The sequence below is a fragment of the Rhizobium sp. P32RR-XVIII genome (assembly GCF_012641395.1).
In the GTDB taxonomy this organism is placed as follows: domain Bacteria; phylum Pseudomonadota; class Alphaproteobacteria; order Rhizobiales; family Rhizobiaceae; genus Rhizobium.
This window is the reverse complement of record NZ_JABAIH010000027.1, coordinates 1-44,476: the sequence shown is the minus strand read 5'-3', so window position 1 is coordinate 44,476 and position 44,476 is coordinate 1. Positions and strand designations below refer to the sequence as shown.

The 44,476-nt window shown below is 58.0% G+C and carries 35 protein-coding genes and 5 pseudogenes; 15 read left to right on the top strand and 25 right to left on the bottom strand.

Annotated features, from left to right (window positions below):
* Both HGP14_RS35320 and HGP14_RS32495 read right to left on the bottom strand, forming a co-directional pair.
* Positions 1 to 325: pseudogene (locus tag HGP14_RS35320) on the bottom strand (glycosyl hydrolase); the annotation flags it as partial.
* Between the two features lie 184 nt (positions 326 to 509).
* Positions 510 to 854, bottom strand: a complete 345-nt coding sequence (locus HGP14_RS32495) for a hypothetical protein (protein ID WP_168833933.1) — start codon at positions 852 to 854, stop codon at positions 510 to 512.
* Positions 855 to 1,031: 177 nt separating this feature from the next.
* Between HGP14_RS32495 and HGP14_RS32490 the strand changes: the two genes are divergently transcribed.
* Complete coding sequence (locus tag HGP14_RS32490) at positions 1,032 to 2,174, top strand: glycosyltransferase (RefSeq protein WP_168833932.1); 1,143 nt, start codon at positions 1,032 to 1,034, stop codon at positions 2,172 to 2,174.
* Positions 2,175 to 2,831: 657 nt separating this feature from the next.
* On the opposite strand, the gene HGP14_RS32485 is transcribed toward HGP14_RS32490, so the two are convergent.
* From HGP14_RS32485 to HGP14_RS32445, 9 genes are all read right to left on the bottom strand, one after another.
* A complete protein-coding gene (locus HGP14_RS32485) occupies positions 2,832 to 3,314 on the bottom strand; it encodes a hypothetical protein (RefSeq protein WP_168833931.1) in 483 nt (160 codons plus the stop codon).
* A gap of 145 nt (positions 3,315 to 3,459) precedes the next feature.
* Positions 3,460 to 4,311, bottom strand: a complete 852-nt coding sequence (locus tag HGP14_RS32480; RefSeq protein WP_168833930.1) for an FkbM family methyltransferase — start codon at positions 4,309 to 4,311, stop codon at positions 3,460 to 3,462.
* Positions 4,312 to 4,411: 100 nt separating this feature from the next.
* Complete coding sequence (locus tag HGP14_RS32475) at positions 4,412 to 4,612, bottom strand: DUF2905 domain-containing protein (protein ID WP_168833929.1); 201 nt, start codon at positions 4,610 to 4,612, stop codon at positions 4,412 to 4,414.
* A gap of 529 nt (positions 4,613 to 5,141) precedes the next feature.
* The gene (locus HGP14_RS32470; RefSeq protein WP_168833928.1) at positions 5,142 to 5,384 is read right to left on the bottom strand and encodes a hypothetical protein; all 243 of its coding nucleotides are present in this window, start codon (positions 5,382 to 5,384) and stop codon (positions 5,142 to 5,144) included.
* Positions 5,381 to 6,136 (bottom strand): COG4280 domain-containing protein, encoded by a 756-nt coding sequence (locus HGP14_RS32465; RefSeq protein WP_168833927.1) that lies wholly within the window; start codon positions 6,134 to 6,136, stop codon positions 5,381 to 5,383. Before HGP14_RS32465 ends, HGP14_RS32470 begins: the two co-directional genes overlap by 4 nt.
* A 34-nt stretch (positions 6,137 to 6,170) precedes the next feature.
* Positions 6,171 to 7,217, bottom strand: a complete 1,047-nt coding sequence (locus HGP14_RS32460) for an ABC transporter ATP-binding protein (RefSeq protein ID WP_168833926.1) — start codon at positions 7,215 to 7,217, stop codon at positions 6,171 to 6,173.
* Positions 7,214 to 8,932, bottom strand: coding sequence for an ABC transporter permease (locus HGP14_RS32455; protein ID WP_168833925.1), 1,719 nt, complete (start codon positions 8,930 to 8,932; stop codon positions 7,214 to 7,216). Before HGP14_RS32455 ends, HGP14_RS32460 begins: the two co-directional genes overlap by 4 nt.
* Positions 8,933 to 9,002: 70 nt before the next feature.
* Entirely contained in the window at positions 9,003 to 10,004 is a 1,002-nt protein-coding gene (locus HGP14_RS32450; RefSeq protein WP_168833924.1) for an ABC transporter substrate-binding protein, read from the bottom strand.
* 109 nt (positions 10,005 to 10,113) lie between these two features.
* On the bottom strand, positions 10,114 to 10,995 hold the full coding sequence (locus HGP14_RS32445; RefSeq protein ID WP_168833923.1) for a MurR/RpiR family transcriptional regulator: 882 nt from the start codon (positions 10,993 to 10,995) through the stop codon (positions 10,114 to 10,116).
* A gap of 399 nt (positions 10,996 to 11,394) precedes the next feature.
* Here HGP14_RS32445 and HGP14_RS32440 point away from each other — a divergent pair, with 399 nt between their 5' ends.
* The 7 genes and pseudogenes from HGP14_RS32440 (at position 11,395) to HGP14_RS32410 (ending at position 18,842) form a co-directional block, all read left to right on the top strand.
* On the top strand, positions 11,395 to 12,780 hold the full coding sequence (locus HGP14_RS32440) for a cache domain-containing protein (RefSeq protein WP_168833922.1): 1,386 nt from the start codon (positions 11,395 to 11,397) through the stop codon (positions 12,778 to 12,780).
* Complete coding sequence (locus HGP14_RS32435; protein WP_168833921.1) at positions 12,777 to 13,421, top strand: response regulator transcription factor; 645 nt, start codon at positions 12,777 to 12,779, stop codon at positions 13,419 to 13,421. The genes HGP14_RS32440 and HGP14_RS32435 overlap by 4 nt, the downstream gene beginning before the upstream one ends.
* A 268-nt stretch (positions 13,422 to 13,689) precedes the next feature.
* Positions 13,690 to 13,887: a DUF3311 domain-containing protein gene (locus HGP14_RS32430; protein ID WP_168833920.1), complete on the top strand. Its 198-nt coding sequence runs from the start codon at positions 13,690 to 13,692 to the stop codon at positions 13,885 to 13,887.
* Positions 13,877 to 15,352, top strand: a complete 1,476-nt coding sequence (mctP, locus tag HGP14_RS32425; RefSeq protein WP_168833919.1) for a monocarboxylate uptake permease MctP — start codon at positions 13,877 to 13,879, stop codon at positions 15,350 to 15,352. The genes HGP14_RS32430 and mctP overlap by 11 nt, the downstream gene beginning before the upstream one ends.
* A gap of 313 nt (positions 15,353 to 15,665) precedes the next feature.
* Entirely contained in the window at positions 15,666 to 16,982 is a 1,317-nt protein-coding gene (locus HGP14_RS32420) for an SLBB domain-containing protein (protein ID WP_168833918.1), read from the top strand.
* A gap of 80 nt (positions 16,983 to 17,062) precedes the next feature.
* Positions 17,063 to 17,263 (top strand): annotated as a pseudogene (locus HGP14_RS32415) (sugar phosphate nucleotidyltransferase); the annotation flags it as partial.
* 70 nt (positions 17,264 to 17,333) lie between these two features.
* On the top strand, positions 17,334 to 18,842 hold the full coding sequence (locus HGP14_RS32410; RefSeq protein ID WP_168833916.1) for an O-antigen translocase: 1,509 nt from the start codon (positions 17,334 to 17,336) through the stop codon (positions 18,840 to 18,842).
* A gap of 59 nt (positions 18,843 to 18,901) precedes the next feature.
* Here HGP14_RS32410 and HGP14_RS32405 read toward each other — a convergent pair whose 3' ends face one another.
* From HGP14_RS32405 to HGP14_RS32380, 6 genes are read right to left on the bottom strand one after another with little or no spacing between them, the layout of a single operon-like run.
* On the bottom strand, positions 18,902 to 20,089 hold the full coding sequence (locus HGP14_RS32405) for a DegT/DnrJ/EryC1/StrS aminotransferase family protein (RefSeq protein WP_168833915.1): 1,188 nt from the start codon (positions 20,087 to 20,089) through the stop codon (positions 18,902 to 18,904).
* A complete protein-coding gene (locus tag HGP14_RS32400; protein ID WP_168833914.1) occupies positions 20,086 to 21,060 on the bottom strand; it encodes an NAD-dependent epimerase/dehydratase family protein in 975 nt (324 codons plus the stop codon). Before HGP14_RS32400 ends, HGP14_RS32405 begins: the two co-directional genes overlap by 4 nt.
* Positions 21,057 to 21,776: an acyltransferase gene (locus HGP14_RS32395; protein ID WP_168833913.1), complete on the bottom strand. Its 720-nt coding sequence runs from the start codon at positions 21,774 to 21,776 to the stop codon at positions 21,057 to 21,059. Before HGP14_RS32395 ends, HGP14_RS32400 begins: the two co-directional genes overlap by 4 nt.
* On the bottom strand, positions 21,766 to 22,869 hold the full coding sequence (locus tag HGP14_RS32390; protein ID WP_168833912.1) for a DegT/DnrJ/EryC1/StrS family aminotransferase: 1,104 nt from the start codon (positions 22,867 to 22,869) through the stop codon (positions 21,766 to 21,768). Before HGP14_RS32390 ends, HGP14_RS32395 begins: the two co-directional genes overlap by 11 nt.
* On the bottom strand, positions 22,866 to 23,903 hold the full coding sequence (locus HGP14_RS32385; RefSeq protein WP_168833911.1) for a Gfo/Idh/MocA family protein: 1,038 nt from the start codon (positions 23,901 to 23,903) through the stop codon (positions 22,866 to 22,868). Before HGP14_RS32385 ends, HGP14_RS32390 begins: the two co-directional genes overlap by 4 nt.
* Positions 23,900 to 24,406 (bottom strand): acyltransferase, encoded by a 507-nt coding sequence (locus tag HGP14_RS32380; RefSeq protein WP_168833910.1) that lies wholly within the window; start codon positions 24,404 to 24,406, stop codon positions 23,900 to 23,902. Before HGP14_RS32380 ends, HGP14_RS32385 begins: the two co-directional genes overlap by 4 nt.
* A 536-nt stretch (positions 24,407 to 24,942) precedes the next feature.
* Here HGP14_RS32380 and HGP14_RS32375 point away from each other — a divergent pair.
* Positions 24,943 to 25,734 (top strand): response regulator transcription factor, encoded by a 792-nt coding sequence (locus HGP14_RS32375; protein WP_312862242.1) that lies wholly within the window; start codon positions 24,943 to 24,945, stop codon positions 25,732 to 25,734.
* A 484-nt stretch (positions 25,735 to 26,218) separates the two neighbouring features.
* Here the strand turns inward: HGP14_RS32375 and HGP14_RS32370 are convergent, their stop codons facing one another.
* The 5 genes from HGP14_RS32370 to HGP14_RS32350 form a co-directional block, all read right to left on the bottom strand.
* Positions 26,219 to 27,208 (bottom strand): glycosyltransferase, encoded by a 990-nt coding sequence (locus tag HGP14_RS32370; protein ID WP_168833908.1) that lies wholly within the window; start codon positions 27,206 to 27,208, stop codon positions 26,219 to 26,221.
* A 68-nt stretch (positions 27,209 to 27,276) separates the two neighbouring features.
* Positions 27,277 to 28,389 (bottom strand): glycosyltransferase family 8 protein, encoded by a 1,113-nt coding sequence (locus tag HGP14_RS32365; protein WP_246704717.1) that lies wholly within the window; start codon positions 28,387 to 28,389, stop codon positions 27,277 to 27,279.
* 4 nt (positions 28,390 to 28,393) lie between these two features.
* The gene (locus HGP14_RS32360; RefSeq protein ID WP_168833907.1) at positions 28,394 to 29,437 is read right to left on the bottom strand and encodes a UDP-glucuronic acid decarboxylase family protein; all 1,044 of its coding nucleotides are present in this window, start codon (positions 29,435 to 29,437) and stop codon (positions 28,394 to 28,396) included.
* A gap of 45 nt (positions 29,438 to 29,482) precedes the next feature.
* A complete protein-coding gene (locus HGP14_RS32355) occupies positions 29,483 to 30,982 on the bottom strand; it encodes a sugar transferase (protein ID WP_168833906.1) in 1,500 nt (499 codons plus the stop codon).
* 50 nt (positions 30,983 to 31,032) lie between these two features.
* Entirely contained in the window at positions 31,033 to 31,842 is an 810-nt protein-coding gene (locus tag HGP14_RS32350) for a WecB/TagA/CpsF family glycosyltransferase (protein ID WP_168833905.1), read from the bottom strand.
* A 318-nt stretch (positions 31,843 to 32,160) separates the two neighbouring features.
* On the opposite strand from HGP14_RS32350, the gene HGP14_RS36005 reads away from it, so the two are divergent.
* Positions 32,161 to 33,030 (top strand): phytanoyl-CoA dioxygenase family protein, encoded by an 870-nt coding sequence (locus HGP14_RS36005; protein WP_312862241.1) that lies wholly within the window; start codon positions 32,161 to 32,163, stop codon positions 33,028 to 33,030.
* A gap of 383 nt (positions 33,031 to 33,413) precedes the next feature.
* Positions 33,414 to 34,371, top strand: a protein-coding gene (locus HGP14_RS32335; protein WP_409527119.1) for an IS630 family transposase whose coding sequence is annotated in 2 segments (ribosomal slippage) — positions 33,414 to 33,749 and positions 33,751 to 34,371 — 957 coding nt in all. Because the reading frame shifts where the segments join, the coding sequence is not laid out codon by codon here.
* Positions 34,372 to 34,444: 73 nt separating this feature from the next.
* Here the strand turns inward: HGP14_RS32335 and HGP14_RS32330 are convergent.
* From HGP14_RS32330 to HGP14_RS32320, 3 pseudogenes are all read right to left on the bottom strand, one after another.
* Positions 34,445 to 35,354: pseudogene (locus HGP14_RS32330) on the bottom strand (IS110 family transposase); the annotation flags it as partial.
* A gap of 238 nt (positions 35,355 to 35,592) precedes the next feature.
* A pseudogene (locus HGP14_RS32325) lies at positions 35,593 to 37,713 on the bottom strand (right-handed parallel beta-helix repeat-containing protein).
* Positions 37,710 to 39,031: pseudogene (locus HGP14_RS32320) on the bottom strand (O-antigen ligase family protein). Before HGP14_RS32320 ends, HGP14_RS32325 begins: the two co-directional pseudogenes overlap by 4 nt.
* 338 nt (positions 39,032 to 39,369) lie before the next feature.
* Between HGP14_RS32320 and HGP14_RS36900 the strand changes: the two are divergent.
* The 4 genes from HGP14_RS36900 (at position 39,370) to HGP14_RS32300 (ending at position 44,254) form a co-directional block, all read left to right on the top strand.
* Positions 39,370 to 40,320 carry a class I SAM-dependent methyltransferase gene (locus HGP14_RS36900; protein ID WP_168833903.1) on the top strand — a complete coding sequence of 317 codons (951 nt, stop codon included), beginning with the start codon at positions 39,370 to 39,372 and terminating at the stop codon, positions 40,318 to 40,320.
* Between the two features lie 753 nt (positions 40,321 to 41,073).
* Complete coding sequence (locus HGP14_RS32310; RefSeq protein WP_168833902.1) at positions 41,074 to 42,024, top strand: glycosyltransferase family 2 protein; 951 nt, start codon at positions 41,074 to 41,076, stop codon at positions 42,022 to 42,024.
* Positions 42,021 to 43,121, top strand: a complete 1,101-nt coding sequence (locus HGP14_RS32305) for a glycosyltransferase family 4 protein (RefSeq protein WP_168833901.1) — start codon at positions 42,021 to 42,023, stop codon at positions 43,119 to 43,121. Before HGP14_RS32310 ends, HGP14_RS32305 begins: the two co-directional genes overlap by 4 nt.
* Positions 43,112 to 44,254, top strand: a complete 1,143-nt coding sequence (locus HGP14_RS32300; protein ID WP_168833900.1) for a glycosyltransferase family 4 protein — start codon at positions 43,112 to 43,114, stop codon at positions 44,252 to 44,254. Before HGP14_RS32305 ends, HGP14_RS32300 begins: the two co-directional genes overlap by 10 nt.
* Positions 44,255 to 44,476 lie beyond the last annotated feature (222 nt).

Sequence of the window (44,476 nt, the reverse complement as noted above, 5' to 3'; positions counted from 1 at the left end):
GCGCGGGGTCGACGGGGGCGACGGGGGCGAAAGCCGCAGTCGGCCTTTCCGCCGGAACGGGCATGGCTGCCGTTCCTGGTGCCGTCACGAAGGCCTGCGGTTGCGGAACCGGCCCCGCCCAGGCAAGTACCTCCTGCTGCGGAGCGGCCGGCGCGGTGGTTTGGCCTACGTCTGCTACAGGTACCGGGGCGGCCGGTCGGACGACGGAACTCGTCGTTTCCTGCGACGGCAACCCGGCTACCAGGCTTTCCGGACCGGTATTGGATGCGCAGCCCGATAGGGTCAGCGAGGCGAGAAATATTGCTGGAACGGCCGCTAGACGCATATGCCCCCGTACACAAAACAATTGCCGGCGGCAGAAGCCGCGTCATGAACAGGAGATGCTTACCGGAGAATTACCAAAAAAGACTGAATCCTAACGACGCCGTTGCCTAAGTCGCCGAACGGAGATGATGACCAAGAGGGATCGTCCGGCCGCCCCTGGTTGGGACGTCGCGAACGGGACCGTCTTATTTCTTGTTAGCCAGGCGACGGCTGTTGGCGCGGACACGCTTGCCAAAGGGTTTGACAGCAGCCGCGACGACCGCGTCGCGAGTCTTCGTAGCCGAGGGGCGTCCGCCCATCATCACGTTGATCGTCGTGTCGAGAGCAGCCTTCGACAGCGCCATATTGACGGCCACCGCGCTCTCTGCAGTGGCTGCGAGTTTTTCCACGACCATCCGCTGAAGTTCCGCCGCATCCTGGGCTTTACCCGTCAGCGCCGCAATCTGCATCTGCTGGAGCCGGAGCGACATCACGAAAGGGGCTTCCAACCAGAACGTGACTGCGTTCCTGCGGAACTGGCGCGGCGTCATGATGATCACTCCCGTATTGGCGCTCCCGCCATTAAGCATGACCTTTGTGACAGGCGATAGCCAATGCCCGCCCAAACGCCGCACGTCATCATAGTGTCATGTGAGAATGGTGATCTCTGACCTGTCGCGCCGCGATTCATGTGATTTTTGCAGCCGCTTCCACTCTTGGAATTGCCGATGCTCTACATGCTTGCCGTCGTCGGTCTCCTTCTGGCGATTCACATCATAAGTTTGATGATTGCCGGATGGCGGATTTCACGACGTGGTCTTGTTACACCTGATCTCTCGTCGCGACCTCCGGTCTCTATCGTCATTCCGGTTTGCGGACTCGAACAGTTCTCGCGGGAAACGATCGCTTGCGCCCATCGCCTGGACTGGACGGACTACGAACTCATCTTTTGTGTCGCTGACCGAAACGACCCAGTCGTAGCAGCGATCGAAAGCGCGCGCTTAGAGCATCCGACCGTGAAATCCCGGACGCTGGTGGGAGACGACCGTTTCAGTGCCAACCCGAAGCTCAACAACTGCCTCAAGGGTTGGAATGCAGCCGCCCATGATTGGATCGTCCTCGCCGATTCCAACGTTCTGATGCCTCCGGACTATCTTCACCACTTGATGGCTGCATGGCGTAGCGACAGCGGCCTTGTCTGTTCGACGCCCCTGGGCGCTCGGCCCCAAGGGTTCTGGGCAGAGGTCGAGTGCGCCTTTCTCAACACGCATCAGGCACGCTGGCAATATGCGGGCGAAGCGCTGGGCTTTGGCTTTGCGCAAGGCAAAAGCATGCTTTGGCGCAAGGAGACGCTCGACGGCCGAGGAGGCATTCAGGCCCTGGCGGCGGAGATTGCGGAGGACGCTGCGGCGACAAAGCTGGTCAACGGTCTCGGATTGAAGGTTCATCTGGTGGCATCGCCTTTCGAGCAACCGCTCGGCCGGCGGACTGTCTGGGATGTATGGTCAAGGCAATGCCGTTGGGCACGACTGAGACGTGTTACATTTCCCATCTATTTCGCGGCTGAAATCTTTCTTGGACTATTGCCACCACTGCTTCTGGTGTTCTGCCTCCCCCTGTCGGAAGTCGGCCTGGCTGCGAGTGCCGTCGCGGTTCTTGCGGCGGTCTATTTGCCAGAGCTGGCGCTGGCAAATAGCAAGAATTGGCATCTATCGCCCATGTCACTTGCCGCCATGATAGCCAGAGACGTTATGATGCCGATCATTTGGATGCGAAGCTGGTTGGGCAAGACATTTGAATGGCGGGGGAATACGATGACGATCGGTCCGCAAGATTCCCGATTGAGTGAGGCACCGGCTGCTCAGATGTGAAGGACCCAACATTCCATCAGGCATTGCCTAGTCGCCATCAACCCGGCTTGGTCCACTCTGTATCCGCTGTGGTGATGAAGACTGTTCCGTCTCTTGCCAATGACCGTCTGCGGGCCCTTCGGAACTGGTTTCCAATTGCGAAGGCTTTTCCGTGCGACGAGGTTCACGCGGCCGACAGCCGAGCACACGACCCCACTCTTTCCGAGATAAGGCTTCCAAGTCTTCGATGCTCATCACCGCTCCCCCGGTGCTCATACCAGAGAGCATATTAGAACCTAAGCATAAAACGACCGCAATAATCCAATTGGGTGAACGCTCGGAAACGCCCTTCTGATCGAAAAGCCATGGTAGCGGGCAGGTATGCTGTTGGGGGATGCTCTCGCGACGAGATCGCAAGCGTCCAGCGACCACGCCAAGGCGTAGCGCTCATATACCGGAGTATAATACCTTTATTTGCAAACCGGATGTACCTTATCACCACTGCCTCATGTCCGTCTCTCGCATGAGGCGGGCGACCAGGCTTCTGAGCTCTGGTGTTTTTCTCCCTCCCTTGGCAATGGATCGTTTCGATCCATTGGGAGGTCGCATTCCCCCCAGCGACCTCCCCTTTTCTTTCAAAACACCGAAGCTAGCGCATCTCGGCGGAGCTTGTATCGATCAGCGCAGACGGCAAAGTCTAGTTAACTGCGACTGCGCCCAGTCCCGGGCGAACTGCTGGGTCTCTTCCAGCCCGGACAGAAGCGCGCCGAGTTCGCCACTGATCTGAATATTTGCATCGGTTATCCTGCACGCGCCAATATCAAGCGTCACCGTGGCTACAACTTCGCCCTCGAGCGGAGGCGTCTGGAAGAGTGAATCTGAACTTGACTCACAAGTCAGCAATGCCTTTGCGACGAGAGATGAGGCGCCGTTCGGCAACGAACAGATATCGACCGACATCACTTGAAATCTCGCGGTGTGGTTTGGACCCAGCGGAAGCTGTTCACACAGTTGCGCTGAGCCGATCGCCCTGGCGATTTGCGGCCACTCGGGGCTGTTGAGCGCTGACCTGCACTCTGCCAGGGCTGGCACGAAGGACAAGAAAGATATGGCTGCGGAAAAGCCGGTGACTTTCAGATTCCTGCAAAATCGCTCCCTCATCGACCATCCTCTATCTAATCTGGGAGTTGAACTCATGAAGCCGCAACAGCCCGGTGCGGTATCTGTCACTTGCCGAGTTGGCACACCCACTGGCGCGTCGGATATCCAGGTGGATGAGCTACTATAAGCAACAGGGCGGGAGCGCCTAAGCATGCATGCGCTCGAAAACGTAATCGTTCTGACCCGGCAGAAAGCGGTTGGTTTCGACGATATCGAAAGTGGATGGATCGCCGATCCGGCGGAGATACGAGCTGATCAGATAATAGTCGACCGTGTAGATATTGCTGATGGCATAGGCTCTGAACCCCGCCCTGATAAATTTTTCGACAAACTCCGAAGAGTCATCGCTTACTTCCGAGGCGACGATTAGGTCGGCAGGAAATCGATCAACGTCATCAAGGATAGACTTGAGGACGGGTCCTTCCGAACCCTCTATGTCTATCTTGATGAAGTTGATCTTCCCAATGTCGTCGCCGAGAATCCTTTTCAGCGGCAATCCTGGTATCGTACCGGATGCATCTACGGCTACAGCATTGGCGCCGGCATTGTGCTTGGTGCCCTTTCTGATGGAAATCGTGCATGGCTCTTCTGTTGCGGCAACATTGAGCGCTCTTACATTTCCCGTGTCGTTTAGTGAAAGGTTGGTCTGAAGTCTCGTGAAGGTGGTTGGATCAGCCTCCACCGAGACGACGATACCATCAGCGCCGACTTTCTTTGACGCGAGCAGCGAGTAATAGCCAACATTCGCTCCGATGTCTGCATAACCATCACCTTGCTTAAGCCTGGAAAGGGTGAAGTGCGTAAGGTTATGTTCAAATATGCCGAAGAACCGGATTCGCCGTTGAACGAAGTCTCGAGAATTGCAGAGCATCCTGGCATCGAAAACCGTGTACGCTTCTGAAGATGGGCTCAATATCGTATAGAGCCTCATATATATCCTCTGGAAAACGTCCATCGACTTGATAATGAAATAGAAGAACTTGCCGCGTCTTGGCATGCAGCCCCCTCCTACATCAGCCCCGTCTATTAGGTAGGTCGAAAGAACGGCAAACTTAAGATTGTCAAATTCTGCCTGCGTTGCTCGCGGAAGCGGTCTTCTAGCGATTTATCAGCCAGAGGAGCGCGGAAAGCACGATGCTGACAAGCAGGCCGGTGGCAATCGGGATATAAATCGTGAAGCTCCCGCGCTGGATCAGAATGTCGCCCGGTAGTCTCCCAAGACCGAGACGCCCAAGCCACGGCCAGAGAATACCGAGCGCAACGATTATAAGACCAATGATGATCAGCGTCCGGGACATGGTAGCTCCCATGCTTCCTGCCTCGATTGACACGGATCAATCTAAGCCAGCCTCGCTCTAAGTCCAAATGGCCCTTGGCAGGAAACGAGCCGCCCATATTGCGTTTTCGCTACGGCAGGGCGCGCCCAATAAAGCACCCGATGCTGGCAGTTCAAGGTATAGTGACCTATTCGCCACGCGCATAGCGCATGGCTGGATTGCGAATTCCTGCCTATGATTTGAGCGCAATCCTTGTATATTCAACTCATCGAAGTGCTGCACCTCCTCCCGCAGAACTTCGATGCGCGTGGGCGACCGTCCTCCTCCCAGGTCGCTCTCGGGATCAGCGCCACTCCTCCTCCCAGGTTGCTGATCGGTTCTTTTGGAAAAGCCTGCCGCACCTCCTCCCGCGGCAGGCTTTTTCGTTTCCGGTTGTTTAACCTGGCGTGCAAAGTCCGGACGTGGCTGAGGCAGCCCTGATCGAGCGGTACCGAAAAGCCTTCTCTGAGACCGACGTCACCGACGACCGCAAGACAATCACCGATCCACCCTACACCGCCTGCGCCTTCTGACGCGCGCTTCGGACTTTGGCTTTTGCCGCTCTGAAAACGCTCTCGGCCAAGATCAGCAGACACCCGACGGCAAGGATCAGGGCGCCGACCAGGGCTGTGACGAAGCCGAGCTTCACCACAAGCCCGACGGCGGCGATCAGGATCAGAGACAACAGCGCCAGCGCGCCGTCATCTATGAACATTCCGAGGAGTTCCTTGAAAACGATTTTGAGGATGTTCATTGGGCAGAGGGCTCCATGGGGGCATTGTGATAATGGCGCAGCATCCTGACGGCGATGAAGGAAAAGATCGCCAGCAAGGCAAGGATCGGCAGCAGAGAAAGATCGGCGCCCGGCCATTCGGCGCCGAGGCCCTCACCCACCCAGAAGATGCCGAACGTACTGAGAAGCAGGCCGACCACAAATTTCAGGCTGTTTTCCGGGACGGTGGAGAGCGGTTTGTGGACGAACAGGCCGATGACAAGCACGAGGATACAAGCGGCCGCAGCACCCATGCTGGCGTAGCCAAGCATGCCCTGACCCGCGCCGGTGGCGATCACAATGAAGACGACCTCGATGCCTTCGAGAAGGACAGCCTTGAATGCCGCCGTTCCCGCAAGGAAATTCGCCCTCGCCTCGGCCGCTTGCCGGCGGAGGCTGTCGGTCTCGGCGGCAAAGGCCTTTTCCTCGTCATGCAGTGCGATGAAGCCGGAGGCTCGAAGGATCGCCTTTCTCAGCCAGCGCAGGCCGAACAGGATCAGCAGCGTGCCGATGATGAATTGCATCAGGTCGATAGGGATCAGGCCGAGCAAAGGCCCGAGTGCCAGGACCAGAATGGCGAGGACCGCAAGGGCAAGGCCAGTGCCGATGAAGGCCGGACGCCAGCTCTGCGTCACGCCGACGGCAAGGATGATGGTGAAGGCCTCGACGACCTCCACGAAGGAACCGAGGAAGGCCGCCGTCACGGTCGAGCCTATGCTTGTTATTGTTGTCATTTCATTTGTCCATATCAGTCTTCAATAAAGCGGGTCAGGCCGGAAGTACGGTGCATCGCTCCGGCGGAAGCGAGAAGGCGAGAGCCGAGCCGGGAACCTCCCTGCGCGGCCAATCCAGTCGCACAACGTCGGAACCGACTTTGATTTGCAGACGCCAGCAGCGGCCGTGGAATGCGCTGTCGACAACCTCGCCGGTCAGATGGTTGTCGGGATGCTCGTCTACTGGCCGGCCGTCCTCCGGGCGGACGACGAGCATGGCCGAGCCGTTCATTCCACTGGAGCTGTGGCTGAGCACGCCCCCATTGCCGCCGACGGCGAAACGGTTGTCATGGGCCGTGCCGCTGATCAGCGAAAAGCCGCCGAGGAAGCGGGCGACGAAAGCGTTCGCCGGCGCGGCATAAATGGCTTGCGGCGACGCAAACTGCACGATCGATCCACGGTCCATCACCGCCAGCCGGTCGGACACAGCCATTGCCTCGACCTGATCATGCGTCACATAGACAGCCGTCATGCCTTCGGCGCGGATGAGCCGCATCATCTCCGACCTGAGATCATCACGCAGCGCCGCATCAAGGTTGCTCAAAGGTTCGTCGAGCAACAATAGGCGCGGCCGCATCGCAAGGCAGCGGGCAATCGCCACGCGCTGTTGCTGTCCGCCGGAAAGTTCGCTTGGCCGCCGTGCCTCCAGAGATCCGAGCTGCGTGATTTCCAGCGCGTGATCGACCCGCCGCTTGATCTCCTCGCGCTTAAGCCCGCGCACTTCGAGACCGAAGCTCAGGTTCTGGCGCACTGACATATGCGGCCATAGGGCATAATCCTGAAACACCAGCCCGACATTGCGGTCCTCGGCAGGCACCTCCCCGCGGCGCGACCACATGAGATCGCCCTGGATACGGATCTCACCGCTATCCGGTGAGACAAGACCGGCGATCGATCGAAGCAGTGTCGACTTGCCTGAACCGCTGGCCCCGACGAGCGCAACCACCTCGCCCGGCTCAACCGATACGGCCAAGTCGTTCAACACCAACTTGCCGCCAAGCGATTTGACGAGAGAAGAACATTCCAGTGCGGGCTGGGTCATCGTCCGGCCTCCTTGGCGGGATCGCGTTCATTTCGAAAAAGGGCGGCAATTCCAGCCACGATGCCGACGGCGCAAAGCGCTGTCAGCGCCAGAGCGCAGGCAACGGCATCCCGGTCCTGCGTGAAGTCATTGACGATCAGAGCGGGCAGAGCCGAGCCGGAGCTCGGTATCAGGAATTGCGACATCGGCAGCTCGAAGAGCGAACGAACCATCGTCACCCCGAACGCGACAACGACAGCCCTGCGAATGAGCGGCAGAACGATGCGCCGCAGATGCTGCATGGGGTCGGCGCCCGAAAGCCGCGAAGCTTCGCCAAGCGAGCTCCCTAGCCGGTCAAGCGCCGCCCAGAGGAAGATCAGGCAATAGGGCAGCGCGGCGGCGGCATAGCCGATCACCAGCAGCAGCCGCGATCCGTAAAGGCCGAGATCGCGGAAGCCGGCGAGACGGTTGTAGAGAAGAATGTATCCGAACGCGAGGATGATGCCGGGAATGGCGACGGTCACCATCGCGAGGCCGGCAGAAAGCAGGCGGGTCGCGCTGGAGGCGAGTGAGATTCGATAGGCGAACAGCGTCGAGAACGCTACGGCAACGAGGGCAGCCAGCAGTGCATAGACGAAGCTCCAGACGAGCGCCTGGCCCGCGACGCTTGCGGAGTCGAACACTGTCCGCATGGCATCAAGGGAGAAATTTCCCGGGGACAGCCCATCTGTCAGAGAGATTGTGAAAGCCCGCACAACAATCGATAGCAACGGCAGTATTGCCGCGCCAAGTGAACCTATTGCAAGGCAAAGGACCGCGAATGGCTGCCAGGCACCCAGCTGGTATCGGACGAGTTGCCGGTTGCGGCCAGAGAGAAAGCGGGTTTCGCGCTGGGCACCACTGAGCACCGTCGCCGCAACAGAACCGGAAACGAGTACCACAAGCAGCAGTGCCTGCGCACCGGCGGCAGCGAAATCGACTGGAAAGCTCGCGGTGGCCGCGTAGATGTTATAGGTCAGCAGGCCGAAATTCATGGATCGCGCAATCGTATTGGCTATCCCGAAATCGCCGACGATCTCCGCAAAAGTCGTCAACAGCGAGAGGCCAATGGCCGGCAGCAGCATCGGCACGATGATCCGCCGGATCGTCTGGCGCGGTCGTGCGGAGGCCATGCGCGCCGCATCGATGAATTCTCCGCCGAGCCCCTGCAGCCGCGAACGAACGATGAAATAGGGAACCGGGAACAGCGCCAAGGCCATCACCATCAGGAGGCCCGGCGGGCCGAAAAACGCAGCGGCTTCTTCCGGCGTGAGAACGCCGAGATGGACGAGATAGCCGCCCCGGGACATGAGCAGCACCCAAGCGAGCCCCTTGAGGTAGCTCGGCATCGCGAACACGATCCAGGGCAGGACGAGCCACAGGCGGCGCAATCGCACGTCCGTTAGCGTCAGGGTAAGCGCCAGAGCCGCTCCCAGCGCCGTGGACGTGACGGCGCCGGCGATACCGAGGAGGATCGTGTTGAGAATACCGCGAAACAGGCGTGGAGAACCGACAAGCCGGCCGAGCGCCGTAAACTCCGGCTGGAAACTCGGCGCGACCGGATCGAAAAGCTTCGGCAACACAGCCTGTGCCAGCACCAACAGGAGCGGCAGGCCGATCAGCACAAAGGCGACAAGCCACAGAAGTGGCGCGCTGCCTCCCCAGTTTCGTCGACCGATATTCAAGGAGATCGTCATTCCAGCACCGAAAAGCCTCAGCGTCTCTGGTTGAAAGAGGCGCGGCGAAAACACCGCGCCTCGGGCGTAATCAGGGAACGAACTGGTCGCGGAACCACTGCTTCCATTCGGTCTCGTTTGCGGAGGCCATCTTGTCGTCGAGGATCTGCCAAGTAGCTGTGTTGTCGACGCGGGCACCATTGCCCTTCACGCCGTTGATGACCGGTGCGAAATAGCCGTCGCCGCCTTCAGTCTGCAGCATTGCTGTCTCGCCTTCCTTCGTCAGCAGGAACTGGATGTAGGCCTTCGCCTGATCCTCATGCGTGGAGACGCTGGCAATGCCTGCGCTGGAAGGAATTGCGACGACGCCTTCCGACGGGTAGACGACAGAGATCGGCTCCTTCTGGGCGATCAGCGCATAGATCGATGTATCCTGCTGAATCGCCAGGCTCGCGTCGCCGGTGACGAGCGACTTGTTCACAGCGCCGCCGCTTGGAATGCCGCTGAGCGCTTTATTGGTCAGGATCTTCTCGAGCTCCGCCTTGCCGGCATCGACGCCCTTGTCGGCAAAATAGCTAGCGAGCCACTGGAAGGCCGGACCGGAGAGGTTCGGATCCTTGGCGGCAACCTTGCCGGCGAACTTTTCCAGATCGGTCCAGCTTTTCGGCGGTGCGGCATCGCCGATCTTCTTCGTGTTGACGGCGATCGCCGTCGTCGAGACGGTGACCGGGAAGTAGGCCTGGCTCTGCGGCACAAGGCGGCGGCCAAGGTCAGTATAGTCGACCTTGTCGGCAAGGCCGGGCTCCGGTTTGAGAATGCCCTGCTCCGCCAGTCTGCTCATGACGGCCGAACCCTCGACCCAAAGGATGTCGAATTTGGGGTTGTTGCCCTCTGCAGCGACCTTGCCGAGCAACTCGCCCGTCGAAAGGCGAACCAGATCGACCTGAGTGCCGGTCTTCTCGGTGAACGCCTTGGTGGCCGCATCAACCGTATCGAGCGCCGAGTAGACGATAAGATGGTCCGCAGCGTTTGAAGGGACGATCGCACCGAGCAAAGCGGATACGAACGCTCCGGCGAATAAATACTTGCTCATTTCTCTATCCTTAAAGTTTGCTTTATTGGAAGCAAAGAATGCTCGTCAAATATACCATGACAATATTTCAATAATATTACAGAATTGATGTTGTTTTCCTAAGGGTACTTTACCTTTTTACGCCCCTCTTCAGCCAAAGCTTGTCGATCGCGCCGCGCAGAGCGCCGAATTTCTCCAGCGAGGCGAGCGCCGCTGATCGATCCTGTGCGGCAAGCGCCACGATCATCGCCTCGATGAGGACGATCGTAGCTCCATGCATGGCAAGATGGTCCGCCCTGCCGCGTGGCACGGCTAGAACCTCGACAACGCGCTTTCGAACAAAAGGCGCAAGGCTGTCGCCGACCAAGGCGACCGGAACATTGTTCTCCTCAGCGTGATCGAGAAGAACCGAGACTTCGCGATAGATGGGCGCATAGGCAATCATCAGGATTGCATCGCCCTCCCCGATCGTCAGCAGACGGTCGGCCAGACCGATTCCGCTCTCAGACAAAGCCGTGGTCGGCAACCCGAGCCGGTTGAACTGCAAGGCGGCATAGTCGGCGACGCTGCCGGAGGGACCAATGCCGAAGACGAAGCGCCGGCGGGCCGAGAAGAGCAGTTGGACGGTGCGCCTGAAGGCATCCGAGAAATCCGATGAGGCCATCACCTCAAGGCTCTCGCGATGGGCTTTCAGCACGTGACCAAGAACGCCATCCGGATACTCGCTTAGATCTTCAAGCGTGCGTTTGAGGCGCCCCTCTGGTCCTCCACCGGTGAGATCGGCGAGAATGGCTTCGCGCAGACCGGAGAGACCCTCGAAGCCAAGCGACCGGGCCGTTCGTACGACGGTGGCGTCGCTGGTCCCCGCCCTTTCAGCGATCTCGGCGGCCGACATCAGGAGGACCGTCTCCTTCTGCGTGCGGAAGAACGACGCCATCTTCTGTTCAGCCGGAGACATGGCGGGCAGAGCTGCCTCGATCCGCTCGTCAAGGGAATTTTCCACCGCACTCATTCGATCTGGCACCCAAGTGGCGTTGTTGCGTTTGCTACAGGCAGTCCTTATCCGAAATAAATGTTTCAGGAAGATGACGGCACTGTGCTGCATGAAGCCGGTCGGGATTGCCGCCGGCCAGTAGTGTCCATCGCATTGAAATATCGCGGTTTAAACGCCACCTTGTTATCTCGACCGGAAAACGCGACCGGGATGGTGTTGTTGCCCGCTTTCGGAATAGCCGAAGCGCGCGCGAGAACGGTGACACTATTGCGCGCGTAGCGAGTCGCACCGCTTGGTAGCCCGGAGATGTTTGTCCGGACTTGACCCGTGCCGTCGTTGCCCCTTACTAGCCGGGCTTATCGGGGCGATCCGTCGTTAATGCCAAGGCTACGAGGCGGTACATGGAAGGATGCTCAATTGACCCTACGGCACCAGATAATCGCACTTGCGATCATCCCGCTCGTGATCTCGATCCTGGCGATCACCGCCTTCATCACCTGGCAATCGGCCAATCTCGCCAAGAACAGCATCGAGACGTTCGAGCAGTACATGCTGGAAGCCAAGGAAGCGGAAATTCTCAACCTCACCAATCTCGCCGTGTCGGCCATCCAGACGACCTACCACGATGCCGCCCCCGACGATCAGGCCGCCAAGGATAAGGTGGCGGAAATTCTCGCCTCACTCGACTATGGCAAGGACGGATACTTCTTCGTCTATGACTATGACGGCAACAACATCGTCCATCCGCGCCAGAGCTTTCGGCACGGGCGCAATTGGCTCGCCCTGACGGATCCAGACGGAGACAAAGTGATTGCCGAACTGATCGCGACGGCAAAGGCCGGCGGCGGACTGCACCAGTACAAGTGGCAGAAGCCCTCGACCGGACAGATCGCCGACAAACTGTCCTTCGTCGTCAGCCTCGACAAATGGCATTGGGTCGTGGGGACGGGCGTCTATCTCGACGACGTCTTTGCGCAAAGTGCCGCCGCCAATGACGGCATGCGTTCCAACATTAAAGAGACGTTCGTGATCGTGGCGCTGATCGCGGTGCCGGCGGTGCTGGTCGTTTTCACCACCTGCATGCTTGTGACGTTCCATGAACGTCGTATCGCCGACGGTCGGCTCAAGGAACTGACGCAACGGGTGATTAATACCCAGGAAGAGGAGCGCTCACGGCTGGCGCGCGAACTGCATGACGGCGTTTCGCAGAACCTCTTGGGCGTCCGCTATGCCATGGATCTCGCTGGCCGCAAGGTCAGGACGAACGTCGATGATGCCGCCCTCACCATTGATCGCGGCGTCGAGGCGCTGAACGGCGCCATCAAGGAAATCAGGCGGCTTTCGCACGATCTCCGCCCCCGGGTTCTCGACGATCTCGGCCTTACCGCTGCACTCGAAGCGCTGTGCCATCATTTCGCTGACCGCACAGGAATGGACACGAATATCGAAGCCGCTGGCTTTATCGACACGTTGAAGCCCGAGGCCAGCACTGCTCTCTATCGGGTCGCCCAGGAAGCCTTCAACAATGTCGAGCGGCATTCGGGCGCCAATCGGCTTACAGTCAAGCTCTGGAGCGATGGCGGGCGTGCGCGCATGACGATCTCTGACAATGGAACCGGATTCGATGGCAGCAAGAGCGTCGGTTTCGGCGCATCCGGTCTCGGTCTGCGCAACATGCAGGAGCGTATCGCCCATTTCCGTGGTCGATTGCTGATCAATACGAGCGCGACCGGTACGACGCTAACGGCAATGATGCCGAAATCGGCCAATCTGTCCGCTCGTCAGAAGGCCCAAGCCGCATGAGCCAGCCGCCGAAAATCAAGGTGCTCCTGATCGACAACCATCCGCTCGTGCTGGACGGGCTGAAGGCGGTGCTCGAAACATTCGACCGTATCGAGGTCGTCGGCACGGCCGGGCTTGCGCAGTCGGGTCTTGATATCGGCAGGCGGGTCCAGCCCCAGGTGGTGCTGATGGACATCAACATGCCGAAGCTAAGCGGCATCGAAGCGATCGAGGTCTTTAGGAAAGAACTTCCGGAGGCACGAATCGTGATGCTCTCTATGCATGACAGCCGGGAGTATATCTCCTCGTCGGTGATGCGTGGTGCAGCCGGCTACGTCCTCAAGGACGTGTCGACGGACGAGATCGTCTCGGCCATCGAGACGGTGGCGAGCGGAGGGACCTATTTCTCCTCGGGAGTCGTCGACGTGCTGATGGAGCGCGGCACGGGGGAGGATGGCGACCCGCTGACGCCGCGCGAAGGCGACATTCTGGGGCTGATCGGTACCGGCAGTAGCAACCGGGAGATCGCCGAAACGCTCGGGATAAGTTCCGCCACGGCTGAAACTCACCGAAAGAACCTCAAGAAAAAGCTCGGCATAGCCACGACGGCCGGCTTGATCCGCTATGCGATCGATCGCGGTATTGCTAAAAAGATCGGGTAAACCCCTCGCCTACCCAGTTCTGGGTAGGGCGGCGAATTTCGTCTCTTTCGCCACCTTGTCGCACGAAAACCGGCGGCATAGGAGTTCCTCACGCCCCGCCCGCGGGGCTGTTGGGAGGAGTTCCATGCATCATGCCTGCTTTCGATTCAGCAGAAAACCTGCTGCACTGAACCTGGCAAGGCCCTCCGCGGCCGCTGCCTGACGGAAACGACCTTCCACGCCGACACACCCGGTGGCCTTGATCATGGCGCCTGAAAGGTATCCCGACATGGAAAAACGACATAGCAAGGCAGCGCTCTGGCTGCTCGTCATCCCCTATATAGGCCTGCTCTGGCCGCCCTTTTACAATGTTCTCGAGCCGTCTCTTTTCGGCTTCCCCTTCTTCTATTGGTACCAGCTCGCCTGGGTGCCGATTACCGCTTTCCTGACCTGGATCGCCTATCGGAGCACGCACCATGACGACTGAGATCAACGGCATGGCGCTTGCCGTCTTCATCTTTTTCTTCGCGCTCGTCACCGTCATGGGTTTCGTCGCAAGCCGCTGGCGCAAGCCCGAAACACTCGCCCATATCGATGAATGGGGCCTGGGCGGCCGTAGCTTCGGCACCTGGATCACCTGGTTCCTGGTCGGCGGCGATTTCTATACTGCCTATACGGTCATCGCCGTTCCGGCGCTGGTCTATACTGTCGGCGCCTATGGCTTCTTCGCCCTGCCCTACACCATCATTGTCTATCCCTTTGTCTTCATGGTGATGCCTGTTCTTTGGAAACGCGCCAAGGACTTTGGTTATGTGACGGCTGGTGATGTCGTCCATGGCCAATACGGCTCGCGGGGTCTCGAACTCGCCGTGGCGGCAACCGGTGTCATCGCCACCATGCCCTACATCGCCCTCCAGCTCGTCGGCATGACGGCGGTCTTGAAGGCGCTCGGTCTGCACGGCGAGCTGCCGCTGGCAATCGCCTTCATCGTGCTGGCGCTCTATACCTATTCCGCAGGGCTGCGTGCTCCGGCGCTCATCGCCTTCGTCAAGGACATCATGATCTATATCGTGGTGATTGCAGCTGTCGCGCTCATTCCCTCAAAGCTCGGCGGCTATGCCAATGTCTTCGCCTCGGCCGATGCCGCCTTCCAGGCGAAAGGCTCCGGCAGCCTGCTGCTTGCCGGCAATCAATACGTTGCCTACGCAACGCTGGCCCTGGGTTCGGCGCTCGCCGCCTTCATGTACCCGCACACGCTGACGGGCATCTTCGCGTCCAACAGCGGCAACACGATCCGCAAGAATGCGGTCCTGCTGCCAGCTTATACGCTGCTCCTCGGCCTGCTGGCACTGCTTGGTTACATGGGTCATGCCGCGAACCTGCAGCTCGAAAGCCCGAATGACGTGGTTCCGGCGCTTTTCAAAACGCTGTTTTCGAGCTGGTTTGCGGGCTTTGCCTTCGCGGCAATCGCAATCGGCGCGCTCGTTCCGGCTGCGGTCATGAGCATCGGCGCCGCCAACCTCTTCACGCGCAATTTCTGGAAAGCCTATGTCAATCCGGATGTCAGTGACGCTGGCGAAGCCAAGGTCGCGAAGGTCACGTCGCTCGTCGTGAAGATCGGCGCCCTGCTCGTCATCCTTTTCCTGCCAACGCAGTTCGCGCTCGACCTGCAATTGCTTGGCGGCATCTGGATCTTGCAGACGCTTCCGGCTCTGGTCTTCGGCCTGTACACCAACTGGTTCCGTGCACCGAGCCTGCTTGCAGGTTGGTTCGTCGGCTTGTTCGGCGGCACCTTCCTCGTCTGGGATGCCGGCTGGAAGCCGCTGCATGCTCTCAGTCTCGGCGGTGAGCCCTTCACCGTCTATACAGGCCTGCTTGCGCTTGCTGCGAACATTGCCGTTGCTGTTGTGATCAACGTCATCGTGCCGGCAAGATCGACGGTCCGAGCGTAAAAACCCTGCCGCGAGGGACCGTGGAAACGGTCCTTCGCGGCAAGCGCGCCTTTTCTTGCGCGCATGACCTCCGGACTTCCCGCGCAATGCCTCCGAGCAGCGCCGAGACATGTGTTTCCGCTCGATTTTGGCTGAAGCACCTGCCTACCTCATCAATATTGATGAGGCGAAGCAAACTACCTCCACCTTCCTCAAGGCTTCGCCAGACTGCACACTAGCGTTGCGGCTTCGGATTTGGCGTCCGGCGTTCGCGCAGCGTCGAAGGCATTGGACCGGCGTCCGTTTAAGGACGCTTTGCAGGCTGGACATGTACATGAAGTTATCGCACCGCGTCCCTTACGTGTTCTTTCGCGCGACGTTTGTCATCAGTGCACTCGTCTTTCTTGCCGGAGCGGTCTCGCCGGTTCTCGCCGATGGCAGTCCCTTTGCTCCGCAAACGAAAATCCGTCTGACGATAGTCCAATGGATGCCGGCCAAGGGCCAATATGAACGATGGGATGCGCTTGGCGGCGACTACACGGTCTCGGATGAACGTGCAGTCTTTTTGCCCCTTCTTGGCTCGCTTTCCGTCGGCAATCTGGATAACGCCGGCCTCACAAGCGAGATCGCCAAGCGTCTGCAGGAAAAAATCGGCTTGGTCCAGACGCCAACGGTCAGCATCGAAATTATCGAGTACCCGCCAATATATGTCATAGGAGACGTAACCACGCCCGGGGAGTACAAATTTCGGTCGGGACTTACCGTCCTGCAATCCCTGGCAATGAGCGGCGGCCCGGTCCGCGCGGCAAGTCAGCAGCAATCGCAGACGGTCAGGCTCGCAGGTGAATTGCGAGACATCGATCACTCGCTCCTACGTAGTGCCGCCAAAATAGCGCGGCTCCAGGCGGAGATGGCTGGGGCGAAAGAAATAACTTTCGAGCAGCCGCTCGGCGCCGATCAGCAATTCGCCACTGGAATCTACAACCAGGAAAGGGTCATCTTTGAGGCTCGTGCAAGTGCGCTGGACAGACAGTCAAAGTCGCTCGCGGAATTGCGCGATCTTTTGACCACCGAGATCGATACGCTCCAAGAGAAGCTAAAGGGCGCGGATGACAATATCGGATCGGTCGAGGAGCAGCTGAGCAGCGTCAAGACTCTGGTCGAGCGCGGGCTCACCGTCACCTCGCGCCAGATGGACCTGCAACGGTTGCTCACCACCTACCGTTCCGACCGGCTCGACCTCGTCACCGCCATCATGCGAGGACGTCAGGCGATCAGCGAAACGACCCGCAATCTCGAAGGGCTTAATGACGGGCGGCGGAGCGAACTCGCCTCCGAATTGCAGTCGGAACAGGCAGCTCTTGATCAGCTCAAATTGAAGCGCGAAATGACGCAGAAGCTGCTCCTCGACGAACTCTCGACCGGCGACGCATCGAGAACCCGTGGTGAGGAACCGCTGCTTACCTTTACCGTGAGCCGGCGGGATAAGGGACAAGTCAATCAGTTGCCGGCCTCAGAGATGACAGCGTTGCTGCCGGGTGATGTGGTGAGAGTCGTTCAATCCCGCATTGCGGAAGGGCCGTCTCAGTCTCAGGCTATTCCCGGCGTGCCTACCGAGGACGGGACGCATTCCAATCAGGCAAGTCAGTAACGGCGAAGAGCATGTGTGATCCGCAAGTTTCGTGACGGGCGCGTTCTCATTCAGCGGAAGCAAGACCAGGGGGAAGCGGCATGAAGGAAATAATACTTGCGGGAGGGAACGGCACACGCCTTTATCCTCTCACGATCGCGGTTTCCAAGCAGATATTGCCGGTTTGCGGCAAGCCGATACTCTACTATCCCTTAATCTCGTTGATGCCTTCGGTGATCCGCGAGATCCTGATCATTTCAACGCTCCGCGACCTGCCGTACTTCCAGGAGCTTCTTGGCGATTGCGTTGAGGAATACGCCTGGTGCGCGCCGGAGACCCTGCGCCACAGGATAAACGGCTAGGGGCAATCTGATGACTCTGCGCATGATCCCGCCCAGTGGCCAGACTTATACCCAGATCCTGAAGTCGACGATGCTAATGGGCGGGTCCTCGCTCGTGAACGTCGCCCTTAGCATCATTCGCAACAAAGCCCTGGCGGTTCTGCTTGGACCGGAAGGCGTTGGGCTTATGGGCCTTTACGGGTCAATAGCGGATATCGCCCAAGCCGTAGCTGGTTTGGGAGTCAACAGTAGCGGCGTACGTCAGATGGCAGAGGCCGCGGGGACCGGCGACGCAGAGAGAATTGTGCGGTCGGCGACAGTTCTCCGGCGCATGTCGACGGTGCTCGGGGTGCTCGGTGCCGTGTTGCTCGCGGCCCTGGCGCTTCCGGTCTCGACTCTCACTTTTGGCGACTACCAGCACGCCGGCGGCGTTGCGCTGCTTTCCCTGGCCGTATTTTTCCGACTGGTATCCGCGGGACAGACTGCTCTGATCCAAGGCTTGCGTGGCATTGCAAATCTTGCCCGCATCAACGTGCTCACAGCTCTTTTGGGCACGGCAGTCACGGTTCCCTTGATCTACCTCTTCGGTGCGCAAGCGATCGTGCCCTCTCTCGTCGCGGCTGCCGCGGTCTCAATCCTTCCGACCTGGTGGTACAGCAGACAAACGGGCGTGCAGCCACCACCCATGTCGGCGCGCCAGTTTGGGCAGGAAGCGACAGCTCTGCTCAGGCTCGGCGTCGTCTTCATGGCAAGCGGACTTCTGACCTCCGGCGCGGCCTATGCCATCCGCATTATAGTGCTGAAGGAAGGGGGCGTTGTGGCGGCGGGATTGTATCAGGCGGCCTGGGCGCTTGGCGGTCTCTACGCCGGCTTCATTTTGCAGGCGATGGGAACGGACTTCTATCCACGCTTGACCGCCATCGCCGGCAACAATACCGAGTGCAACCGGCTGGTCAATGAACAGGCCGAGGTTAGCATTCTGCTCGCGGGCCCCGGTCTGCTCGCCACGTTGACCTTGGCGCCGCTCGTGATGAGCTTGTTTTATTCCGCTGAATTTCACGGGGCCGTGGATCTTCTGCGCTGGATCTGCCTTGGAATGATGCTCAGGATTGTCGCTTGGCCGATGGGATTCATCGTGTTGGCGAAAGGCGCGCAGACTATTTTCTTCTGGACGGAGGTAGCGGCCACGCTGGTGCACGTGGGACTGGCCTGGCTCTTCGTATCAAAGTTTGGTGCGCTAGGAGCCGGCATGGCGTTTTTTGGCCTCTATGTCTGGCATAGTATCCTGATTTACGTGATCGTACGCCGGTTCACCGGCTTCCGTTGGACGGCAGCCAATCTTAGGCACGCGCTGCTTTTCCTGCCCGCATCGGGATTGGTATTCTGCGCCTTTTGGGTTTTACCGCTATGGCCGGCGACGGTGATTGGCTGCGTCGCAGTCGCTCTAAGCACACTCTATTCGCTGCGCATGTTGGTCGAACTGCTGCCGCCCGAGTCAATGCCCGCGGCCATCAGGGCATGGATCGCGAAGTCGGCGTGATAGGCGCCGCCCTGCCCTGCTATACTGTATCGCCCAACGGCAACGTTTCGCTCGTGCAGTCAGACTGCTTCGGCGTTGGCGGCTTCAGCAAAGTACCCGTGAAGTGCGTCAACCACCCAGGCCATGTCGACCTTCGTCATCTGGGCAAAGAGCGGCAGGATGATCGTTCGCTGCTGCGCTGACACGCTTTGCATCAGGCTTGTGGCGGCGCGATGAAAGCCTTGGCCAGAATAGGCTTTCTCAAGATGAATGTTCATGACACCGCGCCGGGTCGAGATACCCTGATCGAGCAGCGCTTGCATGACTGCCCGTTGGTCGGCCGTGCTCGGCAATCTCACACAAAAGCTCTGCCAGTTGCTGCGAGCCCAACTGGGCTCGACCGGCGGCACTAGCCCCGCGATCGTGGACAGGCGCTCGCTATACCGCGCTGCAAGCTGCCGCCGACGCTTGATCAGTTCTGGCAGCCGTCGAAGTTGCTCCCGTCCAACGGCGGCCTGCAGGTCGGTCATGCGGTAGTTGTAGCCCAGTTCATCATAGTCCTCGAAGATCACCTGCTTCGAGCCGTGGCGGACGGTATCGGTGACGCTCATGCCATGCTGACGCCACAGCCGGAATTTTCGGTCATATTCGGGATTGGCCGTGGTCAACATGCCGCCATCACCGGTCGTGACGACCTTGCGGGGGTGGAAGGAGAAGCACGCGATGTCGGCGTGTGGTTTGCCAATCTTTTCCCAACGGCCTTCCCAAAGGATCTCGCTGCCCGTCGCGCAGGCCGCGTCCTCGATAATCGGTATCGAGTGGCGCTTTCCGATCTCCACGATACCGCGAAGATCACAAGGCATGCCGAGCTGATGCACACAAAGGATTGCCTTCGTGCGGGGCGTGATTGCGGTTTCAATCAGGCTGGGGTCGATGTTGTAACCGTCCGCTTCGATGTCGACGAAGACCGGCATCGCGTCGCAATATCTGACGGCGTTCGCCGTCGCGATGAACGAATGGCTGACCGTGATGACTTCATCGCCCGGGCAGATACCGACTGCCTTCAGAGCCAGATGAAGCGCGGTCGTGCAGTTGGAAACGGCGCAAGCGTGCGCCGCACCAACATAGGCTGCAAATTCGCTCTCGAAAGCCGCGACTTCCGGCCCTTGTGTTACCCATCCTGACAGAATGACCCGGCGGACCGCCTCAGCCTCCTCCTCTCCGAGAACGGGCTTTGCGACCGGAATCAAAGGCAGCGAGTGACTCATGCAGCTTCGCCTCCTGCTGCAGCCGATTCCAGCCGCCACCACGCCACAAGATCACGAAGTCCTTCGTCTATCGGGATCTCGGCCTTGAAGCCCAGGAGCTGTTCGGCTTTGCCCGTGTCGGCAAGACGACGGGTCACGCCGTTCACCGTCCTTGCCGGATGGTGTTGAGGTTCGAGTGAGGACCCCATGATTCCGCTCAAAATCCGAGCGAGCTCCAGGAGGCTTGTTTCCTCGCCGCTGGCGACATTGAACACCTCGTCCGTGACGTCGCACATCGCGGCCAGCACGTTTGCCCTGGCTATGTCACGGACATGCACGAAGTCCATGGTCTGACTGCCATCGCCATGGATGATCGGCGGCATTCCGGCCGCGAGCCGCTCCATCCAGCGAATCAGCACTTCGGTATAGGCGCCGTGAACGTCCATTCGCGGACCGTAAACATTGAAATAGCGGAGCGCGACATAGCGGAGGCCGTACATCTCGGCAAAGCTGCGCAGCAGTCCCTCGTTGAACGTTTTCGCCGCGCCGTAGATCGTCCGGTTGTTATACGGGTGATGCTCTTCGCTCGTTGGGAAGCTATCGGCAAGCCCCAGCACGGAAGCAGAGGAGGCAGCGATTACCTTCGATACGCCTGCCTTAACGGCGGCTTCAAGAACATTGAACGTGCCCTCCGCCAGAACATCAAAGGCAAGCCGTGGCTCTTCGGCACATTGCGTAATTCGGATCGCCGCCTGGTGAAAGACAATATCGACCCCCTCGAAGGCTTTAGCTACTAGCGCTCTGTCTCTGATATCTCCGTCGATAATCCTGAGAGGACCACTGCTCATCGCCGTCCGAAGATTGTCCCGCCGTCCGCGCACGAAGTTGTCGAGAATGATGATGTCGCGAGGCTCTTCCAATGCGACGAGATCGGCAATATGGGACCCGATCAGACCGGCTCCGCCGGTAATGAGCACCCGCTTATTTCTCATGATCTTCCCCCACGCGACATATCCGGCATCGAATCGACGTCCGTGCGCCAGCGAATGAACCTCGCCGGCACACCCGCAACGACCGCGAACGGCTCGACGTCGGAGACAACGACTGCTCCGGCTCCAATGATCGCACCCTTCCCAATACGCACGCCGGGAAGAATTGTCGCATTCGTTCCGATATCGGCCCATGCGCCAATGCGCACCGGCTTGATTTCGAGATCCGTGCGAATGATGGGCTCATCCACCGGGATGGCGGTGTGGCTTGAGCCAAGCACCTTTGCGCCGGGGCCCCATCCCACAAACTCCTCGATCACCAGGTCGCGAGCGTCGAAATAGGCCATCGGGCCGATCCACACATTGTCGCCGATCACGCAGGTACCGTCGTAACGCCCCTGAATATAGGCCTGGGTGCCGATGAAGACGCCGTTCCCGATTTCGAAAGTTTCGGGGTGCTTGAAGCCGGCACCGCTTGCGGCCTGCAATGCAGTGCCGCAACGTCGCGTAATACTTTGCCAGATGGCTTTCCGCATCAAGGCGTCGATGAACCCCTCCCCTGCGGCGAAGCGACCGTAGAGTTCGATCAGGCCCGCGCGCCCGTATGATTGCCTGAGCTCTTCAACCAACGCGGTCTGGTAGGCTGGGTCCGTCAGCCTTTCATTCCGGCCATGGACCGCCTGCACGCGTCGAGCCTCGCCTGTGCGGTTAGCCGACATAGGCGTACTCCATTGCGGCGACCACCTGTTCAACCTGCCGCGCAGTCATCTCGGGATAGATCGGAAGCGAGAGGACCTCGTGCGCCGCGGCTTCCGAGATCGGAAAGTCGCCCATCCGGTAACCGAGATCCGCATGCGCCTTCTGCAGATGAACCGGGATGGGATAGTGCAGCCCGGACTGAATGCCTTCCGCGGTGAGTGCGCGTTGAAGTCCATCGCGATCACGGCTTCTTACGGCATAGACATGATAGACGTGACGGCGATCTTCGACCTCGACAGGCGTCTTCAAATGCGGCGATCCGGCAAGCAGCAACGAATAGCGGCGGGCATGAGCGCGACGCGCTTCGGTCCAGGCTTCAAGATGTCGTAGCTTGATACGCAGGATCGCGCCTTGAATGGCATCCATCCGGTAGTTGAAGCCTTTGAGCAGATGGCGGTAGCGCTGTTCCTGACCCCAGTCGCGCAGCATCCGTATCGTCTGGGCCTGATCGTCGCTGTTCGTAACGACTATGCCCCCCTCGCCGCAGGCGCCGAGATTTTTGCCCGGATAGAAGCTGAAGCAGCCGGATACACCGATGCTGCCTGCACGCCGATCTTTGTATTCCGCCCCGTGGGCTTGGCAGGCATCTTCGATGACGGGCACCCGGTAGCGGTCGGCAACCGCCTTGATCGCGTCCATCCCGGCCATCTGGCCGTAAAGGTGGACAGGAATAATCGCCTTGGTACGTGGAGTTATCTTCGCCTCGACCTGGGCCGGATCCATTGTGAGCGTGACGGGTTCGACATCGACGAACACGGGTCGTGCGCCTGTGTAGCAAATCGCCGACACAGTTGCGACAAAGGTGAACGGCACGGTGATGACCTCGTCGCCAGGGCCGACGCCCGCTGCAAGCAGGGCCAGGTGTAAGGCACTGGTTCCGGTGTTAACGGCGATCGCATGCTTGACGTTGCAAAAGTCCGCGAATTCCTCCTCGAGATGAGCGACTTCGTCGCCCAATATGTATTGCCCCGAGGCAAGCACGCGGAGCACCGCGGGCTCGATCTCGTCCTTGATCGACGCGTATTGTGCTTTGAGGTCGAGGAACGGGATCATGCTATGCGCCTCACTTCCTCAAGCTCGACGACACGGCCGCGCTGAGCGAGCGACCGGGTGGCGGCCTCGAGCGTGCGAACCACACGCAGCCCGGCATGGCCGTCGGTGATCGGCCGCGCATTTTGTTCGATGCAATCGATGAATTGCTCCAATTCGGTTTTCAGCGCCTCGGTCATATCGAGCCTGGGCGCGTACATGTCGCCGCTGCGATAGCCCACCAGCATCTGATGGACCTTCTCGCCGTAGGCGTCAGAATTGCAGTTCATCGTGATGCCCTTGTCGTAGACCTTGATCTTTTCGCTGGGCTCCAGATCGTCATAGACGATCATCTTGTTACTGCCGCCGATCAGCGTACGGCGTACCTTGACCGGCGCCAGCCAATTGACATGGATGTGCGCGATGAGCTTGCTCTCGAAGAAAAGTGTCAGATACGCAATGTTCTCGGGCTCGCCGGTCACATGGCTCATCCCGATCGCAGAAACGGCGACGGGTTTCTCCGGCAGGACATAGTCCAAGATAGACAGGTCGTGCACGGCGAGGTCCCAGATGACGCTGACATCGTGCTGGAACAGTCCGAGATTGACCCGAACCGAGTCGTAGTAATACATGTCCCCCAGGCCGCTTTCGACGAGTTCGCACATCTTGCGAACGGCGCCCGTGTGGACGAACGTATGGTCCACGGCCAGTATGAGGCGGCGGCGCGCTGCTTCCTCGACCATCCGCGAAGCTTCTTCCGCTGTCGCGGCCATCGGCTTTTCGACGAAGACATGCTTTCCCGCCATTAAGGCCTTCATCGCGAGCTTGAAATGGCTGGAAACCGGGGTGGCGATGGCGATGGCCTCGACCCGAGGATCGCGCAAGACTTCCTCAAAGTCGTCCGTCGTCTTGACCGCGGGATACCGGCTTTGAACGGCAGCCAATCGCGCGCTACTAAGATCACAGACACATACGAGGTTCGCGCGGGGCGTTTCTGAGATGTTCCGAACCAGATTTGGTCCCCAATACCCATATCCGACAACAGCGATTCCGATCATCGCATCCCCCCCGACGAGTGCATGTCGACTGGCGTATCATCGATGCGGCCGATCATCCTCGCCGGAACGCCAGCAACAATTGCGCCGTCAGACACATCCTTTGTTACAACCGCTCCGGCGCCGACCTGCGCAGCCTCTCCGATGGTCACGCCAGGCAGGATGGTGGCGTTGCTGCCGATCGATGCATGGCGCTTGACCAGGGTCGGGATCACGATCCAGTCGGCTTCGGTCTGCAGGCTGCCATCCGGATTGACGGCGCGCGGGTATGTGTCGTTCGTGAACATGACCCCGTGGCCTATGAAAACGCCGTCTTCCAGCGTCACGCCCTCGCAGAGAAAGGAATGGCTGGAGATCTTGCAGTTTTTGCCGATCAGGACGTTTTTCTGAATCTCCACGAAAGTGCCGATGCGCGTTCCCGCGCCGATCGTACAGCCGTAAAGGTTCACGAGATCTGGATGGTGGATGACGGTACCGTCATCCAACTTGACGTTTGATGCGATCATCCGCCTAGACCCCTGCTCCCAACAGACCCTGTGCATGATGTGACAAAGTTTTCATTTCGACAGGGCAAATAGTTCTCTGTCGTGCAAGGAGAATTGTTTTCATCAACCGAGTAAAGAAACAAAACGTTGAAGCTTATTCACCTAAAGGCGTATCTGCTTACAAAGGTCGGATGGCAATATACGCCAACGCTCGCCACCCTCGATCAAAAGTTAGCGGCGGCTCGCACCCGATCCTCGACGCCTGGTACTGGCATTGTTTCCATGGATTTAGCAGTTGCGCTCTGAGACTGAGGAGTAACGTTATCAACCATCCCCGCGAATGGCTCAGTAATGGGATAGTCTACGGTCCGATCTATCTTCTATTTACATCGTATTGGCGACCTTCGGTGCGAATTTAACCTATATTAATTAGTGTATCATTCAGGGAACTATGGTATCGGTTCGTACTTTAGCGATCTCTAAACTCTTCTGACTTCAGAGGAGTTGAATGCTCAACTTTAGTTGAGGCGTAGGGGATGTATGTGGAGGATGAAGCGGTGAGTTCAGCAATGGCACCAAACTTAAACCACAGGCAGGAAAACGGACCTCCCACTTTGAAGATAGAGCATGGTTCGACCGCAGTTGCCCGGACTCTTATGGAAGGGCCGTCAAGGCCGAAACACTCGTTTGTTATTCTCGACAACCGTGCCCTTGATCGGCAATGCCTCGCGCAATGCATGGCCGCTCACACGGCGGATATGCTTATTCTGGCATTCGGATCAATTGAGGAGTGGAAGCAAAAGCGCGAAGAATACCCTTCTCTTTCGGCAATCCTCTTGAACGTCGGAGGCAAAAAGATCGACGAGCCTGCCGTTGCGGAAGAAATCAGAAATCTTTCGTCGGAGTTCTCATCGACCCCAGTCATCGTATTGGCTGATAGCGACGATTTCGCCCAGATCGTGAGGGCGCTCGAGTGCGGAGCCAAGGGTTACATACCTACCTCGGTCAGCATCAGTGTCTGCATGGAGCTGATTGCCCTGTCAGTGGCGGGAGGGGTTTTCGTGCCTGCAAGCGCCTTATTTGCCATGCGTCACTTGCTGGAGTCAGGCAACTCGAGCGCTCGCCCTTTGGCCGGCATATTCACCGATCGTCAGGCCGAAGTCGTAGAGGCGCTCCGGCGCGGGAAGGCAAATAAGATCATCGCCTATGAGCTCAATCTGCGAGAAAGCACCGTCAAGGTGCATGTTCGCAACATCATGAAAAAGGTCAAGGCAACGAACCGAACGGAGGTCGTGTTCAAGATCAACGATCTCTTTCCTGATAGTCTTACAGGCACGAGGACCTCCTGACGCCGTTAGCCGGTCGGGGCATAATCGCGCCACAAGCGGGTTCTCGTTAGAGCCTGATGACCACAGCAAATTAACCACTGAGTCACGGTCTGATGGTCTGGCGCCTCGGATTGTACGATGAACCAGCGACGTTCGTCAGCGCCGTAAAGCGTCGCAATGCAGGCATTCGCTCATAAGGCCTGCGCGAGCATTGCCGCGCTACCGGCAGAAACATTCTAAGAAGCGCACGAGCAGGACGACGCGCGACAGAGGATTCAACCAAAGAACTAGCGACCGGTGTGATCCTGCGTTGGCGACAGGTGACAGAATGTTTGACGAAGCGATGCGCACCGTCGTGGTTTCCACCGCACACTGAAGCCTCCCCGCGGTCGATATATGGCAAGACGTACGGACTGCCAGGTGAACATCGACGCTGGGTCAAGGGTACATCGCCCGTCGTTTTGATCTGTGGATCATCGGGATGAGCCGGTTGGGTTCAGCCAGCTCATTCGGCAGATCGCCGACCGACAGAATTCAAGACATGCCAACATTTTGGTCCGATGGTCTGTTTGAAAGCGAGCTTGATCCACGGCAAAGATTTTCTCACTTCGGGATAGACCTCCAAAGCAAACCGCTGAATTCCCGCGGCTGCCGCAGTGTCGAAGTTGTTGAAGGCCATGCTGGCCAGTCGGAGTGCCTCTCTTCCCAGATCTTCGGCAAGAAAGTGCCGCAACGTCTCATCCTCTTTGAGGATATCTGCCCTGTGGAGAAACAGCAACTCGAAGGCCGCTTTTCTCTGCTGGAGGTCGGGCAGAATGCTTTCTGCATAATAGTTTAGTGACATGTTCGAAGCATGCCTGCGATATACAGCTTGGTCTTCATTGATAAAGCCGACCCCGGCGTGTGATGCGAGCCGAAGCCACATTTCCATATCGCCGGCATGTGGTAGTTCCTTACGATAGCCGCCTACCCGTTTTTGTAGAGTTGTTCTCACGACGGCCGTCGGCGTCGGAACTATGTTAGTCGCTCCACTCAATCGAATGAATTCGGAACCGGAAAGAATCTGCCATTGGGGCACATTGTTGGGACCAAGAGGGTTGAGGCGCCGTGTCGTGCCATCCGGCTCCGCGATCAGCGCGTTCCCGAAAGTGAACCCCACATTCGGCTTACTGCGCATCAACTCCGACGACCTGCTTAGTGCGCCCGGTAAAAGATAGTCGTCGGCGGAAAGAAGAAGGAACAAGTCGCCCCTCGCCCACTCAATTCCCTCGTTGTAAGTGGCGATGTGGCCTCTGTTTGCCTCGTGGCGCCGGCATGTGACTCGTTTATCCTGAGCTTCCAAGACTGTTGCAATATCTGGCGTATTGTCTGGCGAAGCATCGTCCAGAATAAGCACACGGACATCGACATCCGCTTGCGAGAGAACGCTTGCAACACATTCTTCTAGGAAATGAGCGTAGTTGTAGCAGGGAATTACGACATCGACACGTTGCAAGCTTGTTCCTCCGCAGTCAGCCGCAGCGTCAGGGCGCCTCGTAAATTTCCGGATGGCATCACACTGTTTCAGTAACGACGTACCGCCCTATCCTCGTCCCGAGAGGTTCCGTGGTATTCCTGCTTGGCTTCGGTCCACTCTGATCTTGGCTCTCCGATTGACTTCGCAGACGTTAAGACATGTGTACGCATGATCGATTTTGTCCAGGCCCATGCAGCTCGCAACAAGGCGGACCGAGCAAGGAGCCTAGAGCCTACACGCTTCAATGCACCATGAACGCGATCGCGACGAGTAAGCGCAAAGCGGGTTCGGGATCGAAACGTATCGTAGAGCGCTACGTTCGGGCTCAAGCTCCCTGGTTTCCAAGGTTTCACGTAGGTCACAAAATGAACGATCGCGAGCTTTTGCTCGAGCGCGGTACTTGCAATCATTTGCGACGGATCGAATTGGAAATTCCAAGTGTGTTCCAACACTTTCCACTTTCCGTCGCAGACGGCGTTGAGAGCGTCCTGGTCAGAGTATTCCGCGGTTGGGAAGCGATCGAGATATTCCAGTGCTCTTTCTGATATCCGCTCGTTTCGCCATTTTGCGAGGTCGATAAGAAGCACGCCGGCGTTGAAGTAGCGTTCGACCCGAAGACTGCTTTTAGGGCTTCGTCCATTGCTCGCAACACTGTCCAGGCAGTAGTCAGGGACGGCACCGATTACCGCATCGCCTAGATCGATATTCCACAAGTCCTCCAGACCATTAAGTACAAGGATATCGCCATCCAAATACAGGACCCTGCTGCAGGTCGCCGGAAGGAAACGCGGCAGAACAATCCTTGAAAAGGTCATCTTCGAGACCCCAGGACGAGTGGAAAACTCGCCCGCCAAGGATATGGTGTCGATAAGGTGCCACTGTATTACTGCAGAGTCCTTGGGCAGCGAATCAAAAACGCGTCTCTTTGTTTCATCGTTGATCCCCTCATAAATAATATGGATATTCAAGGGCCACGCGCGCGTGTTGTTCTCAGCGATTGATCTAAGCGCGGTCGCCAAAGGCACCACATACGCCGCATCAACCGCAAGCACGATTGGACCCAATACCTTTTTTGTGCCTGCAGTGGCGGCTCTTGTTAGAACGCTACGTGAATCCATGTTTCCGACACCATTGAAACAAAAACCAGCCTCGATTTGCATGTCCCTATCGCGTGGCTTCTGGAATAGTAAGTCCGGCATTCGGAGAAAGCAGGTGCGGATAAGCCTCTTGGCGTGACTTGGTCTTGAGTACGCTCCTTACTCCGCCGGAAAGGGCCCACTCGAAATAGGCGATCGTCTTCTCCAGACCTTCGCGCAGGCTCACCGTTGGCTGCCAGCCCAGTTCTTGCCTTGCGCGGCTGATGTCCGGCTTCCGCTGTGTCGGGTCGTCGGTCGGCAGAGGCTTGAAGACCATGCCCGATCTCGATCCCGTCATTTCGATCACCATTTCGGCCAGTTCACGAACCTGAAATTCGCCTGGATTGCCGAGGTTGATTGGGCCAGTGACCCCAGCGGGCGCACTCATCAGGCGGATAAGGCCGTCGATCAGGTCGTCCACGTAGCAGAACGACCGCGTTTGCGTTCCGTCCCCGAAAATCGTGATCGGCTCGTTCCGAAGCGCCTGAACGATGAAATTGGACACGACGCGACCATCATTAGGGTGCATTCGCGGCCCATAGGTATTGAATATCCGCGCCACTCGGATTCCTAAGCCATATTGACGGTGATAATCGAAAAACAGCGTTTCGGCGCACCGCTTGCCTTCGTCATAGCATGCCCGCGGACCTATTGGGTTGACGCTGCCTCGATATTCTTCGGGCTGAGGGTGGACAGCGGGATCGCCGTATACTTCGCTCGTGGATGCCTGCAAAATCTTGGCCTTGGTGCGTTTGGCCAAGCCGAGCATGTTGATGGCCCCGTGCACATTCGTCTTCACGGTCTGCACCGGATCGATCTGGTAGTGGACCGGAGATGCCGGGCAGGCGAGATTGTAGATCTCGTCGATCTCCACATAAAGCGGAAACGTGACGTCGTGGCGAATGGTCTCGAAGTGGGGATCGTCCAGAAGATGCAGCACGTTGTCTCGTGAGCCGGTGTAGTAATTGTCCACACAGAGGACGTCATTGCCCTCTGTCAAAAGCCTTTCGCACAGGAACGATCCTAAGAATCCGGTGCCACCGGTAACCATAACTCGCTTTTGTCCGTGCATTGCTGTGCTCCATCGTTGGTGTTTGCCCGCAGGACGAGAAACAGGTCAGTAAGCTCCATTGCGCTTGAAGACCGCAGGAATTGTGCTCAGGAGGATGTGCCAGTCGAACCACAGGGACCTGTTGTCGATGTAGAACTCGTCAAGTTGTTGCTGCAGTCTGAGATCGGCATTGCTTCGCTCGGATATCTGCCAAAGGCCCGTAAGTCCCGGCGTTACCGAACGCCGCTTGTCGCGAAATTCAGGATCCATCGCCACGAGGTGGTATTCCGGAAAGGGGCGCGGTCCCACGATGGCCATCTCCCCGGCAATGATGTTCGCCAGTTGCGGGAGTTCGTCGAAGCTCGTCGAGCGAAGGAGATGCCCAATCACCGGCAAGACGCGCGGATCCTGCCTAAGCTTGAAGTGAGTTGACCACTCGTTTCGTATGGCTGGATTCTTCCGGAACAACGCTTCCAGCCGCTGTTCCGCATCCCTATACATTGTTCTCAGTTTCAAGACGTGCACCGGCTTGCCAGACAAACCTTCCCTCGCCTGTCTGAAGAAAACGGGTCCCGGATCGATGGCATAGATCGCGGCCGCAGCAATTAGAATGAAGGGCACAACCAGCAGCATAGCAGGGATAGCGATCGCGAGATCGAGGGCTCGACGAACCAGGTTCGAGTTTGCCGAGCTCCCGGCCATGGCCAAGCGAATACCGATCTCCCCGCCGACGTCCGCAGGCCGCAATCCAGTGACCTTGAAGTTCGGCGTGTCGGAAAGGAGAATGACTTCAGCGAACTTTCGACGCATCGTTGCCAACTCGGCCATAAGCGAGTCCGTATCACCGGCAATCAAGGCAATAGGTGGCCCGTTATCCGGTAATATTTCCGGAGTATCGGGTGAAAAGGGTTCCGGCCGAATGCCGTACTGCCAGTGGTCGGTGAAATGAGTCATGAGCGCGGGGACACGATTGCGGCCGGCTATGATCACCGCCCGTTCTCCCCAGATTCCAAGCCTCCAGCACATGCCTCGCGCGACCCAATGCATGACAGGTTGAACCATCAGCCCGAGGCCAAGGAAGCCAAGGGTGGCAAGCAGCAGTCCTGACCCTTCTGGCAGGAGGATCGCACCGACCGCCGCGAGGGCAGCCACCTTGACGGAAGCGGTCGTGCGGCGGCGCAGATGTTCGTGGTCGTGAAGCCGATATCCAGGATAGAGCGCGTCCGACGCATAAAGAACGATTGCCGCCAATGCTGCGAGGGCAAAAGCACGGTTCAGTACCGTACTCTCCGAGCCGTCCGGAAGGAACGGCAGGAGAAGGAAATAGGCCACTAGATAGGCCGCGATGTCGCCAGCAACCAGAAGTGATGAGGTGGCAAGCCGGGGGAATCTGCGCCTTAGTGGAACTGGCATTTTCAGCCCCGACTGCTTGGAGAACTCAGCAGTTGGGGTGGGGTTTGTTACGGGTGGGACAGAGTTTGTCGGAACCGTCCGCGTGGCCACGTCATTCGTGGTGTCTGCCTTCGACAGGCCGGATGTCATTGCTGACGACGCGAATGAAGACATGATGATTTCACCCCTCTAGGTCTTTGTTTCGGCGCGCTCGATCTACAGACCTATTCTTTGATCGGAAACTTCCGAAGCCCCAGTCTCTGTAATGCAGTCAGTGAGATGAAGGTCGGCACGACGAGCGCATAGCGCCGCCACAGCCGTCGCGGCTCGCACAAAAGACGAAACGCCCATTCGAAGCCGCTTCTTTGGATGATCCTCGGAGCCTGCCGCTTGAGGCCGGCGTGGAAATCGACTGCAGCGCCGACACCGATGAGCATCGAAGCCTCTAGACGATCGCGCATGCGCGCCATCCAGAGTTCCTGCTTGGGGCTGCCAAGTCCTACCCAGATGATATCCGCGCCTGACCGATTGATCCGCTCAGCAATATCCGCCTCCTCTTGCATTGATAGTTCGTGAAAAGGCGGTGCATAGTAACCGGCGATCTGCGCTTCCGGGAATTTCACGAGAAGTCGCGCCCGCAGTTTCTCCAACGTCTTGGCTGTTGCGCCATAAAGGAAGTGGCGCAAGCCCTTGGATCTGCCAGCTTCGAAAACAGATAACATGAGGTCAGGTCCGTATACCCTGCCGCTTTCCAAATGGCCAGCATGGTTCAATGCCCATACCAACGGCATGCCGTCGGGCGTCACGAGGAACGCCCGATTATGTATAGACCGAAGCTCGGGATCCTTTTGACATCGGACGATGCCGTGTGCGTCGCGAACGCACACATATTCTTTCTTGCCGTCTTCAATCGCCTTTTGAATAAGTCCAGTCGCGCTTTTGAGATTGACTGCCGAAACGCGAACACCAAGGACATTAGTCCATTTTGGATTGAGAGCTGAAGTTTGGCTGCTGTCTGCTGGTGGCTTTCTCATGACCTGCGCTTCCGCGATCTGAAACTATTATCAGCATATGCCGGCAGGCCGCTTGCCTCCATACTTGCCGTTCCAACTATTGGGCGTAGAAGGAACTTCATATTTCTACCGCTCGCGCCGAATGACTTACGATGTTTGAAGTAAGGCTATGTCCTCAGTGCTCGTCACGTTGCTCTTTTTGATGAGCGTTCCCCCGAAAGAACGGTTTGACCTTCGCGGAACCGTAGAAGGATAGTCGCTTTCTCGCGGATAAGTTGGGAGAGAGACTTGGTTAACCAAATAGGCGAACTGGGAGCGTCGGCTGATGAGCCCTCAGATGTGCCCGGCAGAGCCAACCGGCTGCAGAAAGATTTGAGCTCCAATGGTTATATTGTCATCAGGGAAGTCCTGACCCCTGAGCAGGTGAAACGCTTACGGCTGGCGGTCACACAATACCTGAAGTCGGGAGGGCAGTATAAGTACGGTGGCAAATTCCAGCTTCATGCCATGTATGTCGTAGAGGAAGTCGCCAAATTGCTGACTTCCGATACGATCCTCAATCGCCTTAAGGAAATCACTCACCCGCTCGAGGTCGTTCTTACCGGCGAATGCGATCTGATGATCAACACGACCTCGTCATGGCATCATGATGTTCCCCACCATCGCGCCTCCCTTGATGGAAGTATTTTCTCGGACGAGAGTTTCAGGGTCTACAAGATCGCGTTCTACCTGCAGGATCAGGACGAAAACTCGCGAGCGACATTGAAGATTCGACCAAGATCTCATCTTAAGGCCCTGAATCAGAGCATGCCAGAGAAGGCAGTCGCCGTGCGGGCGGGTGACGCTATCGTCTTCGACGTACGTATCGAACATGCCGGGCAAATGCCGACATTGGTTGACAGGGCTGCACGCAGGCTCTTTGAGCGGATTGCGCCGCGGCTTCGCCTGGACGCGCAAAAGGCTTTCACCTTGACGCGCTCGATCATTCGATGGATCGGCAGGGTTCCCGACAGGGTCGCGATTTTCATGACCTTTGGTCCGCCTGATGCATGGACCTATTCCTATGTTGAGGAAGGCCGGAAGTGGCATCCTGGGGTTCGGGGCACGCTCAGCCCAGAGGTGCTGACGCAGCTCGCTGTCAGCAACGTTGCCCCGCCCCTGATTGGGAAGCCCTATTCATCCCACCAAGCTTCTAGGTCCGAATTTTGATGCGTACACTTTTGTCAGCCTATGCCTGCGAGCCGGGTGCGGGATCCGCGTTGGGCAAGGGTTGGAATTTCGCTTTGGAATTGGCTCGCCAAGGTCATGCCCTCACCGTTCTTACCTGCGGGAGTCACCATCGTCTTGCGATTGAGCGCCATTGCAAGGAGCGACAGGTGCCGAGTAGGCTGGGCTTTGTCTGGCACGATGTCCAAGCTGGCCTGGTCCCGGATACGAAAACGTTCATCGAATTCGTCAGCACTACTACATGTGGCAAATGACTGCCCGTAGAACGGCCGCTAGAGCGGTTCATGGCTTTTCGGAATCTAGATGAGATTCCCAAATCAGCAGGTTTGTGATTCATAGTGGCTGCTGGATGGAGGCCGGCGTCCATGACGCGACCCTATTCGAATGATCTACGTGAGCGTGCTGTTGCAGCGGTTGCGGCCGGCCAGCGCTGCCGGGTGGTGGCGGATCGTTTTGATATTGCCGTCTCGTCGGTGGTGAAGTGGTCGCAACGCTACCGGGCGACGGGCAGCGTGTCGCCCGGCAAGATGGGCGGCCATCGCCGGCCTATTCTGGAGCCGCATCGTGCCTTCATCGTGGAGAGGATCGAGCAGACCTCGCACCTGACGTTGCCTCGCCTGAAGGACGAACTGGCCGCCCGCGGTGTCATCGTCTCTCACAATGCCATCTGGCAATTCATGCGCCGGGAAGGCCTGCGCTTCAAAAAAAACGTTGTTCGCCCTTGAGCAGGGCCGCGCCGACATTGCCCGGCGCAGAACACGCTGGAAGGCCTGGCAAGGCCGCTTCGATCCGAAACGGCTGGTGTTCATCGACGAAACCTGGATCAGGACCAACATGGCGCCCTTGCGTGGCTGGGGACCGAAAGGCAAGAGACTGCGCGGCTTTGCACCGCATGGCCGCTGGCGCACCCCAACCGTCCTCGGCGCCTTGCGCTGCGATCGGCTCACCGCGCCCTGCGTCTTCGATGCCCCAATCAATGGCGAGTGCTTCCGCGCCTATGTCCACCAACAACTGATCCTGACCCTCAACCCCGGCGACATCGTCATTCTCGACAATCTCGGATCCCACAAGGCCAAGGCTATTGGCCGGGCCATCAGGGCAGCCGGCGCCAGACTTTGGTTCCTGCCGAAATACTCGCCCGACCTCAATCTGTGTATGGATGGCTCCTGCGGGTCAAGGGTCGGATCGGGTTTGGTGAACAGGTCGGTTGCGGCCATGTATACGGCGTCTGAATGTGCAACGGGATCGCTGCGCGCCCTGATGAATATCCGCTTTGAGAACAGGTCCCACTCAATCGAGCGCGCTCGAGGCGCTTCGGATTGATCGGGGTGTCCCGGTTCTTCGTCTCCGCTTGTTCGCCATCACCTCACTTTGCCCTGACCATTCCGAGAGCCTATCAGGCTGTTTGCGGCTCGTAGCGTGATCCGTCCCTAAGGACGGCGAAAATTGTTCTTGCCATGCGATGCGCCAAAACGATCGCAACTACCTTCCTCTTCTTCCGCATCAGCATGCCCGATAGCCAGTCCGAGCCCGGTTCGCGCTTGAGTCTGGATCTGAGCATGATCTGCGCCATGGCGCCCAGATACTGCAATCGCCGGATATACCGATTGCCCATCTTCGAGATCCTGCCCACCTTCTGCTTGCCTCCGGTGGAGTGCGGCTTGGGAGTAAGGCCGAGCCAGGCGGCATAGTCTCTCGCGCAGTCGAAGTTGTCGACATCCGGCGTCGTTGCTGCGATGATCGTCGCCGACAGCATCCCCACACCTGGGATCGTGGCCAGACGCTGGCTTGTCTCGCTTTTCCACATAGGTCTCTTCGATCTCATCGGTCAACCGCTCGATCCGCTTGTTCGTCTCGGCCAACTGATCGAAGAGCAGACCCACGGGCCTTCGAGCCACTTCCGGCAGTTGATCCAGTTGTTGCTTCAATCGATCGACGTTCTGTGCGCCCTTCGCCACTATGATGCCGAACTCCGTCATGTGAGCTCGGATCGCGTTGCCGACCTGCGTGCGTTGGCGAACCAGAAAGTCCCGCGTCCGGTGAAGAACCAGAACCGATGAGCAGCTTTCGCTCTTGATGGCGACAAACCGCATGGAGGGACGCGTCACGGCTTCACAAATGGCGGCCGCATCCGCAGCATCCGTCTTCCCGCGCTTCACGTAAGGCTTCACATAGGATGGCGGCATCAGTCGGACGTCGTGCCCCATCTTCTGAAGCCTGCGCCCCCAGTCGTGAGAACCTGCGCAAGCCTCCATACCGATCAGGCATCGCGGACGCTTCTGGAAAAACGCGAGCAACTGATTACGCCACATGTACTTCATCCCGAACTTGGCACGGTGATGCTCTACGCCGGCCGCAGCGATCTCTTTGCCGAGCATTTTTGAACGCCGCCTGCCTTCTCGGGTAAGGTAGATTGGACATGGCGGGGCGGCGGGCGCTGCAAGTCTAGCCGACGGCGCGTCGGCCCGAATGCGTTATGCGCTTCAGCCATAGCTGAAGGCGTTATCGCCCGGTAGGAACACCGCCTGTTACGGCGCCAATATGTTACTCGGAATGTGCGACTACACTGCCTGTGTCCCCCCCAGCCTTCTGAAGATCACTTAGGCTGCCAAATTCTCCCGAAGACATGATCTCCGGGTGTATTCGGAAGCTCTTGTTGTTCAGATTGCCGCTGTAGCGGTTGCGCGCGAAATGCGCGTATCCGGGCCCGTGGTCGGGGGCGTAGACGTATGCTGCAAGCCCGTTGCTATTGTCGACCGATACAATATTTTCTTCGACGCGGTTTGGGCGTGCCCATGGCGGATGCCAGCCCCTGCCGGTCCCGTCATCAACGCGAAAAGCCGCGCCCGATCCGTGTGCAATGACGTTTCCAGTCACTACGTTGTTCCAGCCGCCGTTGATGCCGATCGCCGAGATCGTTGCCCGTAAGGGTATTTCCTTCAATGCGCACTCCGCTGGCCTTGCCATCGGTGTAGATCGCCCAACTAATAGGAGTCGGCCATTCATTGATATTTTCATATCCGGGAGGCCAAAACGTTCCATCGCCCCTGTTCATAAGGTGACCTGTTCCGGTGACGAGATTGTAGCGGATGCTGCTGTTCAGGAGGTCGCCCTGCGCGCCCATCAGCTTGATGGCACCGCCATCTGCCGTCTGCTGATTGGCGTTACGGATCACGTTATATTCGATGACTGCGTCATGTACGGCGTCTTCAGCCCCCACAGTGAGCCGCCGGCGATACCGAACTGCGCAGCGTTTTCGATCAGGTTGTGGGCGATCCTCATACTGTCGGCGGCTTGGAACCATATCCCGGCGGTTTCAAAGTAAACCTTTCCAATGTCATGGATATGGTTAGACAGGATTCTGGCACCGTTCGATTTGCCGAAGCTGCCGTAGGTTGTGCCAATGTAAATTCCATTGCCATCCACATTGCCGGCGATCAAAACCTCGTCGCTTTCGGACACATGGATACCGACGCCGACGTTTTCAATGACGTTGCCGAGCAACCTGACGTGGTCCGCGTGCTCGAGCCGTATGGCGCCAAATCCTCTGGTGTCGGTATAGAACTTGCCGCTACCCTGCGGAGCTCCATCACGAAACTGGAGCCCCGACACAACCATGCCATCGGCCCCCTCCAGCTTGAAGAATGTCGGTAGGATGCCAGCGACAACTGCAGAACCGGGTAACAGTCGGTCGGCAGGGATATAGTCGAGCTGCCCTGCAACGGGGTCGTACCACCATTCCCCGGGAGCATCGAGCAAGGCCGCCGCCCCGGTCAAGAAATAACGGCTGCCTTCTGCGGTGAAGAAATAGCTGGTGCCTCTGGTATGAACAGTCCGTGCTGCGTCATCGATCGAAACCACTGGGAGTGTGTCACTGCCCCATTGGGTTCCGGGTTGGAAGCCGCCAACGATGTGGACGACAAGCCCTGTCAGATCTCCCAACGTCGGAAGATCGCCGGCATGGAAGCAAAAGCGTGTGTTACCTTGCCAAACGTCGACGTCCGGCTCGCACTTGGCAGCAAACAACCATCCCCTGCGCGGATCTCCATCCACGGGGGCATTGGGAAAGCGAGGCCGAGTTTGAAGGGCCCCATTGACGAAAATCGCACCCACCTGCTCATCTGGAGGTAACTAACCTGAGCGGTGCCGTCCAGCGACCATCGGCCTGCGGCGCCCACCCGCGCAGAAGCGGGCCGCCGTGTAAAACCGGCTTCTCGTTACATCTCGCTGTGATGATCAGGCCCGCATCGCGAGAGTCGAAGACTATCGGTTGAGCGAGATAGTAGTCTCCGCTGCCCATTGCAACTGTGCTTTGGCCGCCCTTCTCGCGTGCAGCGTCACGAGCTCTCTCAATGCTGGCGAAAGGACCTCGGTGCGCTGAGGATTTGGCCCAGGAAGGAGGCCACTCCAGGTGTCTTCGCCGTCCGGAGAAACGTAGAATATTGCCCGGTCCGCGGATGTGCTGGTCGATAAGTCGCTTAAGGAGGTCCCATTCAGCTTGGCTGATAGGGCCGCCGCCGAAGCTTCCGCGCAAGTCGCTTCCCTGATCGTCTTCTGCAGCCGGTCGGGCGCATCTGCATCCGACCACACTGATGCCGTATTGCCCGGCTGCGGAAAGAGCGTCGCAAGCAAAATGCTCAAGATCAGTGCGAAGCGCAGCCTCATGAGATTTGCAGCTCCGTCGTTATGCTGCGTGCGGGGGCGCGCCGTGGTGGACTAAGGTTGGTTGAAACGACGGGAGCATATTGCGAGAACATGATGATGGCAGTGGCAAACAGAACGAAAATGCAGTCATTCTGGATCAAAAAGATGCTCTCAGTCAGATTCATTATTAAAACCATGATCATGAAGACGTTTAGCCAGAGCCAGCCGTATTTAGGACCGCGACAGTAAGGGCCGCGCCTTGGCATGCTGCGCGGAGAACTATCAGAACAAACAGGGTCATTCCGCCTATTCCGAAGCTCAACATAGTATCGCGGAATCCATTGTGGGCGTGGGGAGCCAGCCACTTGATTTTTGACCAAATAACCCACGCTTCTGGGTTCGCTTCTGTCCAAAACGCCTGGTAGCCAAAGCTGAGCAGAAGATGATTGGCTATCACACGGTCAACCAATTCCCACAACGGCACCCGGCCCGTCAGAGTGGCATCCTTGCCAAGCGCTTCGAGGGCGGGAACGAGGAATTCGTGAAGCAAAATGAGAAGAACGACCGTGACTTGAACAAAGACCATGATAACGACGATGCTGCTGATGCCGCGGGTTCTCTGTAGGGTGGAGTAGAATCCGATCAGGCAGTACGCCGATGCCGTCGCAATCATCGCGGTCATCGATCCCGAGCCCACAAGACAGACCCCACCCGCGATCAACAGAACGAAAGCGGTTCGCCGCAAGCCTAGAGTACCGTCAATCAGCACGGCCGTCGCCACCAATATCATTATGCTGGCATACCAACCGAGACTGTTCTTGTGGATGAAGATACCCCGCATCGCGCCATCCAAGGGCATGTGGGCGAGATTCGGTGACGCTGCGAGAATGGCCACGCTGAGGACGACACAAGTTCCCAAGGTCGCAAATACGAGCAGAAGCAGCTGTCTCGGTGTGAAACGTATTGCCAACACATAGGCCAAAAGCACTGTAAACAGGAGGCCGATGGCGCGCCTTAAGGTCGTTGATGCGCCTACAGACCACAAGACAGACAAAAACGGCAGGGCAAATAGCAGAGGGAAAAGCAGATTTCGCCTGAGTGCTATGAGAAATTGCGAAAAATTCCGGATCAGGATCAATCCGGCAAATGCGTATACGGGTAGGCAAAGGAGACGCAATTTGGCCTTGGCTGGATCGCTAAGAGCTCCGTCGGCATCTGCCAGCATGAGTGGGAAAAGGGCACCCGTCTGCAGAAAAGGACATATTCCGGCGCCCCAGCATTCTATGGTTCGCCAACTGATGGTCGGCCCACGCGCGATTCTAAGCCCATATGCTCTCATTGTCGGTCCCCACAAGAGTCTGTTTGCGGCAAACGTGCAAGACATATGTCTTTCATGGCTACGCTGTTGTACCAAGGTACAATCATCCGGCGACATCCGCGGGGCAACAATCACAAAACGAAGGCGGGGCTACCTCTAACGCAGATACCCACCATCCAATGACGCTGTTACGCCTAAGCCCTTGGGAGGCACTTCCTTCCTCAAGGGTTGGCGGCACGGTTCACGGGACTGCCCATAAGAGCAGGTGTTGCGCGTGACCATTCGCCGCTAGCTTGGCGATGAATGCATACCACGAGGACATCGCGCTTGGCCGCAGTTCTTTCCGGTGAAGTCAGGCAATGGCTCTGGCGCAGGCTGATTGTCCGCAGTTGACGCTTGGAAGGGGTGGGATTCCGATGGTTCAACTTCATAGTCCTGGTTCCGCACGCATAAGCGGAACCTACCTCCGGCATCGACACGACGAGGATCACTATGCATCCGAAAGTCATCTACCTTCCCGCTACGCCGCCCAGGACACAATCGACTGCCTGCATCATGACCGAATGTATTCTTCACTGGACGCACTCCTTCGACATGCTGCAGACACAACTTGGATGACGGTCGGCGATGGTCGCTTCGGGACTGATGCTAATTTCCTACGACCGCACGTTCGATCCGTTCTTGCAACCAGCATATCTTCGTCAACGCTTGTTATTGCAAAGCACCGGAACTGGATTGATGGGTATTCCGAGGAGAACGCCGAGAGGATATCCTTCGGTGACGAGCAATTCGACTTTGTGCTATGCAAGGAGGCGTATCATCATTTCCCAAGGCCGGCTATCGGCTTATATGAGATGCTGCGCGTTGCTCGTGTAGGCGTCGTTCTCATCGAACCATTCGACAGCCAATGGTCGCCACTTGGCAGTATCAAGAGACTCATTAAACGCGTCTTACGTGGTGAGCATCCTTACGACCAATTCGAACCCGTCGGAAATTTTGTCTTCCGGTTGTCGAGAACAGAAACGTCTAAAGTCATGACTGCTCTTGGATACTATGGAATTGCCTGGAGGCCTATGAATGGCTTCTGGTGGGGGCCACTTAGTAGTGCAAGCAAAACAAAAATTTCGCTGCGGCTCGCGGCGTATTGGTTAGGCGTTTACGCACAGGATTTGGCTTGCCGCATACGGTTGCTGTCGCCGGGACTTGTAACCCTGGTTTGCTTGAAAAATCCGCCTTCTCCAGAACTTCTACGCGACCTGAAGAGACATGGCTTTCGGATCGACATATCGCCCCCAAATCCATACACGTAATCACGTAAGTGGCGCCGTCGCCAACAGCATGTCCTGTTCCGCTGAAAGGGCTCCCCATGAACACAAGAAGACGCAGCGGCTTCACTGCCAGAAGGCACTGGTACTGCTTTAGCCGAAAATGCATGCAAGTTTCGGCCTGCTTGTTATGCGGGTAGGCAAAAGAGACTCAATATAGCCTCCGGCGAATCGCTAAGTGCTCCCTCGGCATCTGCGAGGCACGAGGGATAACAGCGCGCCGGTCTGAAGGCAGGGGCGCCTACCTCTAACGCAGATGCCCATCCCCACTGACGCTGTGACGCCTAAGCCTTTGGGAGGCACCTCCCTCCCCAATGGTTGGCGGCAAGGGTTCACGGGATTGCCCATAAGAGCATGTGTTGCGCGTGTTCATTCGCCGGTAGCTTGGGGATGAATGCATACCTCGAAGGACATTCGCGCTTGGGCGCAGTTCTTTCCGGTGAGTTCGGCAATGGCTCTGGCGCAGGCTGATTGTCCGCAGTTGACGCTTGGAAGGGTTAGGATCTCCATGGTTCCACTTCATCGCCCTAGTTCCGCACGCTACATGACAAGGGCGTTACTGGTCGCCGGAGATTCTGCCCGGAGATTTCGTCGATGGTTGGCTCTCTATCGACAACGCGGGATGATGCCAGCCGGACCGCATCGGATTTCTTCCGACTATTTCGCGCCACCAAACACGCGCGCGTTCTCAACTCTGCCGCACCAAAGTGTAGCGCAGCGACCCGCTTGAGAGGTGTCATGGAGCGCCCCGCCATCAGCGTCCTCATCAACAATCACAATTACGGTCGCTTCGTCGGTCGCGCGATTGACAGCGCCCTGAACCAGAAAGCCCCAGACGTCGAGACAATCGTCGTCGACGACGGGTCCAGCGACCAGTCGCGCTCTATTCTGGAAGCCTACAATAACCGGGTGAAAGTGCTCTGCCAGGATAACCGGGGACAGGCTGCCGCAATAAATGCTGCAGTGCGGGTGAGCCGTGGGGACATCCTCTGTTTTCTGGACGCCGATGACTGGTGGGCGCCGGGCAAGCTGTCGGCGACGGCGGCGGCTTTCCGTTCGAATCCTCAGGTATCGCTTGTCTACCACCGACTTCAGCCAACGCTAACCGATGGCTCGCCGACCCTCAAGCCGATCCCTCGAACCCTGTGTTCGGGAGATTTGTCGCCGCGGCTCATGAAATCGGCCGGTTGGTGGCCCTTCCCGATGACGTCCGCCATCGCTGTACGACGCAGCGCGTGGGATGCTGCAGGAGATATGCCCGAACAATTCCGTATATCCGCGGACGCTTGGCTCACAGGGATATATCCGTTCCTGGGGGACGTTGCTGCCTTACCGTATTCATTGGGGTTCTACCGAATCCACAACAACAACTGGTATCGGCCGATCGATGATGCCGCCATGCTACGAAAGCGGATGGTTCATTGGCAGGCTTCCGTTGAAGCAACGAACCGGTTTCTTTCAGCCCACGATTTACCGGGAAGGCTGCGTCTGACTGATCACTATCCTTACCGGGTCGCATCGGCAAGGCTGGAGGGAGTCGCTGCGCGCGCACGGCTCAAACTTGCTGTCGATGGGCTGTTGTTTGCCGGAGAACCAAACCTGCTTAGGCGAGTGCGCGACGCGTTGCGCACGGCCCGCGACTTACCTCGGCTCGGTCGGGATGTCGGCTTGTCGGAGGCAGCAAAATGAAGGCGCTGCTGCTGGTTTCCGAACTGGAGGACTACACCATCTCCTTCGCTAGCGGCGTCGCGCGACACTTGCAGGTCGTCCTTGGAGTTCCGCGCCGGCGCTATGCACACCTTGCTTCCTGGTTCGATCCGGCTGTCGATCTGCACCTTCTCGACTGGCCACGGCACCGCTCCCTCTCCAATCCTTGGTTCCTGCATCAGCTGACACGTCTCATCCGGCAGGAGCGGCCGAACCTCATTCACCTTTTGAGCAACTCTACGCTCTGGTTGAACCTTGCCGCTCCGTTCTGGCGCCCGATTCCGCTTGTGACTACCGTACATGATGTGGAACTGCATCCCGGCGATGCTGATACCCGCACGCTACCCGGCTGGGCCGCCGAATTGATGGTTAGGCAATCACGACATGTCGTCGTGCATGGAGAGGGGCTGAAGCGCCTAGCCGTCGACCGATATTCAAAGTCTCCGGATTGCGTCCATGTCCTGTCGCATCCCGCCATTCATCGCTACGCGGAATTCGCTCGGCAGCAGAACATGGTGAGGCGCCACGAAGATGGAAGTTTGCGCGTCCTGCTCTTCGGGCGGATTTTTGCCTACAAGGGCCTGGAGCATCTGGTTCGTGCGGAGGCGATGCTCAAGGACGTCCCCCATCTTCGCATCACGGTTGCAGGCCGCGGCGACGACCCTTGGGTCTTCCAGCCACTTATGGGGGATGCCGGGCGCTACGATATTCGCAACCGCTTTATCGAAGATGCGGAGGTCGCCCAGCTTTTCTTGGACGCCGACATCGTTGTTCTTCCCTATACAGAGGCTTCCCAAAGCGGTGTGCTCAACCTTGCCGCAGCCTTTGGCAAACCGGTTATCGTGACCGATGTGGGCGAATTGCGAGCCACCGTTCAGCCCAACGGATTGGGAATGGTGGTTTCACCCGGCGATCCGGAACAGCTTGCGAGGGCCATCCGAATATTGGCGGAAAACGGCGCGCTCAGAAGCAATTTCGGGACCAACGCGCTCGAATGGGCAATGGGACCGAATTCGCCTGAACAGGTCGGAGCACAGGCCGCGGCGGTTTATCGTGAGGTGGTCGGGGCATGTGTATGAAGGAGCTCACTGATGGAAATCGGGTAGCAATGCGCAGCGCAAGAAGCGTCCGTCACTACCTCCCGGGTGGCTGCGAGAACGGTGGCGGGATCGGCAGGCTAGTTGGCTATATATCAAACGCGGCGAAAGAGACCGACGGAAAACACCTCGTCACCGACACCAGAGGGCCTCGATGGTTCGCGGGCACGTCATTTGTGCGCCTGCTGGGAGCCATCCTGATAATGGCGAAGGATCGGATCATTGCTCCGAAACGCATTCACCATATCCATGTCGCGGGCCGCGGCAGCACCTCACGAAAACTGATCTTGACGGAGGCTGCCCGTTTCCTTGGGTGCTATCACGTATTGCACCTGCACGACTACGACTACGCAAGCGACTTTGCTGCACGCTCGCCACGTCAACAATTTCTCATACGCCGGATGTTTCAATATGCTGACTGCGTCGTGGCGCTGGGCCAGCGCGATCGCACGATGCTAACGACACTTTTGGGCGTAGACGAGCGCCGCATAGTTGTCGCCCACAATTGTGTGCCCGATCCCGGAGCGCGCAATGATCGTGTCGGCGAGACGCCGTTGATCGTGTTTCTCGGTCGGCTGAGCGAACGCAAAGGCGTAAAGGAGCTTCTGCTTGCCCTGAGCCATCCGATCATGAAAGAGCTCCGGTGGCGAGCCGTGCTGGCAGGCGACGGACCTGTAGAGGACTACCGACGTCAGGCTGCAGCGATGGCACTTTCCAATCTGGTGGAGATGCCGGGCTGGCTTGACGCCGACAAGGCGCGAGCCCTGTGTGCACGTGCAGATATCCTGGTCTTGCCCTCGCATGCCGAAGGCATGGCAATGGCGGTTATCGAGGGACTTGCCCACGGGCTCGCCGTCGTCACCACACGTGTTGGCGCGCATGAGGAAGCCATCTCCGATGGCGAAACCGGTATCTTCGTACCAGTCGGAGACAAGGATGCCTTGGCTGCAGCGCTGGCGAAACTGGTTAGCGATCCAGAAATCCGGAACCGTCTCTCGGCCAAAGGCCGCGCCCACTATCTCAACCATTTCAGTATGAAGGCATATATGCGATCGCTGGAAAAGCTCTACGAATCTGTCTCCATGCAACCTCGAACAACGGTTTGCGCACCATGACAGTTTCAACTTTTCCGCCAGACAGCAACGTTTCCTCGATGCGCTATGCACCCCGGTTTCCGATAGAGGCTAAGTCGGATGACTTTGATCTGACATCAGGCTTGCGCCTCGTCCGGCGAAGGATCGTCTTGATAATGGCTGTAATCACTTTGCTTATGGTGCCTGCCGTTGCAGTGATTTCGGGATTGAAGCCGACCTATCATGCCGAATCCCGGCTGATGA

Coding starts and splice junctions, on each gene's coding strand:
- HGP14_RS32495 (WP_168833933.1), bottom strand. CDS start 854: ATGACGCCGCGCCAGTTCCGCAGGAACGCAGTCACGTTCTGGTTGGAA.
- HGP14_RS32490 (WP_168833932.1), top strand. CDS start 1,032: ATGCTCTACATGCTTGCCGTCGTCGGTCTCCTTCTGGCGATTCACATC.
- HGP14_RS32485 (WP_168833931.1), bottom strand. CDS start 3,314: ATGAGGGAGCGATTTTGCAGGAATCTGAAAGTCACCGGCTTTTCCGCA.
- HGP14_RS32480 (WP_168833930.1), bottom strand. CDS start 4,311: ATGCCAAGACGCGGCAAGTTCTTCTATTTCATTATCAAGTCGATGGAC.
- HGP14_RS32475 (WP_168833929.1), bottom strand. CDS start 4,612: ATGTCCCGGACGCTGATCATCATTGGTCTTATAATCGTTGCGCTCGGT.
- HGP14_RS32470 (WP_168833928.1), bottom strand. CDS start 5,384: ATGAACATCCTCAAAATCGTTTTCAAGGAACTCCTCGGAATGTTCATA.
- HGP14_RS32465 (WP_168833927.1), bottom strand. CDS start 6,136: ATGACAACAATAACAAGCATAGGCTCGACCGTGACGGCGGCCTTCCTC.
- HGP14_RS32460 (WP_168833926.1), bottom strand. CDS start 7,217: ATGACCCAGCCCGCACTGGAATGTTCTTCTCTCGTCAAATCGCTTGGC.
- HGP14_RS32455 (WP_168833925.1), bottom strand. CDS start 8,932: ATGACGATCTCCTTGAATATCGGTCGACGAAACTGGGGAGGCAGCGCG.
- HGP14_RS32450 (WP_168833924.1), bottom strand. CDS start 10,004: ATGAGCAAGTATTTATTCGCCGGAGCGTTCGTATCCGCTTTGCTCGGT.
- HGP14_RS32445 (WP_168833923.1), bottom strand. CDS start 10,995: ATGAGTGCGGTGGAAAATTCCCTTGACGAGCGGATCGAGGCAGCTCTG.
- HGP14_RS32435 (WP_168833921.1), top strand. CDS start 12,777: ATGAGCCAGCCGCCGAAAATCAAGGTGCTCCTGATCGACAACCATCCG.
- HGP14_RS32430 (WP_168833920.1), top strand. CDS start 13,690: ATGGAAAAACGACATAGCAAGGCAGCGCTCTGGCTGCTCGTCATCCCC.
- mctP (WP_168833919.1), top strand. CDS start 13,877: ATGACGACTGAGATCAACGGCATGGCGCTTGCCGTCTTCATCTTTTTC.
- HGP14_RS32420 (WP_168833918.1), top strand. CDS start 15,666: ATGAAGTTATCGCACCGCGTCCCTTACGTGTTCTTTCGCGCGACGTTT.
- HGP14_RS32410 (WP_168833916.1), top strand. CDS start 17,334: ATGACTCTGCGCATGATCCCGCCCAGTGGCCAGACTTATACCCAGATC.
- HGP14_RS32405 (WP_168833915.1), bottom strand. CDS start 20,089: ATGAGTCACTCGCTGCCTTTGATTCCGGTCGCAAAGCCCGTTCTCGGA.
- HGP14_RS32400 (WP_168833914.1), bottom strand. CDS start 21,060: ATGAGAAATAAGCGGGTGCTCATTACCGGCGGAGCCGGTCTGATCGGG.
- HGP14_RS32395 (WP_168833913.1), bottom strand. CDS start 21,776: ATGTCGGCTAACCGCACAGGCGAGGCTCGACGCGTGCAGGCGGTCCAT.
- HGP14_RS32390 (WP_168833912.1), bottom strand. CDS start 22,869: ATGATCCCGTTCCTCGACCTCAAAGCACAATACGCGTCGATCAAGGAC.
- HGP14_RS32385 (WP_168833911.1), bottom strand. CDS start 23,903: ATGATCGGAATCGCTGTTGTCGGATATGGGTATTGGGGACCAAATCTG.
- HGP14_RS32380 (WP_168833910.1), bottom strand. CDS start 24,406: ATGATCGCATCAAACGTCAAGTTGGATGACGGTACCGTCATCCACCAT.
- HGP14_RS32365 (WP_246704717.1), bottom strand. CDS start 28,389: ATGCAAATCGAGGCTGGTTTTTGTTTCAATGGTGTCGGAAACATGGAT.
- HGP14_RS32360 (WP_168833907.1), bottom strand. CDS start 29,437: ATGCACGGACAAAAGCGAGTTATGGTTACCGGTGGCACCGGATTCTTA.
- HGP14_RS32355 (WP_168833906.1), bottom strand. CDS start 30,982: ATGTCTTCATTCGCGTCGTCAGCAATGACATCCGGCCTGTCGAAGGCA.
- HGP14_RS32350 (WP_168833905.1), bottom strand. CDS start 31,842: ATGAGAAAGCCACCAGCAGACAGCAGCCAAACTTCAGCTCTCAATCCA.
- HGP14_RS36900 (WP_168833903.1), top strand. CDS start 39,370: ATGGCTCTGGCGCAGGCTGATTGTCCGCAGTTGACGCTTGGAAGGGGT.
- HGP14_RS32310 (WP_168833902.1), top strand. CDS start 41,074: ATGGAGCGCCCCGCCATCAGCGTCCTCATCAACAATCACAATTACGGT.
- HGP14_RS32305 (WP_168833901.1), top strand. CDS start 42,021: ATGAAGGCGCTGCTGCTGGTTTCCGAACTGGAGGACTACACCATCTCC.
- HGP14_RS32300 (WP_168833900.1), top strand. CDS start 43,112: ATGTGTATGAAGGAGCTCACTGATGGAAATCGGGTAGCAATGCGCAGC.